The sequence below is a fragment of the Asanoa siamensis genome, assembly GCF_016862555.1.
Taxonomy (GTDB): domain Bacteria; phylum Actinomycetota; class Actinomycetes; order Mycobacteriales; family Micromonosporaceae; genus Asanoa; species Asanoa siamensis.
In genome coordinates, this window is the sequence record NZ_BONE01000014.1 from 1 (window position 1) to 55037 (window position 55037).

A 55037-nucleotide genomic window follows, 5' to 3' on the forward strand; every position below is an offset into this window, starting at 1 on the left:
TGGGCGATGGTCCGGGCCCTGCGCGCCAACCCGGAGATGAACAACTCCTTCACCGAGGTCGGCGGCAAGCCCGCCGTGGTCCAGCCGACGCACGTCAACCTCGGCATCGCGATCGACCTCAAGCGCCCCGACGGCACCCGCACCCTGGTCGTGCCGTCGATCAAGGCCGCCGACACGATGGACTTCCGGCAGTTCTGGCAGGCCTACGAGGACATCGTCCGGCGGGCCCGGCGCAACGAGCTGACCATGGACGACTACGCCGGCACGACGATCTCGCTGACCAACCCGGGCGGCATCGGCACGGTGCACTCCCAGCCGCGGCTCATGATCGGCCAGGGCACGATCATCGGCGTGGGCGCGATGGAATACCCGGCGCCGTACGCCGGCATGTCCGAGGAGCGCCTTGGCGACCTCGCCGTCAGCAAGATCATCACACTGACCAGCACCTACGACCACCGGATCATCCAGGGCGCGCAGTCCGGCGAGTTCCTCAAGACCATCCACGAGTTGGTCCTCGGCGAGCACGGCTTCTACGACCAGATCTTCACCTCGCTGCGGATCCCCTACGAGCCGGTCCGCTGGATGCGCGACGTCGCGGTCAGCTCCGAGGGGCAGATCGACAAGACGGCGCGGGTGATCGAGCTCATCCACGCCTACCGGGTCCGCGGTCACCTGATGGCCGACACCGACCCGCTCGAGTTCAAGATGCGCAAGCACCCCGACCTGGACGTGCTCGAGCACAACCTGACCCTGTGGGACCTCGACCGCAGCTTCCCGGTCGGCGGCTTCGCCGGCAAGCAGACGATGCGGCTGCGCGACATCCTCGGCGTGCTGCGCGACAGCTACTGCCGCCGCGTCGGCGTCGAATACATGCACATCCAGGCCCCGGAGGAGCGGCTCTGGATCCAGGAGCGGATAGAGCGCAAATACGAGAAGCCGACGCCGGAGGAGCAGAAGCACATCCTCAACCGGCTCAACGCGGCCGAGGCGTTCGAGACCTTCCTGCAGACGAAGTACGTCGGCCAGAAGCGCTTCTCGCTCGAGGGCGGCGAGTCGCTGATCCCGCTGCTCGACGAGGTGCTGCAGACCGCCGCCGAGGGTGACCTCGACGAGGTCGTGATCGGCATGGCGCACCGCGGCCGGCTCAACGTGCTGGCCAACATCGTCGGCAAGCCGTACGAGAAGATCTTCTCCGAGTTCGAGGGGCACATCGACCCGAAGTCGGCGCACGGCTCGGGCGACGTGAAATACCACCTCGGCCAGAACGGCAAGTTCACGACGCCCGACGGCGAGCACGCGATCAGTGTCTCGGTGACCGCCAACCCGTCGCACCTCGAGGCCGTCGACCCGGTGATGGAGGGCATCGTCCGGGCAAAGCAGGACCGCATCGACCTCAAGCTGGAGGGCTACACCGTCCTGCCGCTGGCCATCCACGGCGACGCCGCGTTCGCCGGCCAGGGCGTGGTCGCGGAGACGCTCAACCTCTCCCAGCTACGCGGTTACCGCACCGGCGGCACCGTGCACGTGGTCGTCAACAACCAGGTCGGCTTCACCACCGCCCCGGAATACTCGCGGTCCTCGCTCTACTCGACCGACGTCGCCCGGATGATCCAGGCGCCGATCTTCCACGTGAACGGCGACGACCCCGAGGCCGTCGTCCGGGTCGCCCGGCTGGCCTTCGAATACCGCCAGACGTTCAACAAGGACGTCGTGATCGACCTGGTCTGCTACCGGCGGCGCGGTCACAACGAGGGCGACGACCCCTCGATGACCAACCCGCTGATGTATTCGATCATCGACCAGAAGCGGTCCGTCCGGAAGCTCTACACCGAGGAGCTGATCGGCCGGGGCGACATCACGGTCGACGACGCCGAGGAACTGCTGCGCGACTACCAGCAGCAGCTCGAGCAGGTGTTCAAGGCGACCCGCGACGCGGCCGCCACCGGCACCCGCCCGGCCCGCACCCGGCAGTCCGAGCCGGAGCCGGTGGTCGAGACCGCGGTCCCGATCGAGGCAGTGCGCGCGGTCGGCGAGGCGCACGTCAACCTGCCCGAGGGCTTCACCCCGCACAAGCGGCTCCAGCAACTGCTCGACCGGCGCCACAAGATGTCCGTCGAGGGCAACATCGACTGGGGCTTCGGCGAGATCATCGCGTTCGGCACGCTGCTCGCCGACGGGGTGACCGTGCGGCTGGCCGGCCAGGACTCCCGCCGCGGCACGTTCGTGCAGCGGCACGCCTCGGTCGTCGACGCCGACACCGGCAAGGACTTCCTGCCGCTGGCGACGCTGACCAAGGACCGCGCCCGGTTCTTCGTGCACGACTCGCTGCTCTCGGAGTACGCGGCGATGGGCTTCGAATACGGCTACTCGGTGGAGAACACCGAGGCGCTCGTGCTCTGGGAGGCGCAGTTCGGCGACTTCGCCAACGGCGCCCAGTCGGTGGCCGACGAGTTCATCACCTCGGGCGAGGTCAAGTGGGGCCAGCAGTCGGCGCTCACGCTGCTGCTGCCGCACGGCCACGAGGGCCAGGGCCCCGACCACACCTCCGGCCGGCCGGAGCGCTGGCTGCAGATGGCCGCGGAGGACAACATCCGCGTTGCCATCCCGACGACCCCGGCCAACTACTTCCACCTGCTGCGCCGCCAGGCCCTCTCGCCGAAGCGCAAGCCGCTGGTGGTCTTCACGCCGAAGTCCCTGCTGCGGCACAAGCTGGTCACGTCGTCGGTCGAGGACTTCACCACCGGCACGTTCCAGCCGGTCATCCCCGACACCAGCGACCTCGACGCGGCCGGCGTGCGGCGGGTGCTGCTCTGCTCCGGCAAGGTCTACTACGACCTGGTGCAGGCCCGCGCCGACCGCAAGATCACCGACACCGCGATCGTCCGGGTCGAGCAGCTCTACCCGCTGCCGGTCGACGAGCTGAAGCAGGCTCTGGCGCAGTTCCCGAACGCGGTCGACTTCGCCTGGGTCCAGGAGGAGCCGGCCAACCAGGGTGCCTGGTCGTTCGTGGCGCTCAACCTGCTGGAGCACCTCGAGGGCGTCCGGCTCCGGCGGATCTCCCGCCCGGCCGCCGCCGCCCCCGCGGTCGGCTCCACCAAGCTGCACGACGCCGAGCAGCAGGCCCTCGTCCAGGCGGCCCTGCCGCAGGCCACGGAGAGCTGATGTACTTCACCGACCGCGGCATCGAGGAGCTCGTCGAGCGCCGCGGTGGCGAGACGGTGTCGCTGGAGTGGGTCGCCGACCGGCTCCGCGACTTCGTCGACGACAACCCGGAGTTCGAGACGCCGATGGAGCGCTTCGCCACCTGGCTGGCGCGCCTCGACGACGACGAAGACTGAGCGCTCCCAGGACCGAGATCACTGCGCCCCACTGACCAACCTCGGTAGGTTGGGTTGGTGGGGCGCAGTGTCTATATCGCGGGTTTCGGCGAAGGTGGCGGCAAGTCGACGGTGGCGCTCGGCCTGGCCGAGCTGCTCTCGCGGCAGGTCGGCCGGATCGGGGCTTTCCGCCCGCTGGTGACGTACCCGGGTCACGACCCGATCCTGGACCTGCTCCGCGACCGCTACGCGATCTCGCTGCCCGCCACGGACCTCCACGGCGCCACGTACGCCGAGGCCGCCGCGCTGGTCGCCGCCGGGCGCCGGGAAGATCTGATCTCCCGGATCGTCGAGCGCTACCGGGCCATCGAGCGCCAGGTGCCGGCGATGGTCGTGATCGGTAGCGATCTCGAGGACAGCGACGACCCCCGGCAGCTCGGCTTCAACACCCGGCTCGCGACCGAGCTCGGCAGCGTGGCCGTCGCGGTGGTCGACGGGCAGACCGAGGACCCGGCGTCCGCGATGAGCACCGCGTACCACAGCCTGACCGACCTCGGCGCCACCGTGCTCACGGTGATCGCCAACCGCGCGCCCGCCGGGGTCGTGCCGCCCGCGCTGCCGGTGCCCGCCTACGTGATCCCCGAGGTGCCCACCGTCTCGGCGCCGACCGTCGGCGAGGTGGCGACCGCGCTCGGCGCGACGGTCCTCTCCGGCGACGCCGCCGCCCTCGACCGGGACGTGCTCGACCTGGTGGTGGGCGGCGCGCACGTGCCGGCGTTCATCGACCACCTGACCGACGGCTGCCTGGTGATCACGCCGGGCGACCGGGCCGACCTCATCGTCGCCGCGTCCAGCGCGCACGCCAGCGGCCTGGTCGCGGTCGCCGGCCTGATGCTCACGCTCGGCGAGCGCCCCGACCCGCGGGTGCTGCGGCTGGTCGACCGCCTCGACACGGGTCTCGCCGTGCTCTCGGTCGAGGCCGACAGCTACCACACCGTGGCGGCGGCGTCCCGGATCGAGGGCCGGCCCAGCGCGACCAGCCCCCGCAAGGTGGAGGCCGCGCTCGGCGCGTTCGAGTCGCATGTGGACACCACCGCGCTGGCCGGCCGCCTGCAGGTGGCGCGCTCGTCGCGGGTGACACCGCTGATGTTCGAGTACGACCTGATCGACCGCGCCCGCTCCACCCGCCGTCGGCTCGTGCTGCCCGAGGGCACCGAGGAGCGGATCCTGCGGGCGGCCGAGATCCTGCTGCGCCGCGGCGTCGCCGACCTGACGCTGCTCGGCGCGCAGGACGACATCGCCCGCCGGGTCCGCGAGATCGGCGTCGACATCACCGGCGCCACCGTCGTCGACCCGGCCACCAGCCCCTGGCGGGACGAGTTCGCGGCCACGTACGCCGGCCTGCGCTCGCACAAGGGCGTCACCCTCGACCTGGCCCACGACGTGGTCGCCGACCCCAACTACTTCGGCACGCTGATGGTGCTGGCGGGCCAGGCCGACGGCATGGTCTCGGGCGCCACCCACACGACCGCGGCCACGATCCGGCCCGCGTTCGAGGTGATCAAGACGGTGCCCGGGGTGTCGGTCGCGTCCAGCGTTTTCCTCATGCTGCTCGCGGACCGGGTGCTCGTCTACGGCGACTGCGCCGTCAACCCCGACCCGGACGCGGCGCAACTCGCCGACATCGCCCTGTCCAGCGCGGAGACCGCGGCCGCGTTCGGCATCACGCCGCGGGTGGCCATGCTGTCCTATTCCACCGGCACGTCCGGCGCGGGCGCCGACGTCGACAAGGTGGCCGCGGCGACGCGCATCGTCCGGGAGCGCCGGCCGGACCTGCCCGTCGAGGGCCCCATCCAGTACGACGCGGCGATCGACGCCGACGTCGCCGCCACGAAGCTGCCGGGCAGCCTGGTGGCCGGGCGGGCGACGGTCTTCATCTTCCCGGACCTCAACACCGGCAACAACACCTACAAGGCCGTGCAACGGTCGGCCGGCGCGGTCGCGGTGGGCCCGGTCATGCAGGGCCTGCGCCGCCCCGTCAACGACCTGTCCCGCGGCGCGACGGTGAAGGACATCGTCAACACGGTCGCGATCACGGCCATCCAGGCGGCGGCCCGATGAGCCGGGTGCTCGTGCTCAACTGCGGTTCGTCGTCGGTCAAGTACCGGCTGCTCGACGTGCCACGCTCCCCCGAGCCCGAACCCGTGGTCGTCGCCAGCGGCGTCGTCGAGCGGATCGGCGAGGACGCCCCGGGCGCGCCCCGCGACCACGCCGAGGCGCTGTCGGCGGCCCTGGCGGGGCTGCCACTCGACGGGTTGACCGCCGTCGGCCACCGCGTCGTCCACGGTGGACTGACATTCACCGCTCCGGCCCTGGTCGACGACGTGGTGGTCGCCGCGATCGCCGAGCTCGTGCCGCTGGCGCCGCTGCACAACCCGGCCAACCTCGCGGGCATCGAGGTCGCCCGGGCGCTGCTGCCGGGCGTACCCCAGGTGGCGGTCTTCGACACGGCCTTCCACCGCACGCTGCCGGCCGCGGCGAGCACCTACGCCATCGACGCCGCGACCGCGGAACGCTTCGGGATCCACCGGTACGGCTTCCACGGCACGTCGCACGCGATCGTCTCGCGGCGCACGGCGGCGCTGCTCGACCGGCCGCTGGCGGAGGTCAACACGATCACGCTGCATCTCGGCAACGGGGCGAGCGCCTGCGCGGTCGAGGGTGGCCGCAGCGTGGCGACGTCGATGGGGCTCTCGCCGCTCGAGGGCCTCGTGATGGGCACCCGCAGCGGTGACCTGGACCCGGCGATCATCTTCCACCTGCACCGGGTGGCCGGGATGCCGATCGAGGAGATCGACGAGCTGCTCAACCGGCGCAGCGGCCTGGTGGGGCTGGCCGGGGTCAACGACATGCGCGCGCTGCTGGCCCGGCGCGCGACCGGTGACCCGGCGGCCGCCCTGGCGTTCGAGGTCTACTGCCGACGGATCCGGTCGTACGTGGGCGCCTACTACGCCGAGCTGGGGCGGCTGGACGCGATCACGTTCACGGCGGGCGTCGGGGAGAACGCGCCGGCCGTACGGGCGGCCGCCCTGGCCGGGCTGGACCGGCTGGGCATCGAGGTCGACGCGGCCCGCAACGACGCGCCCGAGCGCGGGGCACGGGTCATCTCACCGCCGGACGCGCCCGTGGCGGTGTGCGTGGTGCCGACCGACGAGGAGTGGGAGATCGCGAGCCAGACGCTGGGCGTGCTGGCTGCCTAGCCCGGCGGCCCGGCCCGGCGGCCTGGGCGGCTCAGCCCAGGGCGAAGACCAGCACGAGGACGATCACGACCGCGGCGGCGACCACACCGCCGATGATCAGCGGCAGGCGGTTGGGGGCGGCGGGGGCAACGCTGGGGGCGGCGGCTTCCTCGCGGGCCGTGAAGGCGCGGAACGCCTCCGTGTTGCCGCTCGGGTCCCGGTAGTCGTCAGACATGCCGACGACCATAGCGAACCGGTTCGACCACCCCAAACACCAGAAAGGCTGACGTCTGTCCGGTTCCCAGCACTTACCGTGTGCTCATGGGGGGAAGGCGGTCGTTGCTGGCATTGCTCGCCTTGCTGCTCCTGTTCGCGATCTCCGCATTCGTCCCGGCCGTGGCCGCCCCCGGCGGCACGTCCGTCGGCGCACCGGTCGGTTACCCGGTCGGCGTCCGCACCCTCCATCTCGACCGCGGCCCGGCGCGCCCGCTGCCCACCACGGTCTGGTACCCGGCTGCCCCGTCACCGACCGGCCAGCCCGGCACCGGCACGGTCGGCCGCGACAAGCCGTTCGCGCCGGGCCGCTTCCCGCTGGTGGTGTTCAGCCACGGCCTGCAGAGCCGCCCGGAGGACCACGTGCAGCTGACCACCCGCTGGGCGGCGGCGGGCTTCGTGGTGATCGCGCCGGCGTACCCGCACACCAAGAAGAACGCCCCCGCCTACACCCGCGACGACCTGGTCAACCAGCCCGCCGACGCGTGGGCGGTGGTCACGGCGGTCAGCGGCCTGGATACCGAGCCGGGTGACCTGTTCGCGGGCCACCTGGACGTCGCCGACGTGGTCGCCGCGGGCCACTCGGGCGGCGCCTACACGGCGGCCGCGATGTTCAAGAAGGGCCACTCGCCCCGCCTGAAGGGCGCGATCGTGATCGCCGGCGCCCGCCCACGCTTCGAGTTCGGCGGCCCACCGGCGGCGATGCTCTTCATCCACGGCGACGCGGACCCGACGGTCCCCTACGCGACGGGCCGGGCGGTCTACGCGCGCGTGCCGTGGGACAAGGGCTTCCTGACGCTGCACGGCCTCAACCACGGTTCCTACCTGTCGCCGGGCAACCGCGGGTTCAATGAGGTCATGACGTCAACCACCGACTTCCTCCGCTGGCGGCTGGACGGCGACAAGCACGCCCGCTGCGCCCCGGGCACCCTGCGCACCGCCTTCGGCCCCGACAAGCCCCTGTGCGGATGAGCGGGACTTCTCCCGGCGATGACAGCACCTCCTCGGCCCGTCGTCGGTCATTCCGTGCCTGTCCCGGGTCCGCGGTGGGCACGACCGTCGCTCCCGCCGGACACCGCTCGCTCCGCTTCGCTGCCAGGTCCGCGGTTGGTTGCGCCGCCTTTCTGAGTGCGGTGCTGTTGGCCGGTTGCAGTGCAGACGCACCGTCACGCACGCCGGTGTTCCGCACCCCCGTGCCGTCGCCCAGTGTCGTATCGGTCGTGCCGCAGCCGAAGGTGACGGCGCCGGCGCGGGCGTTTGAGGTGGCGGTGCGGGACCTCGCGCTCAGCCGGGACGGGCGCGCGCTGCCGACCACCGTCTACTATCCGCAGGGTGCGGGCCGGTTCCCCGTCGTGCTGTTCAGTCACGGGCTGGGTGGGTCGCCGGCCGACTACGCGCCCTTGTTGCGGCGCTGGGCCGCCGCCGGGTTCGTGGTCGCGGCGCCCGCCTATCCGCACACCAGCGGCGACAGCGACGACTACGACGTGCTGGACGTGGTCAACCAGCCGGCCGACGCCTCGTACGTGATCGGGAAGGTGCTCGAACTCGACGGGCGCACCGGTGACCGGCTCTTCCGGCGGATCGCCACCGATCGGGTCGCCGCCGCCGGGCACTCGGCCGGTGGGATCACCACCGTCGGGATGTTCACGCTGGCCCGCGATCCCCGGCTCGATGCCGGTGTCGTGCTGTCCGGCAACGCCCTCGGGGCCGGCACCGGGTTCCGCGGGACACCGGCGCCGATGCTGTTCGTGCACGGCGAGCGGGACGAAACCGTCTCGTACGCGTCGGGAAAGGCCGCCTACGACGCCGTACCCTGGCCGAAGGCGCTCCTGTCCTTTCCCGAGGGTGACCACGGCACCACCCTGCTGCGGGACGGCGGCGCGTCCTTCCGGGTCCTGGCCGCGACCACGACGGAGTTCCTGCGGTTCACGCTCTACGGCGATCCCGCGGTGAAGCCGCGGATCACGGCGGCGGCCGCCCGCGACGACGTCGCCACCCTCGACGACCGGCTCTGACGCACACCGACGCCGCGGCGGGGACAGTGCCCCGCCGCGGCGTCGCGCGTCACTTGACCGGCTTGCGGTTGTCGGCGAACAGGTTGGTGCTGTTCTGCCAGCTCACCCCGGTCTGCGTGGGCCGCGCGATCACGCCGTAGCGGAAGTCGCGGCCGAACAGGTTGTCGCGGAACACGATGCCGGAACCGTTGAGGTCGTCCCGCACACCGATGGAGTAGTTGCCGCCGTTGCAGAAGTTCTGCTCGAACAACAGGTTGGTGACGCTCGGCCCGGTGGTCGAACCGATCATGATGCAGGCGTTGAACGGGTCCTTCGTGGTCGGGTTGTAGGCCTCGATCGTGTTGTGCCGGACCACGATGTTGGAGCCGGCGGTGGTCTGCATCGCGTCGTTGTGCGAGCCGGACGCCCGGGTCAGGTGGTGGATCCACGAGTCGATGACCTGGCTGTTGGTGCCGAGCCGCGGGCCGTCGATCGTGTTGAAGATCTCCACCTTCTTGAGCGTGTAGCCGCCGCAGCACACCGTCGCCGAGTTCTTGCCCTGGCCGTCGATCGTCACGTTCTCGACGAGCAGGTTGGCGTTGGCGTCACTCACCTTGATCGAGTAGTTGCTGCCGCAGCTGATCTTCGAGTTGCGGATGATCACGTTCTTGGCGGTGACCGTCACGCAGCCCTTGATGTCGAGGCCGCTGACGACCTGGCCCGCCTTGGACAGCGTGAGCCCGCCCGAGGCCTTGAGCGCCGTGCCGTCGGGCACGCCCGTGTTGCTCGGCCCGGGGAACGAGCTCGGGATGCCCGGACCCTGTCCACCGCCCGCGGGCGGTGCCTCGACCGGCTTCGTCGGTTTCGGGTCCGGCTTCGCGGTCGCGGTCGGGGTGGGCGTCGGCTTGGCGGTGGGCGTCGGCGCGGTGGTCGGGGCCGGCTGCGTCGGTGCGTCGCCGCCACCGGGCACGGCCACGCCGCCGTCGACGTTGACCTTCTGCCCGTTCCACGTGGAGTCGATGATCGTCGCCGGCGCGGCGTCCGAGTACATGAAGCCGTTGCGGCAGCCGTGCAGTGCGACGCGCACGGCGGTGTAGTTGCCGAATACGACCCCGTTGGTCTTGCTTTCCTGACAGAAGATCTGCGTGTCCTCGATCCGCGTGCCGTCGAACCCTTCGAACACGCGAACCGAGTGATAACCCCCGTATCGAATGGTGCTGTTCCGGATGGTTACGTTGTCAGCCTTTACGTACAGGTACCCGTTGATGGTCTGCCCGTCGATCACGGTGCCGGGCTTGGTCACGGTGACCGACCCGGACTTGGCGACCGCCACCCCGACGCCCGCGGCGCCGAGCCCGAGCACGGTCAACGCCACCAGCAGCGCACGTCCGGGCCGTCGGAAGCTGAACCTCCTCCCGGTGCCGTGCGGTGCTCGTCGGGTGCCTTTGCGGGCTGCCGAAAACATCGAGATCTGACTCCTTCGAAAAGCTTTCCGTGGGTGCCACCGCGGAACGGGAGCGACTTTACCGGGCACGGGAGAACGCGCAGACGGACAGAAAATCCGTTGTGGATCTGGCCTTTAGCGATCCTTAAGAGCGGCTGTGCGGACCCTTACATGCGGGATTTCGGTTCGCTGATAACCAGCATTTGTCCGATTTGAACTTTCCTAAAGGTCCGGTTTCTCGCCAACCCGAGATTGGGGCATCCCGTAGCCCGGAAGAGTGATCCATTTGCCCAGCTCGCGCCCCCTGGCGCGGCCGCCCGTACGCGAGAATGTCCGGCTATGCGGGACAGACCGGCGGGCGTGACCGACACCGACCTCGTCAGCGGGCTGGCAGCCGGCTGGGGTCTGGCCGTGCGCACGGTCGACTACCTGCCGGTCGGCGCGGGCAGCTACCACTGGTCGGCCGTCACGACCGACGACCGGCGCTGGTTCGTCACCGTCGACGACGTGGCCGGCGGCGCCGCGCTGGACGCTGCGCTGGCCACGGCGCTGAGGTTGCGCGCGGAGGCCGGGCTGGACTTCGTCGTCGCGCCCGTCGCCACGGTGACTGGCGGCCCCACCTGGCGACTCACCCCGCGGCACGCGCTGTCCGTCTATCCGCACGTCGACGGCACGACCGGCGACTTCGGCCCGCACCCGCCGGCGGACCGCGCCCGGGTCGTCGACCTGCTGGCCGCGCTGCACCTCGCCACGCCGGTCGTCGCGGCCACCGCGCCGCGCGCGGACCCGCGCCTGGCCGGCCGCGACGGTCTCGATCGCGCGCTGGCCGACCTCGACCGCAGGTGGCCCGGCGGTCCCTACGCCGAACCGGCCCGCGACCTGCTCGCCCGCCACGCCGACCGGGTCGCCGGCTGGCTCGCCGACTTCGACGGGCTGGTCGCCGAGATCCAGGCGACGAGCGCCTCCTGGGTCGTCACCCACGGCGAGCCGCACCCGGGCAACGTCCTCCAGAGCGCCGAAGGCCCGCGCCTGCTCGACTGGGAGACCGTGCGGCTGGCCCCGTCCGAGCGCGACCTCTGGCTGCTCGACCCCGACCCGGCCCTGCTGACGCGCTACACGGAGGCGACCGGGATCGCGGTGTCCCCGGCGGTCATGGCGTTCTATCGACTGCGGTGGCGACTCGACGACATCGCGATCTTCGTCGACGACCTGCGCCGCCCGCACGGCGCCACCGACGACCCGGCCGCGGCGCTGCGCTATCTCACCGGATATCTCACCTGGCAGGGCGACTGACGGGCACCTGCGAACGGTGGGCAACAACCACCACCAGGTTGTCGCCACGGCTCAGCTGATGCCGGTCCGCCGCGTGATCAGGCGGATGGTCGCCCGGCCGCCCTCGGCCGTCGCGCTCGCCGAGCTCGTCAGCGCGGTCAGGACCTTCCACGCGAACGAGCTCTCCGCGGGCAGTCGCGCGCCGACCACCGTCGGCACCTCGACCTCGACCAGCAGCGCGTCGTCGGTCACGGAGAACCGGCACTCCAGCTCGGCGCCCGGCGTCGCGACGACCAGCAGCATCGCGCAGGCCTCGTCGACGGCGATCCGGAGGTCTTCGATCTCGTCCAGGGCGAACTGCAGCCGGGCCGCGAGCGTCGCGGTCGCGGTGCGGAGCACGCCGAGGTAGCCGCCGTCGGCGGGCACGGACAGGAGCACGACGTCGTCGTCGAACGTCGCGCCGGAATCGGACTGCGTGGTCATCTGGCTCACCGGTTGCGGACTCTACCGGGTTGTAAGGAAACCTGCCGACGGCACCGGCCGGCACCCACAGCGGGGCGCCGGCCGGTCACAGGTGCGAGAACCGCTCAGGCCTGCTTGGTCTCCCAGAAGATCTTCGCGATCTCGTCGATCTTGGCGAGCAGCTTGTCGCCGGTCGCCGGGTCGACGGACTCCTTGGTGCCGGCGCCGCCGGCCAGCTTGGTGGCCTCGTTGAACAGCTGGTGCAGCTGCGGGTACTTCTCGAAGTGCGGCGGCTTGAAGTAGTCGGTCCACAGCACCCACAGGTGGTGCTTGACCAGCTCCGACCGCTGCTCCTTGATGAGCAGCGCCCGGGTGCGGTAGACCGGGTCGTCGTTGGCCTGGTACTTCTCCTGAATCGCCTTGATCGACTCGGCCTCGATGCGGGCCTGAGCCGGGTCGTATACGCCGCACGGCAGGTCGCAGTGGGCGCTGACGACCGTCCGCGGCGTTAGGAAGCTTGGAAGTCGCATCTGGACTCCTCCAAAGAAAGCTTACGATGATCCTCGCTGTGGACATTACCCTCGGCGCTCCACCGAAACATCGCGGAGGAACGTTCGTGGCGTCACTTTTCGCCGTGCTGGTGCGCGGTCCGTCGATGGCGCCCACCATGCGTGACGGTGACGCACTACTGGTGTTGCGCGGCGGTCGTCCGATCCGTCCCGGCGATGTCGTGGTCGCCAGTTTCCGCGCGCGCCCCGATCTGCTCGTCGTGAAACGCGCGGTCCGGCCCCAGGACGGCGGCTGGTGGCTGCGGGGCGACAACGAGTTCGTCACCGACGACTCCCGCGCGTACGGCGTCGCCGAGGTGCGCGGCCGCGTCGTCGCGCGTTACTGGCCGCGGCCGTCCCGGATCCGGTCACGCACTATGCTCGACAGTTAGCGGGCAACCCCCGCTGTGCTTCGCCGGTCACCGCTGACCTCGCGTCGAGCCGGCACCTCTCTGCCGGCCGACCTTCGACGCGATTATGGAGTACTGCACATGTCCGCAGAGGATCCGGTTTTCCAACTGCACCGCGGCGGCAAGATGGCGGTCACCTCGACCGTCCCACTGACCAGCCGCGACGACCTCTCGCTGGCCTACACACCGGGCGTCGCCCAGGTGTGCGAGGCGATCGCGGCCGATCCCACGCTGGTCGACGACTACACCTGGGTGTCGCACACGGTGGCCGTGGTCACCGACGGCTCCGCCGTCCTCGGCCTCGGCAACATCGGCCCGCGCGCCGCGATGCCGGTCATGGAGGGCAAAGCCGTGCTGTTCAAGCAGTTCGGCGGTGTCGACGCCGTGCCGATCTGCCTCGACACACAGGACATCGACGGCATCATCGACACGGTGACGGCGCTCGCGCCGTCGTTCGGCGGCATCAACCTCGAGGACATCAGCGCACCGCGCTGCTTCGAGATCGAGCGCCGGCTCGACGAGGCGTTGCCGATCCCCGTGTTCCACGACGACCAGCACGGCACCGCGATCGTCGTGCTCGCCGCGCTGCGCAACGCGGCGTCCCTGCTCGAACGCAAGCTGACCGACCTGCGCGTGGTGGTCAGCGGCGCCGGCGCGGCCGGCATCGCGGTCACCAAGATGCTCGTCGCGGGCGGCGTCAACCCGGCCGAGGTGCTGCTCGTCGACTCGCGCGGCATCCTGCGCTCGGACCGTCCCGACCTGGCCGCGCCCGCCGCGGTCGCCAAGGCGGAGATGGCCGCGCTGACCAACCCGCACCGCCGCGACGGCGGCATCGCCGAGGCGCTCTCGGGCGCCGACGTGCTCATCGGCGTGTCCGGCGGCGAGATCCCCGAGTCGGCGGTGGCCACGATGGCCTCGGGCGCGATCGTCTTCGCCCTCGCCAACCCGACACCCGAGGTGCACCCCGAGATCGCGGCGCGGCACGCGGCCCTGGTGGCCACCGGCCGCAGCGATTTCCCCAACCAGATCAACAACGTGCTGGCGTTCCCGGGCATCTTCCGCGGCGCGCTGGAGGCCCGGGCCACCCGCATCACCGAGGGCATGAAGGTGGCGGCGGCCGACGCGATCGCGAACGTCGTCGCCGACAGCCTGAGCCCCGAGGCGTTCGTCCCGTCGCCGCTCGACCCGCGCGTCGCACCGGCGGTCGCCACCGCGGTCGCCGAAGCCGCACACCGCGACGGCGTCGCCCGGGTCTGAGAGATTTTTCCCGGGTCCGCCGGGGGCACGACCGTCGCTCCCGCCGGACACCGCTCCGCTTCGCTGCGCTGCCAGGTCCGCGGTTGGCACCACCAACCACGGACCTGGTGCCGTTCTCGCTCTGCTCTGCTTCCATGGGCGCGGCGCCGCGGCCGCCCAGCGGCTAGATTCCACACATGCGTGCTGCCTTCGCGACCAAGTTCGATGACGCCAACCCGTTGTCCGCGCTCGCCGTCGGTGAGATGCCCGAACCCGAGCAGCGCGACGGCTGGGCCACCGTCGAGGTGCGGGCCAGTTCGCTCAACCACCACGACCTCTGGTCGCTGCGCGGCGTCGGGCTGCGCGAGCAGCAGCTACCGATGATCCTGGGCTGTGACGCCGCCGGCATCGCGCCGGGTGGCGAGGAGGTCGTCGTCTATCCGGTCATCACGACCCCGAGCGACCCGCGGGGCTACTCGCTCCTGTCCGAGCACTTCCCGGGGACCTTCGCGCAACGCGTCGCCGTACCCGTGGAGAACCTGGTCCCGAAGCCGGCCGACCTGTCCTGGGCCGACGTCGCCTGCCTGCCGACGGCGTGGCTGACCGCCTACCGGATGCTGACCACCAAGGGTCGGGTCGACGAGACCGACGCGGTGCTGATCCAGGGTGCCGGCGGCGGCGTCGCCACCGCGGCCGCGCTGATCGCCGTCGCCATGGACAAGCGGGTCTACGTCACGAGCCGCGACGCCGACAAGCGCGACCGGATCAGCGCGCGCGGCGCGACGGCCCTCGAGCCGGGCGCGCGGCTGCCGGAACGGGTCGGCGTGGTGATCGAGACGGTCGGCGAGGCGACGTTCGAGCACTCGATGAAGGCCAGCGCCCCCGGCGCGCGCATCGTCGTGTCCGGCGCGACCTCGGGCCACCTACCGACATTCGACCTGCGCCGGGTGTACGCGATGCAACTCGAGATCCTCGGCAGCTCCATGGGCACCCCCGGCGAACTCGCCGCGCTGCTCGCGTTCTGCGCCGACAAGGCCGTCCGCCCGATCGTCGACGAGGTGATCGGCTTCTCCGAGGTCGAGCGCGCCTTCGGCCGCCTCCACGAGGGCGACGTGTTCGGCAAGATCGTGCTGGACCACACCCGCTAAACGCGGGCCTCAGCCGACCCCGAGGGCGCGGTTGCTCGCCGGCGCCAGCATCAGGCCGCAGAGCAGCAGGCCGAGCGCGATCAGCAGCGCGCCGAGCCAGGCCAGCCCGCCCTGGATCATGTAGTAACCGACGGCACAGAGCATGAGCTGCAACACGATGCCCGGCCCGCGGGCGCCGGCGCGGCCCTGGCCGAGCGCGCGCCCGATCAGGAACAGCGCCAGGGCGCCGAACGCCGCGAACACGGCGAGCAGCAGGCCCGACGTGGTGTCCACCGCTTCTACCGTGAGCAGCTCGTACACCAGGTAGGCGGTGAGCACGACCATGCCGGCGGCTTCCGCGAACAGCAGCCACACGGCGGCGCGCAGGGTGCTGGGCGCGGGCTCGGCGGGGGTCTCGGACACGCGGCCACGATACCGCCGCGGTGCGCGACACAGCTCACGGGCGCGGCAAAGGCCGCACGGAGGGTGACCGCACGCGGGTACAGTCCGCCACATGCGGGCCTTGCTGGTGGTCAACCCGAAGGCCACCACAACCTCCGAACGCAGCCGCGACGTCCTGATCCGTGCGCTGCGAAGCGCTGTCGACCTGCGGGTCGAGTTCACCCGCCGGCGCGGCCACGCGGTCAACCTGGTCCGCGAGGCGGCGCGGCACGGCGTCGACGTGGTGGTCACCCTCGGTGGGGACGGAACGGTCAACGAGGCCGTCAACGGCCTGATGGGTGCGCTGCCGGAGCTGCCGCCGCTGGGCGACACCACACCGGCCGAGCGGTTGCCCGCCCTCGCGGTCGTACCCGGTGGATCGACGAACGTCTTCGCCCGGGCCATCGGGCTCCCGAAAGACTGGATAGAAGGCACCGGCGTGATCCTCGAGGGGTTGCGCGCGGGCCGGTTCCGCACGATCGGGCTCGGCCGGGCGGACGACCGCTACTTCACTTTCTGTGCAGGATTCGGTCTCGACGCGGCGGTCATCCGGCGCGTCGAACGGGCCCGATCGCGCGGCCGTGTGTCGACGAACACGCTGTATCTGCGGTCTACGTTCGGTGAGTATCTGGCGACCGACCGGCGCCATCCGGCGATCTCGCTGGAGCGGCCGGCCGAGACGATCATCGATGAGCTCGCCTCGGTGATCATCCAGAACACCACGCCGTGGACCTATCTCGGCGATCGGGCGGTAAGCCCCAATCCGGACGCTTCGTTCGATCTTGGACTTGACGTGCTGGCCCTTCGTCAGCTAGCGGTCGCGACCACGACACGCACAGTCACGCAGATTTTGTCGCCGCGCACGAATCCCCACGGCCGGCAAATCGTTCAACTCCACGACATTCACGAATTCACGCTGCTCGCGAGGCGTCCCGAGGCCTTCCAAGTCGATGGCGACTATCTCGGCGAGCGGGAAAAAGTCAGATTTACCTCCGTGGCGCAAGCGCTGAGAGTAATCTGCTGAGGAGCGGGTACGGGGTGTCAGGGCGCGGATTTTGGCCGTCGCAGGGGTGACACGTGCCGGAAATGCCAGTAATGTGGCCCGGACCGTACTACATTGATTGCGGCTGGCGAAATCCGGGTGCCGGGCAGTTGCTCGAAAACCGGACAAAGGGGTCGTGAGCTTGCTCACCCGCTCAGACTTTTTCGCGGCGTCCCCCTTGACATCGCGACAGTTCGTGAAAGTATTCACAAGCGAAAACGAGTTACGGGAACGTTGCCCGCGAGCACTTAGCGAGCACCCTCGGCGCCGTTCCCGAAGGCTAGTCGCCTGCCCACGTGGTGCCGACGTGTCGGATGCTCACCGTCACGGAGTGCAACGCGCGCGCATATAGAAAGATCCACCCGCATCTGTTTGCCATCGCTGAACGAGGAGTGTTGCCGCCATGGACTGGCGCCACCATGCTGCCTGCCGCGACGAGGACCCGGAGCTGTTCTTCCCGATCGGCACTTCCGGTCCGGCTCTGTTGCAGGTCGAGCAGGCCAAGGCTGTCTGCCGGCGGTGCTCTGCGACCGACCAGTGCCTGCAGTGGGCTCTGGAGTCCGGTCAGGACGCCGGCGTCTGGGGCGGAATGAGCGAGGAAGAGCGGCGCGCGGTCAAGCGCCGTGGCGGCCTTCGGGTCCTGCGCGCTCACTCCGCCTGATCAAGAGCACCAACCGCAAGGACGCCCCGGGCAACCGGGGCGTCCTGCGTTTTCCCGAAAGTCGTTCAACTGCTGTTCACCTTCGCCGTTCCTAGCGGACGCTGGTGATCCGGCAGGTCCCGCCCGGTGCGGGCGCGTCCAGCGACGCGCTCTCCTCGACGGCGACCACGCCACCCGCGGGAACGTTCCGGGCCGTCATCGACCGCGTGTCGATCCGCACACCGTCGGCGTCGAGATACTCGACCTGGATGTGGGCCGTACGCGTGTCCGCGCCCGTGTTCCGCACCTCCAGGGCGACCGTGCCGGTCGACCCGCTCAGGTCGCACGCGGTCACGTCGACCGACATCTCCTCCGCGCGCGCCCGGTTCTCCCGGTCGCCGAGCCAGATCACGACCGTGACCAGGCCCAACAGCCCGATGATGGTCAGCGCGCCCGGCAGCGTGGTGTAGAAGGGCGGCTTGGTCGGCTGGCCCGCGTCGCTGGTCACGGCCGCAAGCTATCCGCCCAGCCCCGCCAAACGGAGCAATCACTCCAAAGTGGGCTGTGCCAGCTACCGATGCCTGGACTGTCAGTCGGCATGGAGAAGCAGTGCCGGCTACCGATGCCTGGACTATCAGTCGGCATGGAGAATCCAGGCCGACGGTGGTCCCGCACGCGGCGGCAAGCCCGGAAACCCCGGCCAACGTTGGACCGTCACGTGCCGGCACGCCCTGAAACCCAAGCCCACGGTGGTCCCGCACGGAGAGTCGTTCTCCGCGCCCGGGTGGTCCGCGCCGCAGCCGACATGCTTTCGCACGTAGCCACATGCGAAAGCATGTGCGGCGCCGGCAAGCCACGAAATCCAGGCCGACGGTGGACCCGCACGTGGCGGCGAGCCACGAGACCCGGCCGGTTCCCGTGCGATCCCGAACCAGGTTCGGGGGTCGGTGGCCTGACGGCCTTCGGTATCCGGCCGATGTGCGGGTTTGGGTCAGGCCGCGTAGGCCATCGTGCAGATCGGTTCGCGGGCCGTGCGGCTGCGGGTCAGGACCAGGTGGGCCAGTTCCGCCGCGCCGCCCAGTGGCTCCGCGACCACTGCCGCGCCGGCTGAGCGGGCCGCTGTGATCACCGTCTCGTGCAGGAGGCCCGGCGCCAGGAAGTAGGACGCGACGCCGATGTGGCGGGCGCCCTCGGCGCGTAGGCAGGCCACCGCCTCGTCGCCCGTCGGTGCGGCCGCCGAGGCGTAGGCGACCTGGCAGGGTACGCCGCCGAGGGCGGTCGACAGGTTCGCCGCCACCGTCTCCACCGTGGTGCGCGCGGCCGCGTCGCGGGTGCCCGCCGCCGCCAGCACCACGCCGTCCAGCGGCAGCCGGCCCGGTGCCCAGACGCCCGCCGCCGACGAGGCCGCCGCCAGGCGCCGGCGTAGGGCCGCGAGCAGCAGCGGCGACGTCACACCGCCGACCGGGCCGAGCACGTCGGAGATCGACACGGGCATCCGCAACCCCTGCTCCCGCGCGGTCATCAGCGCCGCGGGGATGTCGACCCGGCCGTGGTACGCCGACGTCAGCAGCAACGGCACCAGCGTCGCCCGGGCCGCGCCCGCCGCCTCCAGGTCCAGGAGCACGTCGGCCGGCCGCGGCCCGGCGTGGTCGAGGAACGACAGCCGGACCGGCGTACGCGGCACGGAACGACGCACCGCGGCCACCAGCGCGGCGTTGGCGCGGGCCGCGCGCGGGTCACGGCTGCCGTGTGCCACCAGCACCAACGGGCCGGGTGCGGTGGGCTGCCAGAGGCGCAAGGTCATAGGTGCAGGCCGCATTCCGTCTTGTCGAACATCGCCCACCGGCCGGCGCGCGGGTCCTCGCCGGCCTTGGTGCGCCGCGTGCACGGCCAGCATCCGATGGAGCTGTAGCCCTGCTTGAACAGTTCGTTGACCGGCACGTTAAACCGGGAGATATAGCTGTCGACGTCGGCCTGCGTCCACGCCGCGATCGGGTTGACCTTGACCTTGCCCTTGCGGGCGTCGAACGCGACGACCGGCGTGTTGGCGCGGGTCGGCGACTCGTCTCGGCGCAACCCGGCGGCCCAGGCGTCGTAGTCGCCCAGCGCCCGCTCGAGCGGCTCGACCTTGCGCATGAAGCAGCACTCGTCGGGGGCGCGGTTGAACAGCCGCGGGCCATATTCCCCGTCCTGCTGGCCGACGGTCATCCGGGGGCGGATCGACCGCACGTTGACCGGCATGGTGCGGGCCACGGTGTCGCGGACCTTCAGGGTCTCGGGGAAGTGCAGGCCGGTGTCGAGGAACACGACGTCGACGCCGGGGGCGACGCGGGAGACCAGGTGGGCGACCACGGCGTCGGCCATCGAGCTCGTCACGCAGAACCGGGCACCGAACGTCTCGGACGCCCAGCGGGCGATCTCCAGCGCCGGCGCGCCTTCCAGGTCGCGGCCGGCGGCCTCGGCCAGGGACTTGAGCTCGTCGGCGGAGCGCCGGTCGGTCGAAGCCGGGCGCGGGGCACCGCCCAGCGACACCAGACCCAAGCCGGCGGCGTTCAGGGCACTCATCTGATTGCCTCACCTCTTCCGTCCGGGGGAACGAGGCCCGCGGCACGCAGGCCCAGGAACTTGACCGAGAAGACCCGTTGACAGCCGCGGCACTCCCAGGCGCCGTGCGACTCCTCGTGCGGCCGCAGGTCCTCCTCGGCGCAGTAGGGGCAGTACATCGGCGCGGCCCGCTCGCTCATCGCAGCGCCTCCTCGTCGGCCCGCATGACCCACTGGGCGAACGCCTCGTCCGAGCCCGTACGCCCGGAGAGGTAGTTGCGAGCCAGCCGCTCCACGTACGCGGGAAGCTCCTCCGCCGTGGTCTTGAGGCCGCGCAGCTTGCGGCCGAAACCGGCGGTCTGGCCCTGCGCCATGCCGAGGCCGCCGCCGAGGTGCACCTGGAACCCTTCCACCTGGCGGCCGTCGGGCCCGACCACCAACTGTCCTTTGAGGCCGATGTCGGCGGTCTGGGTGCGGGCGCAGGCGTTCGGGCAGCCGTTGATGTTGATGGTGATGTCGGCGTCGATGTCGCCGAGCCGCTCCTCCAGGCGGGCCACCAGCTCCTGGCCGCGCGCCTTGGTCTCGACGATCGCGAGCTTGCAGAACTCGATGCCGGTGCAGGCCATCGTCGAGCGCCGCCAGGTCGACGGCCGGGCCTCGAGCCCGATCCCACGCAGCGCGGTCACCAGCGCCTCTGTCCGCTCCTGCGGAACATCGAGAACGAGCAGCTTCTGGTACGGCGTGAGGCTGACCCGCCCGCTGCCGTGCGCCTCGACGACGTCGGCCAGCGCCGCGAGCTGCGACCCGGAGACCCGGCCGACGACCGGCGCGGCACCGACGTAGTAGCGCCCGTCGCGCTGCCGGTGCACGCCGATGTGGTCGATCGGCTGCTCGGGCAGCACCGGCGCCGGGCCGTCCAGGAGCGACCGGCCGAGGTATTCCTTCTCGAGGATCTCGCGGAACTTCTCGACGCCCCAGTCGGCGACGAGGAACTTGAGCCGGGCCCGGTGCCGCAGCCGGCGGTAGCCGTAGTCCCGGAAGATCGAGACCACGCCGGCCCAGACCTCGGGCACCTCGGCGAGCGGCACCCAGACGCCGACGCGCTGGGCGAGCATGGGGTTGGTGGACAGGCCACCGCCGACCCAGAGGTCGAAGCCCGGGCCGTAGTCGGGGTGCTCGACGCCGAGGAACGAGATGTCGTTGACCTCGTACGGCATGTCGGCGAGCCAGGAGATCGACGACTTGAACTTGCGCGGCAGGTTGGAGAACTCCTTGTTGCCGACGAACCGCGCGACGATCTCGTCGAGGGCCGGCGTCGGGTCGACCACCTCGTCGGCGGAGACACCGGCGACCGGGCTGCCCAGCACCACCCGGGGGCAGTCACCGCAGGCCTCGGTGGTCTGCAGGCCGACGGCCTCCAGCCGGCGCCAGATCTCCGGCACGTCCTCGACCCGGATCCAGTGGAGCTGGATGTTCTGCCGGTCGGTGATGTCGGCGCTGTCGCGGGCGAACTCGGTGGAGATCTGGGCGATGACCCGGAGCTGTTCGAGGTTGAGCTGGCCGCCGTCGACGCGTACGCGCAGCATGAAGTATTCGTCGTCGAGCTCGTGCGGCTCGAGCACCGCCGTGCGACCGCCGTCGATGCCGGCCTTGCGCTGGGTGTAGAGGCCCCACCAGCGGAACCGGCCACGCAGGTCGGCGGGGTCGATCGAGGCGAAGCCGCCGTGGGCGTAGATGTTCTCGATCCGCGCCCGTACGTTCAGCGGGTCGTCGTCCTTCTTGGTGCGCTCGTTGGCGTTGAGCGGCTCGCGGTGCCCGAGAGCCCACTGGCCCTCGCCCCTGGCGCGGCGGGGCGAACGGGCTGGGGTGCTGCTAACCGCCATCGCGGCGTTCCTCCGAGGATTTTCGGGGGGCGCGTCGCGCGAACGGGACTAGACAGAGAGATGCCCGGCGCGGACGCGCCCGGACGTGAGTCGGGCGTCGTCAGTGAGCCGGACACATGGCACTGCGAACGCGGCCGTAGTCGACATGGCGGCGGACCGTGAGGCCCAGCATCACCATGCGACGGTCGGCGGTTGCAGTCACGCTCATCATGCTGCCACAGCACGCTCCGATTGCCGCAGTCAGTCCCAGATGCCGGGCCCCGCTGTGGCCTGGTTCACGTTAGGCTGATCGGGCAGCTAGGGACATTTGCGGCGCTACGGGGGAGCCGCTGATGACAGAGCAGCTCGACCGTGCGCGCACGGGGGTGACCGCGGCTCCGCGGCGACTCCTGACCGGCCCATGGGCGGCGATCGTGCCGGCCGCGCTCACGTTGCTGATCGCCGGGTTCCAGCTCGGCCGCGCGCCGCTCTGGCGCGACGAGCTCGCGACCTGGAGCGCCGCCACCCGACCGTTGCCCGACCTGTGGCGGATGCTCGGCGGCATCGACGCGGTGACCGGGCCCTACTACCTGTTCCTGCACGGCTGGACCGCGCTGTTCGGCGACTCGGTCGTGGCGCTGCGGCTGCCCTCGCTGCTGGCGATGGCCGGCGCCGCGGCGCTGACCACCACGCTCGGCACCCGCCTGTTCGGGGCGAAGACCGGCCTGGTCGCCGGGTTGCTGTTCGCGGTCGTCCCGAGCACGTCGCGCTACGGACAGGAGGCGCGGGCGTACGCGTTCGCGGCGCTCTTCGCCGTGCTCGCGACGCTCCTGCTGGTGCGGGCGGTCGACCGGCCCACCGCCTGGCGGTTCACCGCGTACGGCGCGGCGCTGCTGGGTCTCGGTCTCGCCAACATCATGGCGCTGCTGCTCGTGGCCGGCCATGCGGCCGCGCTGGTGGGCGGCGCCCGCCGGGCGGTGCTCGGTTTCGCCGCCGCGGTCGGCGCGGTGGGCCTGCTGCTGGTCCCCCTGGTCTGGCGCGGGCGCAGCCAGCAGGGCGTCCAGCTCGGCTGGGTCGGCACACCGGGCCCGGGCAACCTCGTCGAGCTGCCCGGCAGCGTGCTGCAGGCCCCCGCGGTCGGCGGCGCCCTGCTGGTGCTCGCCGCGCTGGCCTGGGCGCTGACCGTTGGGCGCTGGCCGACGACGCTGGCCCTGTCGGTCGCGCTGCCCGCGGTGCTGCTCTTCGCCGCCGCCCAGCTCGCGCCGTTCTGGGTGCCGCGCTATCTGCTCTTCACGGTGTCGCTGCTGTGCGTCCTGGTCGCGGCCGCGGTCAGCCGGGTGCGCCTCGGGTACGCGCTCGTCCTCGTGCTCGTGATCGCCGCGCTGGGTGGCCCGGCCCAGGCGGCGCTGCGCCGCACCCACGAGTGGCCGCGCACCGCACCGGTCGACTATCCCGCGGCGGTCGCGGTGATCGCGGCCAACGCCCAGCCGGGCGACGGGATCGTCTACGAGCCGCGGGGCGGTTGGCGGATGCTCGACGTCGCGGTGGCGCGCGGCCTGGGCGGCGGCGCACCCCACGACGTGCTGCTGCGGCAGAGCGCGGTCGACCGGGGTGAGCTGCGGGCGACCGAATGCGGTGACTCGGCGGCCTGCCTGACGGCGGCCGGCGCACCCCGGCTCTGGTTGCTGACCAACGGCGACCGCGCGGAGCCGCTGTCGACGGTGCCGGGCGAGAAGGGCGCGGCCCTGCGGGCGGCCTATACGACCCGCCAGGTCTGGCACGAGCCCGGCCTCACCGTGGCGCTCCTGATCCGCCGCTGACCCGCCACCCACCCGCCGCTCACCCGCCGCGCATCCGCCGCTCATCCGCCGATCTTGGTCGTCGGTCGTGCCTCTGACCGCAACGATCGACCAAGATCCACGGGGGTCGGTGACCACGACTGCCACCAACCCATCCCCCGACCCGACCTTGGTCATCCAACGCGGCTCCCACCGCAACCACCGACCAAGATCGGCCGCCGGGCGGGCCGGCGGCGGACGCCGCAGGGTCAGCGGGCCTTGCCGAGGGGCACGACCAGGACCGCTTCCGTGCCGCCCTCCGCGCGGTTGCGCAACTCGATCGAGCCGCGAAGCTCCCCCGTCGCCAGCGCCCGGACGATCTGCAGGCCCAACCGGCCGCCCTTGTCCGGGTCGAAGTCGGGCGGCAGCCCGCGCCCGTTGTCGGCGACCGTGACGTGCAGTTGCTTGCGGAACCGGTGGACCGCGACCACGACCTCCGGCTCGACGGCCGCGTCGCCCTCGCCCTCGCCGTCGTCGGAGAACCCGTGCTCGGCCGCGTTGAGCAGCAACTCGTTGAGCACCATGACCAACGACGTGGCGATCTCCGCGGGCAGCACACCGAACGAGCCCTCGCGGCGCATCCGCACGGCCACCTCGGTGCTCGCCACCTCGGTCGCGGCGCCGGCGACCTTGTCGACGATGCCGTCGAACTCGACCGCCTCGTCGCTCGACATCGACAGCGTCTCGTGCACCAGGGCGATCGACGCGACCCGCCGCACCGACTCCTCCAGCGCCGCCCGGGCGGCCGGGATGCCGACCCGGCGCGCCTGCAGCCGCAGCAGCGCCGCGACGGTCTGCAGGTTGTTCTTGACCCGGTGGTGGATCTCCCGGATGGTCGCGTCCTTGGTGATCAGCGCGCGGTCGCGGCGGCGTACCTCGGTGATGTCGCGGACCAGCACCAGCGAGCCGATCGGCACGCCCGCGGGCATCAGCGGCAGCGCCCGGTGCAGCACCGTCGCGCCGCGGGCGTCGACCTCCTTGCGGGCCGGCGCCTCGCCGCGCAGCGACGCGAGCACCCGGTTGGCCGCGTCGGTGCCCTCCAGGGGGTCGTCGGCCAGCCGTTTGATCAACGAGGCCAGGTCCTCGCCCACGAGATGGGCGGCGAACCCCAGGCGGCGGTACGCGGACTGCGCGTTCGGGCTCGCGAACGTGACCTTGCCGCCGGCGTCGAGCCGGACCAGCCCGTCACCGACCCGCGGGGCGGACGTGGTCTCGCCCGGGTGGCGGCGCGGCGGGAACGTGCCGTCCGAGGTCATCTGGGCCAGGTCGTCGGCCGTCGTCAGATAGTTGAGCTCGAGCTGGCTCGGGGTCCGCGCCGTGGACAGGTTGGTGTCCCGGCCGACCACCGCGATCACGGCGCCGCCCTCCCCGTCGGCGGAGCGCAGCCGCACCGGGATCGCCTCGTGCCGGGCCGGGGTGTCGCCGTACCAGACCGGGTCGCCTTCTCTCCAGATCCGACCCTCGCGGTACGCGATGTCCAGGTGCGCCACCTCGGGCCCGCCGACGATCCGGCCGACCTGGTCGTCCTGGTACGCGGTCGGCGCCGTCGTCGGCCGCACCTGCGCCACGCACAGGAACCCGCCGTCGTCGTCGACCGGCACCCAGAGCAGCAGGTCGGCGAAGGACAGATCGGAGAGCAACTGCCACTCACCGGCGATCCGATGAAGGTGATCGATATCACCGCGCCGCAGGGCGGTGTGCTCTTCGACTAGGTCACGCAACGTGGACACGTAGACCAGCGTGCCACGGCTCAGAGCGTCGAGGTGACTTTGGCCAGGCCGCGTGGGGCGTCCGGGTTCTCGCCGCGGGCCAGCGCCAGGGCCAGCGCCAGGCGTTGCAGCGGGAGGATGTCGAGCAGCGGGGCGAGGCGCTCGTCGACCTCGGGCACGGCGAGGCGGGCGGTGGCGCCAGGGACGTCGGCCGGGCCCACGGTGACCACGTCGGCGCGGCGCTCGTCGAGGCGGGCCAGCACGTCGCGCATGGCCGCGCCGCCGGGGCCGGCGCCGACGACGGCGAGCACCGGGACGTCGGGGTCGGCCAGGGCGAGCGGGCCGTGCAGCAGGTCGGCGCCGGAGAACGACAGGGCCGGCAGGTAGGAGGTCTCCATCAGCTTGAGGGCGGCCTCGCGGGCCGTCGGGTAGGCGTACCCGCGCCCCGTGGTGACCATCCGGGCCGCGAACCGGTAGCGCCGCGCCAGGTCGGGCGCCGTCGGGTCGGCCAGGGCCGTCGTGGCCAGGTCGGGCAGGGCGGCGAGGGTACGCAGCTCCTCGGCCGGCACAGTGCCGTCGCCACCCCGGATGCCCTCGACGAGCAGCAGCAGCGCGAGCAGCTCGGCCGTGTAGGTCTTGGTGGCCGCGACCGCCCGCTCGTGCCCGGCGGCGACGTCGACGTGCAACTCGGCGGCGCGCGCCAGTGCGGAGTCGGGGTTGTTGGTGATCGCCAGGGTGAGCGCGCCGGTCTCCCGGGCCACCCTGACCACCTCGGTCAGGTCGGGCGAACCGCCGCTCTGGCTCACCCCGACGACCAGCGCGTCGGACAGGTCCGGCCGGGCGCCGAACACCGTCACGGCGCTCGGCGAGGCCAGCCCGGCGGGCAGCCCGAGCCGGATCTCGGCGAGGTAGGCGCCGTAGAGCGCGGCGTGGTCGGACGTGCCGCGCGCCGTGAACACCACGTGCCGCGGCCGCCGCGCCACGATCGCGGCCGCGACGGCGGCGACCGGTCCGGCGTGCGCCGGCTCCAGCAGGCGGGCGAACACCTCCGGCTGCTCGGCGATGTCGGCGGCCATCCCGGCGCCCGGTGTACCCATCTTTGTGCCTCCCCTGCGCGCTCCTTGTTCAATTCTGCACGGAAGTCACTCCTATCGCAACGTTCCGAGCATCCCGATAGGCCCGCGCACTCACGCGCCGCGGGACCGGCGCCCGTTAGCGTCGCCGGCATGGATCGCACGGGGAAAGCGGCGCTCTGGGTGGTGGCCGGACACGCCGCGCTGTTCGGGGTGGCCTGGCTTGCGACACTGACGCAGCCGAGCCAGGTGGCCGACGGTCAGTGCGAGGGTCTCGGCTTCGGCTGCACCCTCTCACCACGCGACGGGGCGCGGTTCGCCCTCTTCCTCTTCGGAGCGCCGGCGCTGCTGGTCAGCCTGCTGCTGTGCCTGATCGTGATCGCTGTCGTGGCCGCCCGACGCACCCGCCGTCGCGACGCGGCCGGACTCCCCCCGCGCGGCGAGCGCACCTTCGCGCCACCGATCGACCTCCGCTGATCGCGACCACCCGAACCGCGGGAAAGGCTCGCTGTCGCGACCGTCGGCATCCGATGAACCTGTCGCGACGGTCGGCAACCGACGTGCCTTAGGCACGCGCACTCATGCGGAGATGATCAACCCCGTCATAGCGTTCGCGTTGTGGAACGCATGGGGAAGGCGACCCTCTGGATCCTCGCTGCCCACGTGCTGGTGCTGATGCTGTGTTTCGTCGGCACGCTCAACTACCCGTCGGACGCGGAGTGCGCGTTGCCGGGCGCGTCGTGCGGGTTCGCGACGCGGGACATGCACCTCCTCCTGATCCTCATCCAGGCGGTGCCGATCCTGCTCGCCAGCTTCCTGTCCTGCGTGGCGGTAGCCGGCATCGTGATCAGCCTTCGCGCACGCCGGCGCTGGCGCGACGACGACGCGCGCGTGGGCTGGCTCGACGATGCCGCGCGAGGGCGCCGACCGGGCGACGACCTCGTGGCGCAGTGGGAGGCAGTGCTCGCTGACAAAAGAAAGTCGGCGACCGACGACGAACCCCGCAACGGAACGCAGCGAGCGGTGCCTGGCGGGGATGACGGTCGCGCCCCAGACGGACCCGAGTGAGCTGACAAAGAAGGCCGGTGACCGACGAGCCTCGCCGTAAACGCAGCGAGCGGTGCTTCGTGGGAGCGACAGTCGCGCCACCGACAGACCCGAGTAAAGCCGGCAAGAAAGCCGGTCACCGACAACGAGCCCGGCCGCGAAGCGCAGCGAGCGCTGCCCGGCGGGAACGACGGTCGTCCCCCAAAGACGCGAACTGACAAAAGAAAGATCCGTGACCCATGACGAGCCTGGCAGCGAAGCGCAGCGGGCGGTGCCTGGCGGGAGCGACGGTCGCGCCCCCGACGGACCCGAGCAAAAGGAAATGCCCCCGGATCGCTCCAGGGGCATTCCGACGCGCGCAAAACCTCAGTCGGCGATCGCTTCGGCCTTCGCCAGGGCGACCTCGGCCTCGTCGGCCGGGGTCTCGGGCTTGTCGCCGACGCCGCGCAGCGGGATCTCCTTGACGAACCACGCCAGCACCGGCACCAGGATGACGATCACGGCCGCCCAGACGAAGACGTAGGCGATCGAGTCCGCCAGGCCGCTCATCACCGCTTCGCGGATCTGGGTGGGTAGGTTCTGGAGCGCGGTCGGGTCGACGCCCGCGCCGCCGCCCTCGCCGGCGAGGGCGCTGCCCGCCGGGGAGTCAGCCAGACGGTGCACGAAGAGTGCGCCGAAGAGGGCGATGCCGATCGAGCCGCCGATGGAGCGAAAGAACGTCGCCGCGCCGCTGCCCGCGCCGAGGTCCTTCTGCTCGACGCTGTTCTGCGCGATCAGCATCGAGGTCTGCATCAGGAAGCCCATGCCCACGCCGAGGACGACCATGTAGAGCGACAGGACCAGCTTCGTGGTCCCCGCGTTGATCGTGGAGAGCAGGACCATGCCGGCCAGCAGGGCCACGCCGCCGAGGATCGGGAAGATCCGGTAGCGGCCGGTCTTCGTGATGACCCGGCCGGCGATCACCGAGATGACCAGCATGCCGAACATCAGCGGGAGGAGCAGCAGGCCGCTGTTGGTCGCCGAGGCGCCCTGCACCGTCTGCTGGAACAGCGGCAGGAAGTTCATCGCGCCGAACATCGCGAAGCCGAGCAGGAAGCCGACCGCGGAGATCAGGGCGAAGTTGCGGTTGGCGAACAGGTGCAGCGGCAGGATCGGCTCCGGCGCGCGGCGCTCGACGAAGCCGAACACCACCAGCGAGACCACGGTCAGCGCGGCGAGGCCGAGGATCTGCGGCGAGGTCCAGTCGTACTCGTTGCCGCCCCAGGTGGTGATCAGCACGAGCGCGGTGATGCCGACCGAGAGCAGTGCGGCGCCGAGGTAGTCGATCCGGTGCTCGGTGCGGTAGCGCGGCAGGTGCATCCGGGTCGCCAGGATCAGCAGGGCCACGCCGCCCAGCGGCAGGTTGACGTAGAACGCCCAGCGCCACGACAGGTGGTCGGTGATGAAGCCGCCGACCAGCGGGCCCGCGACCATCGCGATCGCCATGATGCCCGCGATCAGGCCCTGGTAGCGGCCGCGCTCGCGGGGCGGCACCAGGTCACCGATGATCGCCATGACGCCGACCATCAGGCCGCCCGCGCCGAGGCCCTGCACGGCCCGGAAGGCGATGAGCTCGATCATGCCGTCGTTCGGGCCGCCGAGCATGGCGGAGCCCGCCATTCCGCACAGCGCCGAGCCGATCAGGAAGATAATGATCGACGTCAGGAAGATGGACTTGCGGCCGTAGAGGTCGCCGAGCTTGCCCCAGATCGGCGTCGACACGGTCGTGCCGAGCACGTAGGCGGTGACCACCCAGGTGAAGTGGTTGAGCCCACCGAACTCGCCGACGATGCGCGGCAGCGCCGTGCTGACGATCATGTTGTCGAGCATTGCCAGCATCATCGCGATCATCAGACCGGCGAGGATGACGCGGATCTTCTGCGGAGTCAGCGCCCGCATCGCGTCAGTGGTCAATCGGAACGCCCCCCATAGTGATCGGACTTACCTGCCGACCGGCTAGTGTCCTTACTAGCCGCACGGTAAGCTGACGACCAACCGGGCGTCAAGTCGATTTGGGGGACAGAGTGACCGAGAGCACGCGGGGGCGGATCCAGGCCGTCGCGCTCGAGCTCTTCACGGAGAACGGGTACGAGAAGACGTCGCTCCGCGAGATCGCCGAGCGGCTCGGGGTGACGAAGGCGGCCCTGTACTACCACTTCAAGAGCAAGGACGAGATCGTCTCGAGCTTCGCCGAGGATCGGCTCCAGCGGCTCGACGAGATCATCGAGTGGGCGCAGGCGCAGCCGCCCGGGTTGACGCGCCGGCAGGAGTTGCTGTCCCGCTACGCCGACGAGTTCTTCGCCAGCAATCACCCGTCTGTGATGCGGTTCTTCGAGCAGAACCAGACCGTCGTCAAGACCATGTCTGCCGGCATCGGGATGCGCGATCGGATGATGCGGGTGGCGTCGCTGATGGCCGACGACGCCGACGACCCGGCCGAGCAGCTCCGCACCGCGCTCGCCCTGTTCGCCGTGCACGGGAGCTGGTTCGCGATCAAGCGCGACATCCCGCTCGAGGAGCGCAAGCGGGTCGCCCTCGAGGTGGCCGAGGACCTGTGGCGGCCGCGGGTCAGCCCGTGAGCTTCAGGCGCAGCGCCTCGAGGTCGACTCCCGGGAACGGTGACCAGTCCCGCTCCGGGACGCGGGTGAAGCCGAGCCGCGCGTAGAGGCGCTTGGCCGGCGCGGAGAAGCTCCGGACACAGATGACGACGGCGTGGCAGCCCAACGCGGTGGCCCGCTCGACGCAGGCCCGCGCGAGCGCCTCGCCCGCGCCCCGGCCCTGCGCCGCCGGGTCGACGGCGAGCATCCGGAACTCGGCCTCGCCGTCGCCGGACACCTCCGCGTACGCGGTGCCGGGCAGCACGAAGGTGACCGAGCCGAGCACCTGGCCCGTCACCTCGTCGGCGGCCACCAGCAGCACGCCGGCCTCGGCGCGGGTCTGCACGTCGGCCAGCTTCTTGTCGTAGCCGTGGTCACCGGCGAGCTGACCGTCCGCACGGTAGGCGTCGACGGTCAGCCGCGCGATCGCCGGGAAGTCGGCCGGGGTCGCGAGCCGGATCTGGAGCGTCATTCGATGACGGCGATCAGGTCGCCCTCCTGGACGACGTCGCCCTCGTTGACGGCGATCTGCTTGAGGGTGCCGGCGCCCTCGGCGAGCACCGGGATCTCCATCTTCATCGACTCGAGGATGACCAGCGTGTCGCCCTCGTCGACGGTGTCGCCCGCCGACGCCACGACCTTCCACACGTTCGCCACCATCTCGGCGCGGATCTCGTCAGCCATCGCGGGCTCCTCCCCACAGGTCGTGGCGGCACACCGTCGGGCCGCGTCAGCATCCAACCATGCGGCGGCCGTGGGTGTCCGCCTGGCGGGCCGTCTACGATCGTCGGGTTACCGGTCAGAACGGGTCGGAACGGAGGTCGACGAATGGCGAAGAAGAGCCGTAAGAAGAAGGCACGTAAGAAGAGCGCCGCCAACCACGGCAAGCGCCCCAACTCCTGAATGCCAACGTCGCCGGCCCCAGCGGGCCGGCGACGGGCTTTTCACGCTTCGGTACGGAGCTCGGTGAGCTTGCCGCGCAGCCGGGCGAGCAGCTCGGCCGGTGCGGTCTCGTTGCCGCAGCAGCGTGCCACCAGCGCCTTGACCTCCTGCTCGATGCCGTATTCGCGCAGGCACGGCGAACACTCGTCGAGGTGGTCGCGGATCAGGCCGCGGCGCTCGTCGGCGCACTCGAGGTCGAGGTAGAGGTAGACCTCTTCGAGCACTTCGCTGCAGTCGGTCTCGTGGGGGTTACCGCAACTCACGGTTCCTCACACCTCCTGGCGGGCAGCGGCGGCGTCACCCGTCGGGGTGCGGGTGAAGCCTCGATCCGCAGCGTAGCGCTCCAGAAGGTTGCGCAGGTTGCGGCGACCGCGGTGAAGTCGCGACATGACCGTGCCGATCGGCGTGTTCATGATGTCGGCGATCTCCTTGTAGGAGAAGCCCTCGACGTCGGCGAGGTAGACGGCCAGCCGGAACTCCTCCGGGAGCTGCTGCAGCGCGTTCTTCACGTCGCTGTCCGGCAGCCGGTCGAGCGCCTCGGTCTCGGCGGAGCGCAGCCCGCTGGACGTGTGCGACTCGGCGTTGGCGAGCTGCCAGTCGGTGATCTCCTCCGTCGGTGCCTGGACGGGCTGGCGCTGCCGGCGGCGGTAGGAGTTGATGTAGGTGTTGGTGAGGATCCGGTAGAGCCACGCCTTGAGGTTGGTGCCCTCCTCGAACTGGTGGAAGGCGGCGTAGGCCTTGAGGAACGTCTCCTGGACCAGGTCCTCGGCGTCGGCCGGGTTGCGGGTCATCCGCAGGGCCGCGGCGTAGAGCTGGTCGACGAAGGGCAGCGCGTCCCGCTCGAACCGCGCGCGACGCTCGTCGGTCGGCTCCTCGGTTCGGGTCTTCTCCGGCTGCGTCAACCGCACGTCCCCCCTCAACTGTCCCGACGAGGATACGCGGCGCGTACCGGTCGCCGACTCAGTTGTGGATGGGTTGCCCCGGATCAGGCCGTGAGTAACGTCGCTCGCCGGCCATTCGGGCGCGGTGAGAAGTGCGCGGACCCGGCCGGTGTCCCGGCCGCCTCGCGTAGCTGCATGCACTGGGAAGAGCCCCCTTGCCGTCTTTACAGGTACGACGGCTGTAACAGCGTGGGCTCGTGGGGAATTCCCGCAGGTCAACCCACTCGCCTCGGGGATTGTGGTCCCCGAGGCGAGGTGGGCCTGGGAGGTTGATGCGGACCGGGGGGTCCGCGGACTCGTGGAGGGAGTCCCCAGGGCAAGCCTGGCTCATCAGGTGCAACGAGTCATGGTCCGGACAGTTACGGACGCGCCCACCCCTTGCCCCGCAGCCACTCCACCACCAGCTGCCCCAGGCCACGCGGGTCGCCGCGCAGGTCGTGCCGCTGGCCCGGGCGGACCACGACCTCGACCCCGGGAGAGGGATCCGGCACCCCGAACGGGTCACGGTCGCCGTTGACGACCAGCGTGGGCACGCCGGTGAGCAGCTCCTGCGCCCGCGACCGCTCCGGGCGCCCCGGCGGGTGCAACGGGAAGGCCAGGCAGACGATGCCGGCCGCGCCGAGCGCGACCGACGTGCGGCAGGCGACCCGGGCTCCGCTGGACCGCCCGCCCACCACCAGCGGTGGCGGCTCGGGGAAGCCCTTGACGATCTCGTGGACGACCGCCGTCCAGGCGGCGTCGAGCTGGTTGGCGGGCGCGGGCGCGCGCCGGCCGGCGACCCGGTAGGGCTGGGTCACCCGCACCACGGAGACGCCGGCCGCGACGCAGGCACGGCGAACCGCCATCAGGTCGGGCGCCTCGACGCCCCCACCGGCGCCGTGCCCGAGCACGAACAACGCCGCCGGCCGGCCGTCGACCTCGTCGATCTCGGCGACGGCCGGGCCGTGCGGTGTCGCGATCTGTATGACGCCCATGGCCCCATTGTGCTGGCCAGGGGCCGCCCGTCAGCTGACCGGCACCAGTTCGAGCGAAAGGTCGCGCATCGGCGGCCCCGAGTCGATGGTCTCGCTGCCCCGGGTGAGCTGGCCGCGCCAGGCCACCAGCATCGCCCGCCGCTCGCGCGGCGTGGTGCCGCCCCAGACGCCGTGGCAGTCGCCGACCTCGAGCGCCCACGCCAGACACGCACCCTGCACGTCGCAGGTGCGGCACAGCGCGAGAGCGGTGTCGGCCGGCTCGCTCGGGGCCGGGAAGAACGTCTCCGGATCGACGGACTGACACACACCCCTGGTGCGCCAGGCTTCGTCGAGCTGTCGTTCGGCCGAGGCGCGGAGCAGTCGTGGATCCCGACGTGCGGATGCGACCTCGTGCGGGCGTGGCATTCGCGCCCGTGTCATCTACAACCCACCTCCCCCGTGGGGCCGGCTACCGCGTTGGTGCGGCGGAAGATCTGGGATCAATGGGTGTTTCGCCCAGCGCGAGAACGCACCCATTGCCGGCGCTGTGTTCTATCGCACTAGTGACGCGCGAGACAAGGGTTTAGTTGGAACATGCGGAAAGTCCGGTCCGCGAAACCGCTACAAGGTTTCCCGAAAGGGAAAAATCAACCGGCGTAAATCAATGATCAAAAGAGGGTCAGCTCGACCGGCTCTTCGTGCGGTGCCGCCAACGCCGGCGCGGCCACCGCGGTCACCAGATCGGGGCCGTCGTTGCGCACGTCGCCGACCGCCGGACCGACAGCGCGGATCTCGATGCCGGCCAGGGTCGCGTCGGACGGCGGGGCCAGCAGGTCCGCGGGCGCGCCGCCCCCGGCGAGCCAGGCCGCCCAGCGGTCGGGCGCCAGCACCAGCGGCATCCGGTTGTGCACCAATGCGAGGTCGCCGAGCGCCGGCATCGTCACGATGCTGCAGGTGATCAGCTTCTGGTCGCCCCAGGCGGCCCACAGGCCACCGAAGACGATGGGCTCCGCGGCCGTCATGAAATAGGCCTGCTTGCCGCCGCCCGGCTTGCGGACCCACTCGTACCAGCCGTCGGCCGGCACCAGGCAGCGCTTGCCGGCGAAGGACCGCGCGTACGCCGGGGTGGTGGCGACCGTCTCGGCCCGGGCGTTGATCATGCGAGCCGCGCCCTTGGTGTCACCGGCCCAACTCGGCACGAGCCCCCAGCGGGCCACCGAGAGCGCACGGCCGCCCAGCGACGCGGACATCCGGACCACCGGCACCGGGTCGGTCGGCGCGACGTTGTAGTCGGCCACGAGGCCGTCGCGGGTGTCGTCGAACGCCTCGAAGAGCGCGCTGAGGTCGGGCGCGTCCCTGGTCGTCGCGTACCGCCCGCACATGCCGCCACGCTAGCGCACCGTCGTCCCGGTACGCGGGAGCGGGAAATGTCGATCGCGGACCGCGCGGGCGGCAGGTCAGACTGGAGCACGTGCCTCCACACGTGCCATGGAACGCGCCGACGGCCGCCGAGCCGGTCGACGCGACCGTCCAGCTGCCCGGCTCCAAGTCGATGACCGCCCGGGCGCTGGTGCTCAGCGCGATCGGGGTCGGTCCCTCCACGCTCTCCCGCCCGCTGCGCTCCCGCGACACCGAGATGATGGCCGGCGGCCTGCGCGCCATGGGCGTCAGCGTCTCCACGGTCGACGACGACCGCTGGGTGGTCCGCCCCGGCACGCTGCAGGGCCCCGCGCACGTCGACGTCGGCCAGGCCGGCACCGTCATGCGGTTCATGCCGGCGATCGCCGGGCTGGCGCAGGGCAACGTCACCTTCGACGGCGACCCGTCCGTGCGGCAGCGCCCGCTGCGCCCGCTGGTCGACGCGTTGCGCACGCTCGGGGTCAGCATCGACACCCCGCCGACCGGCAGCCTGCCGATGACGGTCCGCGGCACGGGCCGGGTCACCGGCGGCGAGGTGGTGCTCGACGCGTCCGCCTCCAGCCAGCTCGTCTCGGGTCTGCTGCTGGCCGCGCCCGACTTCGACCGCGGTGTCGTCGTGCGGCACGTCGGCCCGCCGGTGCCGTCCGCGCCCCACATCCGGATGACCGTGCAGATGCTGCGCGCGGCCGGCGCCGGCATCGACGAGTCGGCGCCCGACGTCTGGGTCGTCGAGCCGGGCAAGCTGACCGGGCGGGGCTGGACGATCGAGCCCGACCTCTCCGGCGCCATGCCGTTCTTCGCGGCGGCGCTGGTCACCGGCGGCGCGGTCACGCTGCTCGGCTGGCCGCGCAGCAGCGCCCAGCCGGTCGACCGGCTCCGCGCGCTGCTCGACCAGATCGGCGGCGAGATCACGCTCGGCACCGACGGGCTGACCGTGCGGGGCACGGGCGCCGTGCACGGCCTCGACGCCGACCTCTCCGACGTCGGCGAGATGACCCCGGTGCTGGCGGCGCTCGCGACGCTGGCCGACTCGCCGTCGCGGCTGCGCGGTGTCGGGCACATCCGCGGCCACGAGACCGACCGGCTCGCCGCGCTGGCCCACGAGCTGACCGCGCTCGGCGCCTCGGTCACGGAGACCCCCGACAGCCTGGAGATCACTCCTCGGCCGCTGCGCGGCGGCGTCTTCCACACCTACGACGACCACCGGATGGCGCACGCCGGCGCGGTGGTCGGCCTGGCGGTGCCCGGAGTCGCGCTCGACGACGTGGCGTGTACCTCGAAGACGATGCCCGACTTCCCGGCACTATGGTCGGCGATGGTGACGGGCAAGTAGGGGGAGAAGGCACTGCCGGGCAGGAAGCGGGAGTACGACGAGGACGACGTGCGGGTGCGGCCCGGCCGTTCCTCCCGTCCGCGCACGCGGACCCGACCCAAGCACGACGACGCGGTCGACGGGTTCGTGTTCGCGGTCGACCGGGGGCGCTACACGGTCGAGGTGGGCGACGACGCGCCCGTGACCGCGATGCGCGCCCGCGAGCTGGGCCGCAAGTCCGTCGTGGTGGGCGACCGGGTCTCGCTGGTCGGTGACACGTCCGGCGCGGCCGGCGCGCTGGCCCGGATCGTCCGGATCGCCGAGCGCACCTCGGTCCTGCGCCGCACCGCCGACGACGACGACACCACGCCCGAGGGCCGGCTCGAGCGGGTCGTCGTGGCCAACGCCGACCAGCTCGTCATCGTCAGCTCGCTGAGCGATCCGCCGCCGCGGACGGGTTTCATCGACCGCTGCCTCGTCGCCGCGTACGACGCCGACATCGACCCGCTGCTCTGCCTGACGAAGGCCGACCTGGCGGGGCCCGACGAGGTGCTCGGCTACTACGCCGAGCTCGACCTGCCGCACGTGCTGGTGCGGCCCGACTCCGACCTGACCGCCGTGCGCGAGCGGCTGGCCGACCGGGTGAGCGTGCTCGTGGGTCACTCCGGGGTGGGCAAGTCGACCCTCGTCAACCGGCTCGTGCCGGACGCCGACCGGGCGGTGGGGGTGGTCAGCGCGATCGGCCGCGGCCGGCACACCTCCACGAGCGCGGTGGCGCTGCGGCTGCCCGGCGTGCCCGGTTGGATCATCGACACGCCCGGCGTACGCAGCTTCGGGCTGGCCCATGTCTCGGCGGAGAGCCTGCTCCACGGCTTCCCGGACCTGGTCGAGGGCACGGTCGACTGCCCGCCCAACTGCGAGCACACCCCGACCGAGGCCGAGTGCGCGCTGGACGCCTGGGTCGCCGCCGGCAACGCCGACCCCCGCCGGCTGGCCTCGTACCGGCGCCTCCTCGCCTCCCGCGCCGGAGCCGACACCGAAAACTAGTAGCGTTTGCGGCCATGGCCCCCCGGTACGCGGACGATCTCTCGCTCGCCCATGTTCTCGCCGACACCGCCGACAAGATCTCCATGGACCGGTTCCGGGCCCTCGACCTCCGGGTCGAGTCCAAGCCCGACCTGACCCCCGTCTCCGACGCCGACCAGGCGGTCGAGCGGGCGCTGCGGGCCACCCTCGGCCGCACCCGGCCACGGGACAGCGTGCTGGGCGAGGAGTACGGCGTCTCCGCGGCGGCCGCCGGCCCGGGCCACCGGCAGTGGGTGATCGACCCGATCGACGGCACCAAGAACTACATCCGCGGCGTACCCATCTGGGCGACGCTGATCGCGCTGATGGAGGGCGACCAGCCGGTGGTCGGCCTGGTCTCCGCCCCCGCGCTCGGCCGGCGCTGGTGGGCCGCGCTCGGGCACGGCGCGTTCGCCGGCCGGCACACCGCCGCCGCGACACCCATCCGGGTCTCGGGTGTACGCCGGATCGGTGACGCGAGCTTCTGCTACTCGAGCCTGCACGGCTGGGAGGAGACGGAGCGGCTGGAGCCGGTCCTCGACCTGATCCGGCAGAGCTGGCGGAGCCGGGCATATGGCGACTTCTACGGATACATGCTGGTCGCCGAGGGTGCCGTCGACATCATGGTCGAGCCGGAGCTGTCGCTCTGGGACGTGGCCGCGCTGATTCCGATCGTCACCGAGGCGGGTGGTGTTTTCACCGATCTGTCCGGTCAACCGGGACCGGCGGGTGGCAGCGCGGTAGCCACCAACGGAAAAATTCATGAAGAGGTGTTAACCCGCCTGAGCTGACCGCTTGTCGGGTTCCGGGAGATCATCTCTGACCGGATGTTTTGATCGAAATACCCGGTGTGATCACGGGTTGCCGAGTTCGGCCGGTCGCCAAGCGGGATGCCAGGAACCTCCGTTACTGTGCGCGGGTGCTGTCCACCAGTTGGTCATTTCTCGCGGCGATGGTCATCGCGTACGGGATCGCCAACCTCCTCCAGTCGGTCGCGGCATCACGCACCAAGCTGCACACGTCGTGCAACCCGAAACTGCTGGTCCGGCTGGCCAGCCAACGGATCTACCTGTACGGCGTGGCCTTCCAGATCGTCGGCTTCCTGCTCGCCTTCGTCGCGCGCCGGGACCTGCCGCTCTTCCTCGTGCAGTCGGCGGCGTCGGCCGGCCTCGGGGTGACCGCGCTGTGCGGCGTGCTGATCCTGCGCTGGAAGCTCCCCAAGGCCGAGGTCGGCCTGCTGGCGCTGCTCTTCGGTGGCCTCTTCGCACTCGTCATCTCCGCCCAGCCGGCGACGGCGCACGGCATCGGCTCCGGCGGCCTCGGTGCGCTGCTGGCCTGGCTCGCCGCGATCGCCGTCGGCGGCATCTTCGCGGCCCGGCTGCACGGCGCGCCGGGCTCGGTGGCCCTCGGCAGCCTCGCGGGCATGGCGTTCTCCGCCGCCGCGGTCGCCGGCCGCCCGCTGGCCTCCAGCCACTCCATCTCCGAGTTCGTCTCGAGCCCGCTGCTCTACGTGCTGATCGGCGCCTCGCTGCTCGGCCAACTGCTGATCGGCCTCGCGATGCAGCGCGGCTCGACGACCGCCGCCGTCGCGTCGATGGACGCCGCCGCCGCGGTGCCGGCGGCCGCGATCGGCCTGCTCTTCCTCGGCGACAAGATCCACCCCGGCCGCGAGTGGGTGGCCGCGCTCGGCTTCTTCGTCACCCTGGCCGCGGTGATCGGCCTGACCCGGTACGCGGAACCCCAGCACCACCACCGGACCGCCGAGGCGAAGCCGCGCGCCCTGACCGCCGGCCCACGGGCGCTCAAGGCCCGCGCCCTGGCCGCCCGGCACATCGCGACCGACGCCGCCCGTACGGTCGTCGCCCGCCCGATGCCCGCCGGTCCCCCGCCGGGTTCCGGTCCGGCCCGGCGCTAGCCGTCGCCACACCGGGCGCAAACCGCCTGATCGGCGCGACGCGTCGGTTCGCCGCCCGAGCGGGGCGGGGTCGCGGCAAACCCGTCCGCATGAGCCCCCCTGGTACGGGGTATCGGACCCCCATGGCGCTCACCCGAACGCTCGCCCAAGCGGTCGTCGTGATCACCGGAGCCTCCAACGGCACCGGTGCGGCGACGGCCCTCGAGGTGGCGCGCGGCGGCGGCACGGTGGTGCTGGCCGCGCGCGGCGAACCGGCCCTGGACGCGGTCGCCGAACGCTGCCGGGCATTCGGTGGCCGGGCGGCCGTGCTGCCCACCGACGTCACCGATCCGGACGCCGTCATGCGGCTCGGGGAGACCGCCGCGGCGCTGTTCGGCCGGATCGACGGCTGGGTCAACAACGCCACCACCGGCGCGGTCGGGCTCTTCGAGGAGATACCGGTCGACCAGCTACGCCAGGTCGTCGAGGTCAACCTGCTCGGCGTCGCGTACGGGATGCGGGCCGCCCTGCCCCACCTGCGCGCGGCCGGCGGCGGCGTGCTGGTCAACAACGCGTCGGCGCTGTCCACCATCGCCCTGCCGTACCAGTCGATCTACAACGCGGCGAAACAGGGCGTCCGCGGGCTCGCCGACACCGTCCGCCAGGAACTCCGGGTCACCGGCGAGCGCCGGATCGCCATCTGCACGGTTCTGCCGGCCGGCACGACCGCACCGGTCCGCCGGTACGCGGCGGGCCTGCGCATCGCCCCGCCACCCCCGGTCCAGCCGCCGGAGGTGGCGGCCCACACCATCGTGCGGCTGCTCACGAGGCCACGCCGGGAGGCGTACGCCGGAGGTCTGGCCGGGCTGCCGTGGATGACCTGGCGACCCGTACCCGTCGTGACCGGGTTCGAGCGACGCGCCGCGGCGTTGCGCGCGTCCGCGATGCTGGGACTCGCCGCCGGCACCGCCGCGGGCACCATCGCGGCCGTCACCCGGCGACACGCGAGGGGGCGGCGATGGTGACGACGACACGTCACACGCGTGGTAGGGCGCGCGCGTCCCTCCCCGACCTGCACAATGGAGCGATCATGCCGACCGACGTGCATTTTCTGGTAGCCGCCGACGATCCGTACGCGGTCGTCCAGCTCCAGGGCGTGCTCGACCGCCGGTCGGCCGAGGCGCTGCGGGGTGCCCTGCTGTCCGTCGTCGCCGACCGCACGCCGACCGTGATCGAGGTTTCCGGCCACCGGATCGACGACCCGGCCGTGCTGTCGACCTTCGGCGAGGTCGCCCGCGAGACCGCGGACTGGCCCGCCGGCCACCCGGTGATCAGCGTGCCCGCCCCGTTCGCCGGAAGCTGGCAGGGCGTCGGGTTCCGGATCGCCGACGGGGTCGGCACGGCCGCCGGATACTCGCCCGACGACCTGCTGCGCGCCGACCTCGAGCCGATGACCGGTGCCGCCCGCCGGGCCCGCGAGCTGGTCACCGAGGCGTGCGCCCGCTGGGAGCTGCCCGCCGTGGCCGGTCCCGCCTGCATCGTGGTCACCGAGCTCGTCAACAACGTGGTCGCGCACGCCCAGACGGCGATGACGCTGCTGGTCGGGCGGGGCGCCGACGGCGACACGCTGCACCTGTCGGTGCGCGACTGGGCCACCGCGCTGCCCGTCTACCAGGGGCCGGTGCCGACGAGCTCGTACGGCGGCCGGGGCCTGCTGCTCATCCAGTCGGTGGCACTGCGCTGGGGCACCACCGACCTGCCCGACGGCAAGGTCGTCTGGTCGGTCGTCGCCGGGGACGACGACGAGTGAACTCGCTGGGCAAAACGCCGCTCACCAGGCAGGCTGAGAGCTGTGACCGGCAAGACTGACGCGCGGCTGCGCGAGCTGATCCTGCTGCGCCGTGTCCGCGACCGGATCGACCGCGACTACGCCGAGCCGCTCGACGTGGAGGCGCTGGCCCGCGGCGTGCACCTCTCGGCGGGGCACCTGAGCCGTGAGTTCCGCGCCGCCTTCGGCGAGTCGCCCTACAGCTACCTGATGACCCGGCGCATCGAGCGGGCCATGCTGCTGCTGCGCCGGGGCGACCTGTCGGTCACCGAGGTCTGCTTCGCGGTCGGCTGCGCGTCGTTGGGCACCTTCAGCACCCGGTTCTCCGAGCTCGTCGGCATGTCGCCGAGCGAATACCGGCGCCGGGCCGCCGCCGACGGGGCCGGCATCCCGGGCTGCGTCGCCAAGCAGGTCATGCGACCGATCAGGAATCGAGAAGCGGTCGCCGTCGTCCGCGACCTAACCTGACCCGCATGAGCATGCTGATTTTCCACACGTTCCTGCCGGCCGACGACCCGGAGAAGTCGCTCGAGTTCTACCGGGACGCGCTGGGTTTCGAGGTGCGCAACGACGTCGGCTACGGCGACATGCGGTGGATCACCGTCGCGCCGCCCGGTGAGCAGACCTCGATCGTGCTGCACCCGCCGGGCGCCGACCCGGGCATCACCGACGACGAGCGGCGGACCATCGCCGAGCTGATGGCCAAGGGCAGCTACGCCTCGATCGTGCTCGGCTCGTCGGACCTGACCGCCACGTTCGAGCGCATCCAGGCGAGCGGCGCCGAGGTCGTCCAGGAGCCGATGGACCAGCCGTACGGGGTGCGGGACTGCGCCTTCCGCGACCCCGCCGGCAACATGGTCAGGATCAACCAGCTCTCGTCCTGAGGCTTTCAGGCGTGCGGCGCGGCCAGCACCGGGGCGAGGCCGGCGACGCGCAGCGTGCGGCGCACGAAGACCTGCATGTCGCCGATGCGCAGCCGGACCCCGGCGGCCCGCGCGGCCTCCAGGCCGGCGAGCAGGGCCGACACCCCGGCCGCGTCGATGATGGGCACACCCGCCAGGCTCACCGCGACCTCGCGCGGCGCCGGCCGGGACCCGGCCACCTCGACCGCCTCGAGAAGCGCGGCCCGCAGCGGGTCCGCGGTGTCCCGGTCGACCTCGCCGGACACGTCGAGGCGGACCAGGCCGCCCTTGTCGCGCCGGCGGACGCTGATCTCGTGCTGTTCGCCGGGCCCGTTGCCCGCCTGCCACTGCCGCGGCGCGTCGCTGAGCATCGCTTCGCGCAGCCAGGCCAGCGCCCGGGAGAGCAGCCGGGACACGTGCATCTGCGAGATGCCCAGCTCGGTGGCGATCTCGGTCTGCGTCTTGTTGCCGTAGAACCGCAGCGCCAGGATGCGCCGCTCGCGCTCGGGGAGCCGGCACATCAGGCTGGCCACCGTCAGGCGGTCGTCGACCGCCTCCAGGCCCACGTCGGAGCCGCCGATCAGGTCACCCAGCTCGGCCTCGCTCTCGGCGCGGGCCGGCATGTTGAGGGAGAGCGGCGTGTAGGCGGCCGCGGTCTCCAGGGCCGACAGCACGTCCTCCTCGTCGACCCGGAGGCGCTCGGCCAGCTCGGCCACGGTGGGCGCGCGGCGCAGCTTGGCCGTCAGCTCCGTGGACGCCCGGTTGACCTCGATGCTGAGCTCCTGCATCCGGCGCGGCACGTGGACACCCCAGGTGCGGTCCCGGAAGTGCCGGCGCAGCTCACCGATGATGGTCGCTGCGGCGAAGCCGGTGAAAGCCCCACGTTCGGGGTCAAAACGGTCGACAGCCTTCAGAAGCCCCAGCCGGGCGACCTGTTCCAGGTCGTCCATCGGCTCGCCGCGGCCGCGGTAGCGCCGCGCCAGCCGCCCGGCGAAGGGCATGGCGGACCGGACCAGGCGTTCCCGCGCCGCCTCGCGCGCATCATCTCCGCAACGGTGGGCATATGACATGGCGACGGCGTCGAGGGCCGGCAGATCCAACTCGCCGGAAGCGGGCAGGCCGCTGTGAAGGGTCATCGCGCGAACTCCTCAATCGCCCTCACCGCCACCCTGGTCGGGCGGGGAGAGATGGCACCGGTGTGCGGAATGTGCGCTCTGATGCCCGCGTGTTGAGCACCCGGGGACGGGGTAGCCGTCCCCTCTTCGTGACCATACGTCGGGCCGCGCGAACCGAGCAATGAAAAGCGAACGCATTAGTTGCTTGGAGGCATCGATCACATCACCGGACCGCCGGTTGCACCCGGCCCGTCAGGGGTAGAAAGGCCGGTATGGCCCGCGAAGACGAGTACCCAGAGCCCTGGTCGGATCCGGAGAGCGAAGGCCTGCCGGGCACCGCCGACGACGACTCCACCGCGTACGACGACGTCGACTCGGAACGCGAGATCCAGGGACCGGACCCGGCCGCGCTGCCGGTCGACTCGCCCCTGGGCGTCGACCGCTTCGGCACCACCGCCGAGGAGGCCGAGCAGGGCGAGTCACTCGACTACAAGCTGGCGCGGGAGAACACTCCCGAACCGGTCGACGACCCCCTGGCGACCCCGGCCGACCAGCGGATCCTCGACGAGGAGGACATCGGCACCGAGAACGCCCAGGCGCAGCTCGACGCCGACGTGCTCGACGACGGGCCCACCGGTGACCCCGACTCCGAGGTGTCGCTCTACGACACCGACGGGCTCGAGCTCGACGGCGGTGGGCGGCCCATAGGGCGTCTGGTCGACCCGGCCCAGTTCGCCGGCGAGGACGAGCCCGAGGGCGCGCTCATCGACGACGAGGGCGACTCGATCGCGGACGACGCGGGCGCGGCCGGCGGCGGCGCCACGGCCGAGGAGCTGGCCATGCACGAGACGGAAGAGCCGCCGTACGAGTAACCGCTCCTAGTCCAGACCCTGCTCGATCGCGTACCGGGTCAGCTCGACCCGGTTGTGCAGCTGGAGCTTGCCCAGCGTGTTCTGCACGTGGTTCTGCACGGTGCGGTGCGAGACGCCCAGCCGCTCGGCGATCTGCTTGTACGACAGTCCTTTCGCGACCAACCGCAGCACCTCGGTCTCCCGCTCGGTCAGCTCCGGCGCGGCCGGCGCGGGCGCGGCGGCGAGCCGCCGGTACTCGCCCAGCACCAGGCCGGCCAGCCCGGGCGTGAACACCGCCTCGCCCGCCGCGGCCCGGCCGACCGCCGCCAGGAACTCGTCCGGCGCCGCCGACTTGACCAGGTAGCCGGTCGCGCCCGCCTTGACCGCGTCGAGCACGCTCTGCTGCTCGCCGCTGGCCGACAGCATCAGCACCTTGACCTCCGGCAGCGCGGCCCGCAGCCCGTGGATCACCTCGACGCCGGACACGTCGGGCAGCTGCAGGTCGAGCACGACCACGTCGGGTCGGGTCGCGCCGGCGATCCGCACCGCCTGCCGGCCCTCCCCCGTGGTCGCCACGACCTCGTAGCCGGCTTCGGCCAGATCGCGCGCGACACCCGTACGCCACATCGGATGGTCGTCGACCACCATCACCCGGATCGGGTCAGTCATGCCACGAGCTTAGGAACCACCAGCTCGATCTCGGTGCCCTGGCCCGGTGCCGAGTGGATGCGGACGGTCCCGCCGAGGTCGGTGACCCGGCCGCGGATCGACTGCGCGACACCCAGCCGGCCCTCCCGCTCGGCCGCCGCCAGCCGGCCCGGCGGGATGCCGGCGCCGTCGTCGCGGACCGTGACGGTCACCGCGGCGGGCTCGTCCTCGACCAGCACGAAGACCCGGGCGTCGGCACCCGCGTGCCGGGCGGCGTTGTCGAGCGCGGCGCCGACGGCCGCGGCGAGCTGGGCCGCCACCTCCGTGGGCAGCGGCACCGCCGTCGCGGGCGCGGCGACCGAGACGACGTCGCTGGCGTACGCGCTGACGAGCGCGCCGAGATCGACCACGCCGGAGGTGGCCGGCGGCGGCGGGCCGGTCGCGACCAGCCGGCGCAGCGCGGCCTCCTGCTCCCCCGCCAGCCGGGCCAGCTCGCCGGCCTCGCCGTCGAGGCTCGCACCGCGCCGCCGGACCAGCGCGAGCACCTGCAGCACCGAGTCGTGGATGTCCCGGGCCAGCCGCTCCCGCTCCCGGTTGGCCGCCTCCAACTCGGTCGCCCGCTGCAACCGGGCCTCCGCGATCGCGCCCAGCCGGGCCACGTGCCCGACGCCGACGGCGGCCAGCAGCATCAGGGTGGTGCCGGTCAGCGACGCCTGATTCAGCCTCGGCCGCACCGCCAGGTCGGCGAGGCCGAGCAGCAGGGCGGCCACGACCCCGAGCCGCCGCCCGCCGGCCACCGCCCAGGCCAGCACCGGCGCGGCCAGCCAGGCCACGGCGAGCCCCGGCGTGCCGTTGCCGAGCGCGTCCCGGCCGATCACCCACTCGGCGGAGAGCAGCACCCCGGCGGTGACCGCGAGGTCGGTGGCGAGCAGCCCCCAGCGCCGCCGCTCCGGCCGGGTGAACAGCCAGCTCGCCGCGACGGTCCAGCCGACCAGGACGACGACGACCGGGATCGCGGCCAGCGGGCGGCGGTAGTCGCTGACGTTGCTGACGATCAGGGCCAGCGCGAAGGCCAGCGAGGCGAACCGGTAGACCACGATGGCGCGCCACAGGGGCCCCTGCAGGCCGCCGCTGGTCGGCGCCGCCGACGTCACGACGGCCGGGGCCGCAGCGCGAGGACGCAGGTGTCGTCGCCGGGGTTGGCCGGCTGCAGGCGCTCGATGAGCGCGTCGACCGGGAGCTGGCCGGTGCTCGCGACGGTGCGCAGCAGCGGGCCGAGCCAGTCGCTGTCGTAGCCGCCCCGGCGCTCGATCAGGCCGTCGGTGTAGAGCAGCACCGTGTCCCCTTCGGCCAGCGTCGTCGTGACGGTGTCGTACGTGCTGTCGGGGCGTGCCCCGACGATCATCCCGGGTGGCCGGGTGAGCGCCGCCGCGGTGCCCCCGGAGACCAGGATCGGCGGCGGGTGCCCGGCCTGCGCCCAGGTGAGCTCCCGCGTCTCCGGATCGAAGTGTGCCACCACGACGGTCGCTGTGGGTTCACTGGCGTCGTCGTGCACTATCCGGTTCAGGTAGGCGAGCAGCTCGCCCGGCTCCGTGCTGGTGACCGCCAGCGCCGCCACCGAGTGCCGCAGGCGGGCCATGGTCGCGGCGGCGGTGATGCCGTGCCCGGCCACGTCGCCGACCGCGAGCAGGCTGCGGCCGTCGGGCAGCTCGACGATGTCGTACCAGTCGCCGCCGACCCGGCTGACCACCTCGGCCGGCAGGTAGCGGACCGCGACGTCGAGCCCGGGCAGGCGCAGCACGCCGGTCGGGATCGGCAGGATGATCTGCTGCAGCGCGGTCACCAGCCGGTGCTCGGTCTGCTGGCTGCGCAGCCGCTCGGCCAGCTCCGCCTCGATGTCGACCAGCCGGGCCCGGTCGCGGGCGGCCGCCTCGCGCGCCGTGACGTCCTGGACGATGCCGTAGACCTTGAGCACCCGGCCGGTTCGGTCGCGCACGGTTTCGAACCGGGCCCGCAGGTGGCGCTCCTGCCCCTCGGCCAGGATGCGGTAGTTGAGGTCCGCCGACTGCCCGTCCTCGAACACCCGGGCCAGCCGCGGCGCGATCCGCGGGGCGTCCTCGGGGTGCAGCTGGGCGACCGCCTCGTCCAGGGTCGGCGGGCCGCTCTCGGGGTCGCGCCGGAAGATCGCGTACAGGCCCTCGGACCAGTAGACGCCGCCGGTGGTCAGGTCCCACTCGCCCCAGCCGAGGCGGCCGAGCCGCTCCGTCTGCGCGATCCGGGCGGCCAGCCGGCGCTCCTCGTCGTGCCGGGTCCAGGTGAGCAGGACGCCGCCGCCGAACCGGGAGATCCGTACGGTGAAGACCGCCGTCTCGACGCCCGGTGTCTGCGGCGTGTAGGTGAACGGGCCGATCTCCCTCGGCCGCCCCGTCTCGAGCACCTGGGCCAACGAGTGCCACACCTCGCCGCCGACGATGCTCGGGTAGCTGGTCGCGGTGCTCGTGCCGACGAGCTCCCGGCCGCGCAGGCCGGTCACGTCGCTGGCCTCCGGGCTGGCCGCCACCAGCACCCAGTCGACGATGGTGCCGGCGGCGTCGCGGATCGGCACGGAGACACCGACCGCGCCGGGCAGGGCGTCGAGCATCGACTGCGCGTCGGTGATCCAGCCCGCCTGGTGCGGGTGGGACCGCAGGCGCTCGACCACCTCGTCGCTGACGGCGTCGACGGTCCGGCTGACGGCCGCGCGTACCTCCGGTGGGAAGGGTTGCCGCTGCGCGAAGAAGGCCACCACGACGGCGCCGGCCTCGGCGCCGACCGGGACCACCGCCCGGGACGGCCATTCCGCGCCGGGACCGCCGACCAGCAGGTAGTGCGGCGGCGTCGCGGTGCGGTCGGGCAGGAAGAGCGGGTCCCGGGTACGCGCGACGTAGCCGGCCTCGGTCGGCGGGTGGGCCGGCACCCGGCTCCACGCGTCGACCACGGCCGGCGGCACCCCGGCAGCGCCGACGAGCTGCAGGGAAGCGTCCGGCTCGACCGCGTACACGGCGACCGCGTCGGCGCCCACCTCGTGCCGCAGGCGGTCGCGCAGCGTGCCGGCCAGGTCGGCCAGCGGCTCCCGGCCGGGCGCGGCGACCGCCCGCGCGGCCATCCGGGCCGCCTCCGCGGCGGCGGCGCTGGCCATCCGGCGCACCTCGTCGAACGGGGCCGCCGGGGCGGGCGAGCGGTCGAGGATCGCCGCGGCGGCCTCCGGCTCCGACACGCCGGAGCGGTCGGCCAAGCCGCGCAGCCGCTGTCTCGCCTCTACCGGTGAACACTCCAGTCGCTCCGCCAACACCGCCACCGCGGCGTCGATCAGGGCGGCCAGCGGGCCGTCCGCTCCGGGGACCTTCCGGTTGTCCGGCACGATCCGACGATCCCACAGACGCGGGCGTGTCGGCGCGGGCTTGCGACCAGCGCCACCTCGGCTGGCGGGCATCCGTCAGGGCGGATGCGGGGCCGGCCGGCACGACGTAGTGTGATTGCGGGACACCGCCCGCGGACGGTGGCTCCAGGCTGCGACAACGGCGGCCACCCGGCTAGCACCTCCGAGGCGGCACATGACCGACGACGGGCACCATCGGCCTGAGGCGGTCGCGCCCGCCACGGGGTCGCTGCTGCTGGCCGAGACGTTCTCACGGGGTCAGGTGACCGATCTCCGGCACTCGTTCGCGGGCTGCGCCGAGGCGGCGGGCCTCCGCGACCAGCGCCTCGACGACTTCGTGCTCGCGGTCAACGAACTGATCACCAACGCGGTACGCCACGGCGGCGGCGCCGGGCAACTACGCCTCTGGCGCGCGGGGGCGACGCTCGTCTGCGAGGTGTCGGACGGCGGCGCCGGCATCGGCGCGGAACGCCTGGCCAACCACGAACGCCCGGCCCCGGACACGGCGGGCGGCTGGGGCCTCTGGCTGGCCGACCAGCTCAGCGACAGCATGGCGGTAGCCACGGGCCCGGCGGGCACGACGGTCCGGATCACCACGTCCCTGGACGAGGCGGACGGCCGCGTCGGCACCCTGGCCGCCGTCGCCAGCCGCGACGACACCACCGCCGGCCTGGCCGGCGGGGCCGGTGGCTTGGGCGCCGCGAGCAGCGGACTCGGCGGTCGAGGCGGCGTGACGGGTGCATCCGGCGGCGACGGCGGTGCGGCCAGCGGCCTGGGCGCCGGGGATGAAGGCCTGGCCGGTGCGGCCGGCGGACTGGGCGGTGCGGGTGACGGCCTGGGCGGTCGGGTCGCGGACCCGGCGGGGGCGCGGGAGCGCCTGGAGTGAGCACCGACCCGGCGGCGCCGCGGCAGGCCACCGGCGGTCCGTGGATCGAGGAGACGGAGCTGGCCGCTCCGCTCGTGATCAGCATCGAACCGGCTGACGCACTGGTGCGGTTGCGGGTGGCCGGGGAGCTGGACATGTCGACGGCGCCCGGGTTGTTGGCGCGGATCGAGGCGCTGGCCGCGGCCGGGTCGCCGCGGCTGGTGGTCGACCTGACCGCTCTGATCTTTTGTGACTCGGCCGGGCTCACGACGTTCGTGCGCGGCGATCGGCGGTGCATGGAGGCGGGCGGCTGGCTACGCCTGACGGGCGCGCGCGGTCAGGTGGCTCGGGTGATCGACATCAGCGGCGTGGCCGACGCCCTGGGTTATCGGCCGTCCTGAGGTCGTGCTGGCGCGTCCCCCCGTGCTCCTTATCGGTTGTCCTGGTCGAGATCGGGATCCGCCTGGTCAGGCGGCTCGGGTAGGAGTTGGCCGCTCAACCACGCGTCGGCGTCGAGATCGAGCCGCTCGGCCTCACTGCCGCGCGGCACCTGGGCGTAGGTGTCCGCCAGGAAGGCGGCGACCGTCGCCCGCGGCGCCTCGAGCAGCGCCTGGCCGTCGGGTGAGCTCAGCGCCAGCGCGATCGCGTCGCCCTGGGTCGTGCGCCACGGCCAGATCCGCACGTCGCCGAGCCCGGTCGGCTCGTTGAGGCCCGCCGCGAGCAGGTCGCGGGCGAACGACCAACTCACCGTGTCGCGCCGTCGACGATCCAGGAAGAACCGGACCCGCACCGCGTACGGGTCGGCCGGGTCGTAGTGCAGCCCGCAGGCCACCGGCACCCCCGTCGCGTCCGGCGCCAGCAGCCGGACCACCGTCTCCACCGCGACCGCGGCCGGCTGTCGCGTCTTCTTTCCGCCCGATCCGTCGACCGCCGGAACCGGCTCACGCTCCATGCCGTCCCCCTCTCACCCGGTCGTGCACCATGCCGATCGGAGGCTCACCCGATCGTGTTTCGTGAATGGTGCCGTGTGTCAAGAGGGTGGGGTCGCACACCGCGTGCGCGCAACCCGTCCTTTCTCGGTCCCACCGGGGGGACCGTCGGGGATGGACCGACGGAGGTCAGGAGAGCAGCAGGCCGACAGCGATCGCGACCATGACGGCGGCGACCACCCCGTCGAGCACCCGCCAGGCCCCCGGCCGGGCCAGCACAGGGGCCAGCTTGCGGGCACCACCGCCGAGCGCGGCGAACCAGACGGCGCTGGCCGCGACCGCCCCGGCGGCGAACACCCACTGGTGGCGGTGCTGGCTGGCGACCGCACCGAGCAGCAGCACGGTGTCGAGGTAGACGTGCGGGTTGAGGTAGGTGAAGGCCAGGCAGGCGACCAGCGTGGCCCGTAGCGTCGCGGGCCGGGCGGCGCCGGCGTGCAGGGCGGCGGCCGGGCGGGCGGCGCGGCGGGCGGCGAGCACCGCGTACGCCAGCAGGAACGCCGCACCGCACCACTTGGCGACCTGCAGCAGCATCGGCCGGTCCGCGATCGCGGTGCCCATCCCGGCGACCCCGAGTGCGATCAGCAGCGCGTCGGAGGCGGCACAGGTGATCACCACGGCCCAGACGTGCTCCCGGCGGAGCCCCTGGCGCAGCACGAACGCGTTCTGGGCGCCGATGGCCGCGATGAGGGCGAGCGAGTTGGCGAAGCCGGCGAGCACGGAGGTGAACATGGCCGAACCGTACGTGCGGCGCAGGCCGTACTCCAGCTAAGGTTTTTCATGCTTGTTTAGAATTTCTCATCATGGCGCTCGACTCGACCCAACTGGCGACATTCGCCGCGGTGGTCGACGAAGGCAGCTTCGAAGCCGCGGCCCGCGTCCTGCACGTGACCCCGTCCGCGGTCAGCCAACGGATCAAGGCACTGGAGCAGGCGGTCGGCCAGGTCGTGCTGCGCCGGGCCAAGCCGTGCCGGGCGACCCCCGCCGGCCGGCCGTTGCTGCGGTTGGCGGGCCAGATAGCGGTCCTGGAACGCGAGGCGCTGGCGGCCGCGGGCCAACGCGGCGCCACCTGGTCCCGGGCGGCGATCGTGGTCAACGCGGACTCGCTGGCCACCTGGTTCCTGCCGGCGCTGGTCACGGCCGGGGACCGGATCCTCTTCGACGTACGCGAGGACGACCAGGACCACACCGCCGAGTTGCTGCGCGACGGCGCGGTGATGGCCGCGGTGACCGCACAGCGCGAGGCGGTGCAGGGTTGCCGAGCGGAACGCCTGGGCGCGATGCGCTACGTGGCGACGGCGGCCCCGTCGGTGGCGGCCCGCTGGTTCCCGGCGGGTGGCACTCCCGAGGAGTTCGCGGTGGCACCGATGCTGGTGCTGGACCGCAAGGACCGGTTGCAGCACCGTTTCCTGCGCCTGCTCAGCACCCGCCCACCGGAGCCACCGACGCACTACGTGCCATCGGCCTGGGGCTTCACGGAAGCGATCCGCCTGGGGGTGGGCTGGGGCCTGATGCCGGAACAGATAGCCACGACAGATTTGGGAGCGGGCCGAGTGATCCGCTTGGCGGGAAGCCAGCAGTTGGACATCCCGCTCTACTGGCAACACTGGAAACTGAACTCCACAGTGCTCAAGGCACTAACGACGGCAGTCCGCACCGCCGCGGCGGCGGCCCTCCGCTGAACGCCGAGAGAAACGAGGACTCGCCCGGGACGACCCTCAACCACCCGAACCGCCGGAACAAGGCGCACCGAAGCGCCGCCGCTGTCGGCGGACGAGGCGCGGGACCTACTCGCGCTGGCCAGTGAACTCAGGCGCCAACTCGCCACCGACGTCGGCGCCACCGATCCGCCAAGGCTGCAGTTGGCACGGCCCGGTCCCACCGTGGCACCGCCACCTTCCGTCTCCGCTTAGCCGACCCGCGCGATCGGGTTTGGAGCGGTCGCCGCAGCCCGGTCCCGACGTGCCGCCACGCCCGTCCGTCGTCGCCTGGCCAGCCCGGGCGATCAGGTCGCCGAGCGGTCGCCGCGGCCCGTGACGGCCAGGACCGCCAGCACCACGGCGCCCGTGCCCCAGACGATGGTCAAGGTGAGTGGGTCCGGCAGCGTCGGGAGCGGAACAGGCCACGCGTCGTCCGGGAAGACCGGCGTCGCCGGGCCCGCGACGGCCCACGTGCCGACCGCCAGCAACGGGCCGACGATGACGCCCACCAAGGTCGGCCAGAGACGTAGGCGCCGGGCCGCCCCGCGGAGGGTGCGGGCGCTGACGCCCTGCGCCCGAAGTACGCGGCCGCGGGCCGCGCGGTTCGTGCGCTCCACCGCGGCTACCAGGCCCAGGCCGAACAGCACCAGCAGCACCGCGAAGGCCGCCGTGACCAGTTCGTAGCGGGCCGCCAGCGCCGCGCCCGAGGCGTCGGCGTAGTCGGCGTGGTCCGCCGCCACCGTCTGGTCGAGGACCGTCAGGCCCGCGGCCGTCAGGCGGGCCACCGCGTCATCCGGCGCGTCCGGGCCCAGCCAGACCTGCGGGAAGCCGCCCTCGCCCATCGGGGCGGCGCGGTTCAGGTATTCGAGGTCTACCAGCAGGCCCGACGAGCCGACGCCGGGGAGGGTGGGGCGGGAACCGATCGCCGTGGCCGGCGCCGGCTCCGTGCGGCCCGGTGACACCACCGCCCAGCCCGTGTCGGTCTCCCGTGCGGTGGCGGAGTCGGTGCGCAGCACCGGCACCACCTCGGGCACGTCGGCGACGACCAGCCGTTGGGGCGCGTCGGTCGCGGTCATCTCGACCGTGACCGCGCCGCCGCCGGTCGAGACCTTCGGTGCGGTGACGATGACGCCACCCTGGATCAGACCGCGCCAGCGATTGCTGTCGCTGAGCACCTCCGGGCCGGCGACCACCTGGTCGGGACCGGTCTGGCTGATCTCGTGGACGGTGACCCGCATCGTCGAGGGCACCGGTTCGACCTCGATCGCGATCAGCCGGCAGCCGGCCTCGCACGCGGGCAAATCGTTGGCGTAACTGTGCCGGCCCAGGTGGACGTCGCCGAGCGCCACCGGGCGTTCGCTGCCGCCGGGCGGCTGCACGATGGCCCGTAGCTCCGGCTCCGCCCCCGGCCGGAAGGCGCCGCGGACCGGGTCGAAGGTGGGCATCTCGACCGTCGCGTCGATCTGGATGCGGCGGCCGGTGATCGGCGCCGAGGGCGGCACCGGCGGACGCAGCCCGCGCACCAGGTCGGCGGGCACCGAGTCGGGTGGCGCGACCGCCACGAGCCGTTCGCTGTCGACCGCCATGGTCGGCGGGCCGGACCCGGTCGAGGGGATCGCGACCACGGCCATCGCCCAGCGGCCCTCCGGGTCGGCCTCGCGCACCGCGGTCCGTAGGTTGCCCCCGCTGATCAGGTTGACGTTGAGGAGCTGGGCGGCGCCGAGCTCGACGCCGGCGCGCTGCGCCCGGGCCGCGTCGCCCGCGTCGACCGCCAGCACCGTGAAGCAGAGCAGGGAGGCGCCGAGCACGGCCAGCGTCACGGCCCGCCGGGGCGCCGCCCGGCGGGACAGCTCGATCCCGGCCAGCGCGGCGGAGAGCCGGCCGGCGGACAGCGCGCGCAGGCCGGCCCGGCGGGCGGCGGGCGCGAGCAGACGGCTGGCGAGGAGGGCTCCGCCGAGGATCACCAGCGCGGGCGCCAGGACCGCGATGCCCCCGCGCGGCGGCCCGGTCGCGTTGCGCGCTTCCAGCACCGCGAACGCGGCCAGCGCGACCACCATCGCGTCGACGGTCAGCGAGCGCCAGGCCCCACCCTGCCGGAGCACCTTGCGGAGCAGGTCGATCGCCCGGCCGGTGACCACGGTGCGGTAGGCGAGGGCCACGGCCAGCACCGCGCCGGCCATCGCGACCAGCGCGTAGCGGCGCAGGCCGGAATCCAGGCTGAGGTCGACGTCGCCGCCCGGCACCGCGTACGCGCCGACGAACTGGCCGGCGAGCAGGCCCAGCGGCGCACCCGCGAGCACCGCGACCACGTCGGGCCCGGCCGCCAGGGTCCAGCGGTAGGGCACCGGTAGGCCGCGCACCGCCACCTGGCCGAGCTCTGTGCGCCGGGCCTCGGCGCCGGCCGCGGCGGCCAGGAAGATGACGAACCAGCAGAGCGGGACGACCGTGAGCGCCAGCCACGGCACGAGCGAGCGGACCGCCGCCCTGCTCTGCTCGATCCGCTCGACCAGGTCGTCGGTGCCCGCGACGAGGGTGGTGTCCCGCTCGTTGGCCTCGGCCGTCAGCCGCTCGATCTTCTCCGGGTAGTGGTCGACCCAGTCGACCGTGAGTTGCGCCGGGTCGGCGATGAGGTCGTAGGTCTGCGTCTCCGGGACCAGCCCGGTGAGCAGCCGGCCGGTGGCCCGGGACCCGAAGATCGGCTCGACGCCGACCCGGTTGATCGTGCTGGCCGCGCGCACGTGCGGATCCACGAACAGACCCGGCGGGTACGGCGAGACGGCTCCCCAGTAGGGGTGGGTCGGGTCGATCGGGTGGTAGACGCCGACGATCGAGAGCGACACCGTCTGACCCATGCGGACGAGCTGGGCGGCGCCCTCCACGGTCTGGAACTCCGCCTGCCGGAACGAGATCGCGTCACCGACGCCGGCCTCGAGCTGGGCGGCGCTCTCCTTGCCGATCATCACCTCGGCCCGGCCGGTGGGGCAGCGCCCGGCGTCGAGCGTGACGTGCGCGCACACACCGTCGCGATAGGACAGCTGCCACGAGAGGTCCATCGTCTTCGGCGCGACGTCGATGGCGGAGCCGAAGACGAGGTCGAACCCGGGCGTGGCGAACGCCGGGCCGCCGAGCCGCTCGAAGGCGTCGCCGATCTCCCGCGGGTCCTTGTTGCTGGTGAAGCTCAGCACCCGCTCGTGGGGTGCCGCGGCCGCGACCTCGTTGGCCACGACGGACCGTTCGGCGGCCACGGTGTAGGCGGGGCCGGCCACCGCCGCGGTCACCGGCAACGCACCGAGCAGCAGCAGGACGGCGGTGCGCCAGCGGGCCGCGCGGAGCAGGTCGACGATCACGCCGATCATGTGGGCTCACCCCCGTCGCGCCGGACGCGGCCGGAGGCCAGCGCGACGACCAGCGCGAACACCAGGGCGGCGGAGACCGCGGCGAGCAGGAGCGGCAGCGGGCGCACCGCGGCCGGTGGAGGCAGCACGTCCCAGCGGTCCGGGAACGCGGACAGCGGCGCCGCGAGGACGGTACGCGCGGGCACCGCGGTGACGACGCCGGCCACCAGCGCGACGGCGGACACGATCAGGTAGCCACCGAACATCGCGCGCCGGGCGGTGCGGGCGCTGAGCCCCTGCTGGCGCAGCGCCGCGAGCTCGGCGCCGCGGGGCCGCCGCTCCACCGCGACGATCACCCCGAGCGCGCCAGCGGCGAGCAGCACCATCAGCGCGGCGGCGATGAGCTGGAACCGGGTCGTGGACGGCGGCGCCTGGCGGGAGTAACGGTCGGCCAGCGCCGCGATCGTGCCGCCGCCGTAGACCGCCACGTCGTGCGCCGCGAGCCGGTCGGCCAGGTCGGCCGGCGCCGCGCTGGTGGCCCACACCTGCAGCGACTCGCCGCCGCCGAGGTCGCTGCTCATCAGGTCGGCGGTCTCGAGGTCGACCAGCACCGCGTCGCGCCCGACCCGGGGGACCGCCACGGCCGAGCCGGTGATGGTGATCGGGACGGCGCTGCCCGGGAACGCCACCACGTGCGGGTCGGAGGCGTC

General features: G+C 72.4%; 56 protein-coding genes and 1 pseudogene (1 of these 57 running past the window's edge). 29 read left to right on the top strand and 28 right to left on the bottom strand.

Translation table 11 applies throughout. From position 1 onward, the window contains the following. From Asi02nite_RS11240 to Asi02nite_RS11255, 4 genes are all read left to right on the top strand, one after another. Nucleotides 1–3162: multifunctional oxoglutarate decarboxylase/oxoglutarate dehydrogenase thiamine pyrophosphate-binding subunit/dihydrolipoyllysine-residue succinyltransferase subunit (locus Asi02nite_RS11240; RefSeq protein WP_203712339.1), on the top strand; the 3162-nt coding region annotated here is incomplete at its 5' end. Next, nucleotides 3162–3338, top strand: a complete 177-nt coding sequence (locus tag Asi02nite_RS11245; RefSeq protein WP_203712341.1) for a DUF6104 family protein — start codon at nt 3162–3164, stop codon at nt 3336–3338. The genes Asi02nite_RS11240 and Asi02nite_RS11245, both read left to right, overlap by 1 nt. A gap of 57 nt (nt 3339–3395) precedes the next feature. Continuing rightward, complete coding sequence (pta, locus tag Asi02nite_RS11250) at nt 3396–5438, top strand: phosphate acetyltransferase (RefSeq protein WP_203712343.1); 2043 nt, start codon at nt 3396–3398, stop codon at nt 5436–5438. After that, nucleotides 5435–6577 carry an acetate kinase gene (locus tag Asi02nite_RS11255; protein WP_203712345.1) on the top strand — a complete coding sequence of 381 codons (1143 nt, stop codon included), beginning with the start codon at nt 5435–5437 and terminating at the stop codon, nt 6575–6577. Before pta ends, Asi02nite_RS11255 begins: the two co-directional genes overlap by 4 nt. A 31-nt stretch (nt 6578–6608) precedes the next feature. Here Asi02nite_RS11255 and Asi02nite_RS11260 read toward each other — a convergent pair whose 3' ends face one another. Continuing rightward, complete coding sequence (locus Asi02nite_RS11260; protein ID WP_203712347.1) at nt 6609–6791, bottom strand: hypothetical protein; 183 nt, start codon at nt 6789–6791, stop codon at nt 6609–6611. An 86-nt stretch (nt 6792–6877) separates the two neighbouring features. Between Asi02nite_RS11260 and Asi02nite_RS11265 the strand changes: the two genes are divergently transcribed. After that, nucleotides 6878–7801: an alpha/beta hydrolase family protein gene (locus tag Asi02nite_RS11265; protein WP_203712349.1), complete on the top strand. Its 924-nt coding sequence runs from the start codon at nt 6878–6880 to the stop codon at nt 7799–7801. 248 nt (nt 7802–8049) lie between these two features. Then, nucleotides 8050–8844, top strand: coding sequence for an alpha/beta hydrolase family protein (locus tag Asi02nite_RS11270; RefSeq protein ID WP_239126638.1), 795 nt, complete (start codon nt 8050–8052; stop codon nt 8842–8844). Between the two features lie 49 nt (nt 8845–8893). Here the strand turns inward: Asi02nite_RS11270 and Asi02nite_RS11275 are convergent, their stop codons facing one another. Beyond that, on the bottom strand, nt 8894–10198 hold the full coding sequence (locus Asi02nite_RS11275) for a hypothetical protein (RefSeq protein ID WP_203712353.1): 1305 nt from the start codon (nt 10196–10198) through the stop codon (nt 8894–8896). Nucleotides 10199–10606: 408 nt separating this feature from the next. Here Asi02nite_RS11275 and Asi02nite_RS11280 point away from each other — a divergent pair, with 408 nt between their 5' ends. After that, a complete protein-coding gene (locus Asi02nite_RS11280) occupies nt 10607–11560 on the top strand; it encodes a phosphotransferase family protein (protein WP_239126639.1) in 954 nt (317 codons plus the stop codon). Nucleotides 11561–11611: 51 nt separating this feature from the next. On the opposite strand, the gene Asi02nite_RS11285 is transcribed toward Asi02nite_RS11280, so the two are convergent. Together Asi02nite_RS11285 and sodN are read right to left on the bottom strand one after the other, a co-directional pair. Further along, complete coding sequence (locus Asi02nite_RS11285) at nt 11612–12022, bottom strand: ATP-binding protein (protein ID WP_203712354.1); 411 nt, start codon at nt 12020–12022, stop codon at nt 11612–11614. 104 nt (nt 12023–12126) lie between these two features. Beyond that, on the bottom strand, nt 12127–12531 hold the full coding sequence (sodN, locus tag Asi02nite_RS11290) for a superoxide dismutase, Ni (RefSeq protein ID WP_203712355.1): 405 nt from the start codon (nt 12529–12531) through the stop codon (nt 12127–12129). An 86-nt stretch (nt 12532–12617) separates the two neighbouring features. On the opposite strand from sodN, the gene Asi02nite_RS11295 reads away from it, so the two are divergent. The 3 genes from Asi02nite_RS11295 (at nt 12618) to Asi02nite_RS11305 (ending at nt 15343) form a co-directional block, all read left to right on the top strand. Next, nucleotides 12618–12941: a S24/S26 family peptidase gene (locus tag Asi02nite_RS11295; RefSeq protein ID WP_275410308.1), complete on the top strand. Its 324-nt coding sequence runs from the start codon at nt 12618–12620 to the stop codon at nt 12939–12941. A 99-nt stretch (nt 12942–13040) separates the two neighbouring features. Further along, on the top strand, nt 13041–14216 hold the full coding sequence (locus tag Asi02nite_RS11300; protein WP_203712356.1) for an NAD(P)-dependent malic enzyme: 1176 nt from the start codon (nt 13041–13043) through the stop codon (nt 14214–14216). A gap of 167 nt (nt 14217–14383) precedes the next feature. Beyond that, a complete protein-coding gene (locus tag Asi02nite_RS11305; RefSeq protein WP_203712497.1) occupies nt 14384–15343 on the top strand; it encodes a zinc-binding dehydrogenase in 960 nt (319 codons plus the stop codon). 9 nt (nt 15344–15352) lie between these two features. Here Asi02nite_RS11305 and Asi02nite_RS11310 read toward each other — a convergent pair whose 3' ends face one another. Further along, complete coding sequence (locus Asi02nite_RS11310; protein ID WP_239126640.1) at nt 15353–15745, bottom strand: hypothetical protein; 393 nt, start codon at nt 15743–15745, stop codon at nt 15353–15355. A gap of 91 nt (nt 15746–15836) precedes the next feature. Here Asi02nite_RS11310 and Asi02nite_RS11315 point away from each other — a divergent pair, with 91 nt between their 5' ends. After that, nucleotides 15837–16787, top strand: coding sequence for a diacylglycerol/lipid kinase family protein (locus Asi02nite_RS11315; RefSeq protein WP_203712357.1), 951 nt, complete (start codon nt 15837–15839; stop codon nt 16785–16787). 421 nt (nt 16788–17208) lie between these two features. Beyond that, nucleotides 17209–17466 (top strand): WhiB family transcriptional regulator, encoded by a 258-nt coding sequence (locus tag Asi02nite_RS11320; protein WP_203712358.1) that lies wholly within the window; start codon nt 17209–17211, stop codon nt 17464–17466. Between the two features lie 91 nt (nt 17467–17557). Here the strand turns inward: Asi02nite_RS11320 and Asi02nite_RS11325 are convergent, their stop codons facing one another. The 5 genes from Asi02nite_RS11325 to Asi02nite_RS11345 form a co-directional block, all read right to left on the bottom strand. Beyond that, nucleotides 17558–17953: an FxLYD domain-containing protein gene (locus Asi02nite_RS11325; protein ID WP_203712359.1), complete on the bottom strand. Its 396-nt coding sequence runs from the start codon at nt 17951–17953 to the stop codon at nt 17558–17560. A 483-nt stretch (nt 17954–18436) separates the two neighbouring features. Further along, a complete protein-coding gene (locus Asi02nite_RS11330; protein WP_239126641.1) occupies nt 18437–19249 on the bottom strand; it encodes a sirohydrochlorin chelatase in 813 nt (270 codons plus the stop codon). Continuing rightward, on the bottom strand, nt 19246–20010 hold the full coding sequence (locus Asi02nite_RS11335) for a phosphoadenylyl-sulfate reductase (RefSeq protein ID WP_203712363.1): 765 nt from the start codon (nt 20008–20010) through the stop codon (nt 19246–19248). Before Asi02nite_RS11335 ends, Asi02nite_RS11330 begins: the two co-directional genes overlap by 4 nt. Further along, the gene (locus tag Asi02nite_RS11340) at nt 20007–20189 is read right to left on the bottom strand and encodes a hypothetical protein (RefSeq protein WP_203712365.1); all 183 of its coding nucleotides are present in this window, start codon (nt 20187–20189) and stop codon (nt 20007–20009) included. The genes Asi02nite_RS11335 and Asi02nite_RS11340 overlap by 4 nt, the downstream gene beginning before the upstream one ends. Continuing rightward, nucleotides 20186–21871, bottom strand: a complete 1686-nt coding sequence (locus Asi02nite_RS11345; protein WP_203712367.1) for a nitrite/sulfite reductase — start codon at nt 21869–21871, stop codon at nt 20186–20188. Before Asi02nite_RS11345 ends, Asi02nite_RS11340 begins: the two co-directional genes overlap by 4 nt. Nucleotides 21872–22203: 332 nt before the next feature. Here Asi02nite_RS11345 and Asi02nite_RS11350 point away from each other — a divergent pair, with 332 nt between their 5' ends. Further along, nucleotides 22204–23670 carry a glycosyltransferase family 39 protein gene (locus Asi02nite_RS11350; protein WP_203712369.1) on the top strand — a complete coding sequence of 489 codons (1467 nt, stop codon included), beginning with the start codon at nt 22204–22206 and terminating at the stop codon, nt 23668–23670. A gap of 227 nt (nt 23671–23897) precedes the next feature. Here Asi02nite_RS11350 and Asi02nite_RS11355 read toward each other — a convergent pair whose 3' ends face one another. Both Asi02nite_RS11355 and Asi02nite_RS11360 read right to left on the bottom strand, forming a co-directional pair. After that, complete coding sequence (locus tag Asi02nite_RS11355) at nt 23898–25418, bottom strand: GAF domain-containing sensor histidine kinase (RefSeq protein WP_203712371.1); 1521 nt, start codon at nt 25416–25418, stop codon at nt 23898–23900. A gap of 20 nt (nt 25419–25438) precedes the next feature. Beyond that, on the bottom strand, nt 25439–26473 hold the full coding sequence (locus tag Asi02nite_RS11360; protein ID WP_203712501.1) for an SIS domain-containing protein: 1035 nt from the start codon (nt 26471–26473) through the stop codon (nt 25439–25441). 150 nt (nt 26474–26623) lie between these two features. Here Asi02nite_RS11360 and Asi02nite_RS11365 point away from each other — a divergent pair, with 150 nt between their 5' ends. Further along, nucleotides 26624–26947 carry a hypothetical protein gene (locus Asi02nite_RS11365; RefSeq protein WP_203712373.1) on the top strand — a complete coding sequence of 108 codons (324 nt, stop codon included), beginning with the start codon at nt 26624–26626 and terminating at the stop codon, nt 26945–26947. Nucleotides 26948–27088: 141 nt separating this feature from the next. After that, complete coding sequence (locus tag Asi02nite_RS11370) at nt 27089–27538, top strand: hypothetical protein (protein WP_203712375.1); 450 nt, start codon at nt 27089–27091, stop codon at nt 27536–27538. Nucleotides 27539–27883: 345 nt separating this feature from the next. Here Asi02nite_RS11370 and Asi02nite_RS11375 read toward each other — a convergent pair whose 3' ends face one another. Continuing rightward, the gene (locus Asi02nite_RS11375) at nt 27884–29455 is read right to left on the bottom strand and encodes an MDR family MFS transporter (RefSeq protein ID WP_203712503.1); all 1572 of its coding nucleotides are present in this window, start codon (nt 29453–29455) and stop codon (nt 27884–27886) included. Nucleotides 29456–29580: 125 nt separating this feature from the next. Here Asi02nite_RS11375 and Asi02nite_RS11380 point away from each other — a divergent pair, with 125 nt between their 5' ends. Next, complete coding sequence (locus Asi02nite_RS11380; protein ID WP_203712377.1) at nt 29581–30135, top strand: TetR/AcrR family transcriptional regulator; 555 nt, start codon at nt 29581–29583, stop codon at nt 30133–30135. Here the strand turns inward: Asi02nite_RS11380 and Asi02nite_RS11385 are convergent. After that, a complete protein-coding gene (locus Asi02nite_RS11385; protein WP_203712379.1) occupies nt 30125–30625 on the bottom strand; it encodes a GNAT family N-acetyltransferase in 501 nt (166 codons plus the stop codon). The genes Asi02nite_RS11380 and Asi02nite_RS11385 overlap by 11 nt on opposite strands. After that, entirely contained in the window at nt 30622–30837 is a 216-nt protein-coding gene (locus Asi02nite_RS11390) for a biotin/lipoyl-binding carrier protein (RefSeq protein WP_203712381.1), read from the bottom strand. Before Asi02nite_RS11390 ends, Asi02nite_RS11385 begins: the two co-directional genes overlap by 4 nt. 144 nt (nt 30838–30981) lie before the next feature. Between Asi02nite_RS11390 and Asi02nite_RS42720 the strand changes: the two genes are divergently transcribed. Further along, the gene (locus Asi02nite_RS42720) at nt 30982–31056 is read left to right on the top strand and encodes a 50S ribosomal protein bL37 (RefSeq protein ID WP_369814844.1); all 75 of its coding nucleotides are present in this window, start codon (nt 30982–30984) and stop codon (nt 31054–31056) included. 41 nt (nt 31057–31097) lie between these two features. Here the strand turns inward: Asi02nite_RS42720 and rsrA are convergent, their stop codons facing one another. The 5 genes from rsrA to Asi02nite_RS11415 all read right to left on the bottom strand — a co-directional run bounded on the left by rsrA (nt 31098) and on the right by Asi02nite_RS11415 (nt 34371). Beyond that, nucleotides 31098–31358 carry a mycothiol system anti-sigma-R factor gene (rsrA, locus tag Asi02nite_RS11395; protein WP_203712383.1) on the bottom strand — a complete coding sequence of 87 codons (261 nt, stop codon included), beginning with the start codon at nt 31356–31358 and terminating at the stop codon, nt 31098–31100. Nucleotides 31359–31364: 6 nt separating this feature from the next. Further along, a complete protein-coding gene (locus Asi02nite_RS11400; RefSeq protein WP_275410309.1) occupies nt 31365–32177 on the bottom strand; it encodes a sigma-70 family RNA polymerase sigma factor in 813 nt (270 codons plus the stop codon). A 218-nt stretch (nt 32178–32395) separates the two neighbouring features. Then, complete coding sequence (locus tag Asi02nite_RS11405) at nt 32396–33010, bottom strand: alpha/beta hydrolase family protein (protein ID WP_203712387.1); 615 nt, start codon at nt 33008–33010, stop codon at nt 32396–32398. 30 nt (nt 33011–33040) lie between these two features. Next, nucleotides 33041–33430: a WhiB family transcriptional regulator gene (locus Asi02nite_RS11410; RefSeq protein ID WP_203712389.1), complete on the bottom strand. Its 390-nt coding sequence runs from the start codon at nt 33428–33430 to the stop codon at nt 33041–33043. A 227-nt stretch (nt 33431–33657) separates the two neighbouring features. Beyond that, complete coding sequence (locus Asi02nite_RS11415) at nt 33658–34371, bottom strand: SOS response-associated peptidase (protein WP_203712390.1); 714 nt, start codon at nt 34369–34371, stop codon at nt 33658–33660. A gap of 89 nt (nt 34372–34460) precedes the next feature. On the opposite strand from Asi02nite_RS11415, the gene aroA reads away from it, so the two are divergent. The 8 genes from aroA (at nt 34461) to Asi02nite_RS11455 (ending at nt 41391) form a co-directional block, all read left to right on the top strand. Next, on the top strand, nt 34461–35741 hold the full coding sequence (gene aroA, locus Asi02nite_RS11420) for a 3-phosphoshikimate 1-carboxyvinyltransferase (protein WP_239126642.1): 1281 nt from the start codon (nt 34461–34463) through the stop codon (nt 35739–35741). A gap of 48 nt (nt 35742–35789) precedes the next feature. Beyond that, nucleotides 35790–36767 carry a ribosome small subunit-dependent GTPase A gene (gene rsgA, locus Asi02nite_RS11425; RefSeq protein ID WP_373312233.1) on the top strand — a complete coding sequence of 326 codons (978 nt, stop codon included), beginning with the start codon at nt 35790–35792 and terminating at the stop codon, nt 36765–36767. Nucleotides 36768–36781: 14 nt separating this feature from the next. Continuing rightward, the gene (hisN, locus tag Asi02nite_RS11430; protein ID WP_203712392.1) at nt 36782–37576 is read left to right on the top strand and encodes a histidinol-phosphatase; all 795 of its coding nucleotides are present in this window, start codon (nt 36782–36784) and stop codon (nt 37574–37576) included. Between the two features lie 161 nt (nt 37577–37737). Further along, complete coding sequence (locus Asi02nite_RS11435; protein WP_239126658.1) at nt 37738–38700, top strand: hypothetical protein; 963 nt, start codon at nt 37738–37740, stop codon at nt 38698–38700. A 122-nt stretch (nt 38701–38822) separates the two neighbouring features. Then, entirely contained in the window at nt 38823–39704 is an 882-nt protein-coding gene (locus Asi02nite_RS11440; protein ID WP_203712394.1) for an SDR family NAD(P)-dependent oxidoreductase, read from the top strand. Between the two features lie 65 nt (nt 39705–39769). Beyond that, nucleotides 39770–40489: an ATP-binding protein gene (locus tag Asi02nite_RS11445; RefSeq protein ID WP_203712396.1), complete on the top strand. Its 720-nt coding sequence runs from the start codon at nt 39770–39772 to the stop codon at nt 40487–40489. Between the two features lie 42 nt (nt 40490–40531). Next, complete coding sequence (locus tag Asi02nite_RS11450; protein ID WP_203712398.1) at nt 40532–40975, top strand: helix-turn-helix transcriptional regulator; 444 nt, start codon at nt 40532–40534, stop codon at nt 40973–40975. A 5-nt stretch (nt 40976–40980) separates the two neighbouring features. Next, a complete protein-coding gene (locus Asi02nite_RS11455) occupies nt 40981–41391 on the top strand; it encodes a VOC family protein (protein ID WP_203712400.1) in 411 nt (136 codons plus the stop codon). 5 nt (nt 41392–41396) lie between these two features. On the opposite strand, the gene Asi02nite_RS11460 is transcribed toward Asi02nite_RS11455, so the two are convergent. Beyond that, entirely contained in the window at nt 41397–42545 is a 1149-nt protein-coding gene (locus tag Asi02nite_RS11460) for a SigB/SigF/SigG family RNA polymerase sigma factor (RefSeq protein ID WP_203712401.1), read from the bottom strand. A gap of 251 nt (nt 42546–42796) precedes the next feature. Here Asi02nite_RS11460 and Asi02nite_RS11465 point away from each other — a divergent pair, with 251 nt between their 5' ends. After that, nucleotides 42797–43396 (top strand): DUF5709 domain-containing protein, encoded by a 600-nt coding sequence (locus tag Asi02nite_RS11465; RefSeq protein WP_203712402.1) that lies wholly within the window; start codon nt 42797–42799, stop codon nt 43394–43396. A 6-nt stretch (nt 43397–43402) separates the two neighbouring features. Here the strand turns inward: Asi02nite_RS11465 and Asi02nite_RS11470 are convergent, their stop codons facing one another. The 3 genes from Asi02nite_RS11470 to Asi02nite_RS11480 are packed head-to-tail and all read right to left on the bottom strand — an operon-like array spanning nt 43403 to nt 47423. Then, nucleotides 43403–44044: a response regulator gene (locus Asi02nite_RS11470; protein WP_203712403.1), complete on the bottom strand. Its 642-nt coding sequence runs from the start codon at nt 44042–44044 to the stop codon at nt 43403–43405. Further along, complete coding sequence (macS, locus tag Asi02nite_RS11475) at nt 44041–45177, bottom strand: MacS family sensor histidine kinase (RefSeq protein ID WP_239126643.1); 1137 nt, start codon at nt 45175–45177, stop codon at nt 44041–44043. Before macS ends, Asi02nite_RS11470 begins: the two co-directional genes overlap by 4 nt. After that, nucleotides 45174–47423, bottom strand: a complete 2250-nt coding sequence (locus Asi02nite_RS11480) for a SpoIIE family protein phosphatase (RefSeq protein WP_203712404.1) — start codon at nt 47421–47423, stop codon at nt 45174–45176. Before Asi02nite_RS11480 ends, macS begins: the two co-directional genes overlap by 4 nt. A gap of 193 nt (nt 47424–47616) precedes the next feature. Here Asi02nite_RS11480 and Asi02nite_RS11485 point away from each other — a divergent pair. Then, nucleotides 47617–48045 (top strand): annotated as a pseudogene (locus Asi02nite_RS11485) (ATP-binding protein); the annotation flags it as partial. Between the two features lie 278 nt (nt 48046–48323). Beyond that, nucleotides 48324–48707: an STAS domain-containing protein gene (locus Asi02nite_RS11490; RefSeq protein WP_239126644.1), complete on the top strand. Its 384-nt coding sequence runs from the start codon at nt 48324–48326 to the stop codon at nt 48705–48707. 29 nt (nt 48708–48736) lie between these two features. Here the strand turns inward: Asi02nite_RS11490 and Asi02nite_RS11495 are convergent, their stop codons facing one another. Continuing rightward, complete coding sequence (locus Asi02nite_RS11495) at nt 48737–49258, bottom strand: SsgA family sporulation/cell division regulator (RefSeq protein ID WP_203712405.1); 522 nt, start codon at nt 49256–49258, stop codon at nt 48737–48739. A 166-nt stretch (nt 49259–49424) separates the two neighbouring features. Further along, nucleotides 49425–50024: a LysE/ArgO family amino acid transporter gene (locus Asi02nite_RS11500; RefSeq protein ID WP_203712406.1), complete on the bottom strand. Its 600-nt coding sequence runs from the start codon at nt 50022–50024 to the stop codon at nt 49425–49427. A 71-nt stretch (nt 50025–50095) separates the two neighbouring features. On the opposite strand from Asi02nite_RS11500, the gene Asi02nite_RS11505 reads away from it, so the two are divergent. Next, entirely contained in the window at nt 50096–50974 is an 879-nt protein-coding gene (locus Asi02nite_RS11505; protein ID WP_203712408.1) for a LysR family transcriptional regulator ArgP, read from the top strand. A 323-nt stretch (nt 50975–51297) separates the two neighbouring features. Here Asi02nite_RS11505 and Asi02nite_RS11510 read toward each other — a convergent pair whose 3' ends face one another. Both Asi02nite_RS11510 and Asi02nite_RS11515 read right to left on the bottom strand, forming a co-directional pair. Continuing rightward, nucleotides 51298–54348 (bottom strand): hypothetical protein, encoded by a 3051-nt coding sequence (locus Asi02nite_RS11510; protein ID WP_203712410.1) that lies wholly within the window; start codon nt 54346–54348, stop codon nt 51298–51300. Further along, nucleotides 54345–55037 carry the 3' end of an FtsX-like permease family protein gene (locus tag Asi02nite_RS11515; protein WP_203712412.1) on the bottom strand. Its footprint extends 2352 nt past the window's final position, so only the last 693 of its 3045 coding nucleotides appear in the window; its start codon lies off the right edge, out of view; its stop codon occupies nt 54345–54347. Before Asi02nite_RS11515 ends, Asi02nite_RS11510 begins: the two co-directional genes overlap by 4 nt.

What these genes read in the sequence shown, in the direction of transcription:
- Asi02nite_RS11500 (WP_203712406.1), bottom strand. Translation starts at nt 50,024, where the DNA reads ATGTTCACCTCCGTGCTCGCCGGCTTCGCCAACTCGCTCGCCCTCATC.
- Asi02nite_RS11245 (WP_203712341.1), top strand. Translation starts at nt 3,162, where the DNA reads ATGTACTTCACCGACCGCGGCATCGAGGAGCTCGTCGAGCGCCGCGGT.
- Asi02nite_RS11360 (WP_203712501.1), bottom strand. Translation starts at nt 26,473, where the DNA reads ATGGCCGCCGACATCGCCGAGCAGCCGGAGGTGTTCGCCCGCCTGCTG.
- Asi02nite_RS11260 (WP_203712347.1), bottom strand. Translation starts at nt 6,791, where the DNA reads ATGTCTGACGACTACCGGGACCCGAGCGGCAACACGGAGGCGTTCCGC.
- Asi02nite_RS11455 (WP_203712400.1), top strand. Translation starts at nt 40,981, where the DNA reads ATGAGCATGCTGATTTTCCACACGTTCCTGCCGGCCGACGACCCGGAG.
- Asi02nite_RS11445 (WP_203712396.1), top strand. Translation starts at nt 39,770, where the DNA reads ATGCCGACCGACGTGCATTTTCTGGTAGCCGCCGACGATCCGTACGCG.
- Asi02nite_RS11495 (WP_203712405.1), bottom strand. Translation starts at nt 49,258, where the DNA reads ATGGAGCGTGAGCCGGTTCCGGCGGTCGACGGATCGGGCGGAAAGAAG.
- Asi02nite_RS11340 (WP_203712365.1), bottom strand. Translation starts at nt 20,189, where the DNA reads ATGAGCGAGCGGGCCGCGCCGATGTACTGCCCCTACTGCGCCGAGGAG.
- Asi02nite_RS11300 (WP_203712356.1), top strand. Translation starts at nt 13,041, where the DNA reads ATGTCCGCAGAGGATCCGGTTTTCCAACTGCACCGCGGCGGCAAGATG.
- Asi02nite_RS11255 (WP_203712345.1), top strand. Translation starts at nt 5,435, where the DNA reads ATGAGCCGGGTGCTCGTGCTCAACTGCGGTTCGTCGTCGGTCAAGTAC.
- Asi02nite_RS11470 (WP_203712403.1), bottom strand. Translation starts at nt 44,044, where the DNA reads ATGACTGACCCGATCCGGGTGATGGTGGTCGACGACCATCCGATGTGG.
- hisN (WP_203712392.1), top strand. Translation starts at nt 36,782, where the DNA reads ATGGCCCCCCGGTACGCGGACGATCTCTCGCTCGCCCATGTTCTCGCC.
- Asi02nite_RS11280 (WP_239126639.1), top strand. Translation starts at nt 10,607, where the DNA reads ATGCGGGACAGACCGGCGGGCGTGACCGACACCGACCTCGTCAGCGGG.
- Asi02nite_RS11465 (WP_203712402.1), top strand. Translation starts at nt 42,797, where the DNA reads ATGGCCCGCGAAGACGAGTACCCAGAGCCCTGGTCGGATCCGGAGAGC.
- Asi02nite_RS11285 (WP_203712354.1), bottom strand. Translation starts at nt 12,022, where the DNA reads ATGACCACGCAGTCCGATTCCGGCGCGACGTTCGACGACGACGTCGTG.
- Asi02nite_RS11345 (WP_203712367.1), bottom strand. Translation starts at nt 21,871, where the DNA reads ATGGCGGTTAGCAGCACCCCAGCCCGTTCGCCCCGCCGCGCCAGGGGC.
- Asi02nite_RS11265 (WP_203712349.1), top strand. Translation starts at nt 6,878, where the DNA reads ATGGGGGGAAGGCGGTCGTTGCTGGCATTGCTCGCCTTGCTGCTCCTG.
- Asi02nite_RS11315 (WP_203712357.1), top strand. Translation starts at nt 15,837, where the DNA reads ATGCGGGCCTTGCTGGTGGTCAACCCGAAGGCCACCACAACCTCCGAA.
- Asi02nite_RS11350 (WP_203712369.1), top strand. Translation starts at nt 22,204, where the DNA reads ATGACAGAGCAGCTCGACCGTGCGCGCACGGGGGTGACCGCGGCTCCG.
- sodN (WP_203712355.1), bottom strand. Translation starts at nt 12,531, where the DNA reads ATGCGACTTCCAAGCTTCCTAACGCCGCGGACGGTCGTCAGCGCCCAC.
- Asi02nite_RS11410 (WP_203712389.1), bottom strand. Translation starts at nt 33,430, where the DNA reads ATGACACGGGCGCGAATGCCACGCCCGCACGAGGTCGCATCCGCACGT.
- Asi02nite_RS11405 (WP_203712387.1), bottom strand. Translation starts at nt 33,010, where the DNA reads ATGGGCGTCATACAGATCGCGACACCGCACGGCCCGGCCGTCGCCGAG.
- Asi02nite_RS11415 (WP_203712390.1), bottom strand. Translation starts at nt 34,371, where the DNA reads ATGTGCGGGCGGTACGCGACGACCAGGGACGCGCCCGACCTCAGCGCG.
- Asi02nite_RS11365 (WP_203712373.1), top strand. Translation starts at nt 26,624, where the DNA reads ATGGATCGCACGGGGAAAGCGGCGCTCTGGGTGGTGGCCGGACACGCC.
- Asi02nite_RS11440 (WP_203712394.1), top strand. Translation starts at nt 38,823, where the DNA reads ATGGCGCTCACCCGAACGCTCGCCCAAGCGGTCGTCGTGATCACCGGA.
- Asi02nite_RS11505 (WP_203712408.1), top strand. Translation starts at nt 50,096, where the DNA reads ATGGCGCTCGACTCGACCCAACTGGCGACATTCGCCGCGGTGGTCGAC.
- Asi02nite_RS11335 (WP_203712363.1), bottom strand. Translation starts at nt 20,010, where the DNA reads ATGAGTGCCCTGAACGCCGCCGGCTTGGGTCTGGTGTCGCTGGGCGGT.
- Asi02nite_RS11385 (WP_203712379.1), bottom strand. Translation starts at nt 30,625, where the DNA reads ATGACGCTCCAGATCCGGCTCGCGACCCCGGCCGACTTCCCGGCGATC.
- Asi02nite_RS11390 (WP_203712381.1), bottom strand. Translation starts at nt 30,837, where the DNA reads ATGGCTGACGAGATCCGCGCCGAGATGGTGGCGAACGTGTGGAAGGTC.
- Asi02nite_RS11330 (WP_239126641.1), bottom strand. Translation starts at nt 19,249, where the DNA reads ATGACCTTGCGCCTCTGGCAGCCCACCGCACCCGGCCCGTTGGTGCTG.
- Asi02nite_RS11460 (WP_203712401.1), bottom strand. Translation starts at nt 42,545, where the DNA reads ATGACCCTTCACAGCGGCCTGCCCGCTTCCGGCGAGTTGGATCTGCCG.
- Asi02nite_RS11435 (WP_239126658.1), top strand. Translation starts at nt 37,738, where the DNA reads ATGGTCATCGCGTACGGGATCGCCAACCTCCTCCAGTCGGTCGCGGCA.
- Asi02nite_RS11320 (WP_203712358.1), top strand. Translation starts at nt 17,209, where the DNA reads ATGGACTGGCGCCACCATGCTGCCTGCCGCGACGAGGACCCGGAGCTG.
- Asi02nite_RS11375 (WP_203712503.1), bottom strand. Translation starts at nt 29,455, where the DNA reads ATGCGGGCGCTGACTCCGCAGAAGATCCGCGTCATCCTCGCCGGTCTG.
- Asi02nite_RS11510 (WP_203712410.1), bottom strand. Translation starts at nt 54,348, where the DNA reads ATGATCGGCGTGATCGTCGACCTGCTCCGCGCGGCCCGCTGGCGCACC.